General features: G+C 43.1%; 57 protein-coding genes, 3 tRNA genes, 1 other RNA gene, 2 pseudogenes and 1 other annotated feature (1 of these 64 running past the window's edge). Of the genes and pseudogenes, 7 read left to right on the forward strand and 56 right to left on the reverse strand.

Features of this window, described 5'->3' with window-relative positions; all coding sequences use genetic code 11:
* Positions 1 to 75: 75 nt before the first annotated feature.
* The 25 genes from galE to HF966_RS02440 form a co-directional block, all read right to left on the reverse strand.
* On the reverse strand, positions 76 to 1,068 hold the full coding sequence (gene galE / locus HF966_RS02320) for a UDP-glucose 4-epimerase GalE (RefSeq protein ID WP_168676052.1): 993 nt from the start codon (positions 1,066 to 1,068) through the stop codon (positions 76 to 78).
* Between the two features lie 46 nt (positions 1,069 to 1,114).
* Positions 1,115 to 1,846: an acyl-[acyl-carrier-protein] thioesterase gene (locus tag HF966_RS02325; protein ID WP_168676053.1), complete on the reverse strand. Its 732-nt coding sequence runs from the start codon at positions 1,844 to 1,846 to the stop codon at positions 1,115 to 1,117.
* Positions 1,847 to 1,882: 36 nt separating this feature from the next.
* On the reverse strand, positions 1,883 to 2,758 hold the full coding sequence (gene rsmI / locus HF966_RS02330) for a 16S rRNA (cytidine(1402)-2'-O)-methyltransferase (RefSeq protein ID WP_168676054.1): 876 nt from the start codon (positions 2,756 to 2,758) through the stop codon (positions 1,883 to 1,885).
* 1 nt (position 2,759) lies between these two features.
* Entirely contained in the window at positions 2,760 to 3,680 is a 921-nt protein-coding gene (locus tag HF966_RS02335) for a DNA polymerase III subunit delta (protein ID WP_168676055.1), read from the reverse strand.
* Positions 3,680 to 4,009: a cyclic-di-AMP receptor gene (locus tag HF966_RS02340; RefSeq protein WP_168676150.1), complete on the reverse strand. Its 330-nt coding sequence runs from the start codon at positions 4,007 to 4,009 to the stop codon at positions 3,680 to 3,682. Before HF966_RS02340 ends, HF966_RS02335 begins: the two co-directional genes overlap by 1 nt.
* Complete coding sequence (gene tmk / locus HF966_RS02345; protein ID WP_168676056.1) at positions 4,009 to 4,659, reverse strand: dTMP kinase; 651 nt, start codon at positions 4,657 to 4,659, stop codon at positions 4,009 to 4,011. The genes HF966_RS02340 and tmk overlap by 1 nt, the downstream gene beginning before the upstream one ends.
* 45 nt (positions 4,660 to 4,704) lie before the next feature.
* Positions 4,705 to 4,965 (reverse strand): YaaL family protein, encoded by a 261-nt coding sequence (locus HF966_RS02350; RefSeq protein ID WP_168676057.1) that lies wholly within the window; start codon positions 4,963 to 4,965, stop codon positions 4,705 to 4,707.
* A complete protein-coding gene (gene recR / locus HF966_RS02355) occupies positions 4,962 to 5,567 on the reverse strand; it encodes a recombination mediator RecR (protein ID WP_168676058.1) in 606 nt (201 codons plus the stop codon). The genes HF966_RS02350 and recR overlap by 4 nt, the downstream gene beginning before the upstream one ends.
* A 36-nt stretch (positions 5,568 to 5,603) precedes the next feature.
* Positions 5,604 to 7,367 carry a DNA polymerase III subunit gamma/tau gene (dnaX, locus tag HF966_RS02360; protein WP_168676059.1) on the reverse strand — a complete coding sequence of 588 codons (1,764 nt, stop codon included), beginning with the start codon at positions 7,365 to 7,367 and terminating at the stop codon, positions 5,604 to 5,606.
* Positions 7,368 to 7,440: 73 nt separating this feature from the next.
* Positions 7,441 to 7,528, reverse strand: an RNA gene (gene ffs, locus HF966_RS02365) — signal recognition particle sRNA small type.
* A gap of 23 nt (positions 7,529 to 7,551) precedes the next feature.
* Positions 7,552 to 8,070 carry an HD domain-containing protein gene (locus HF966_RS02370; RefSeq protein ID WP_168676060.1) on the reverse strand — a complete coding sequence of 173 codons (519 nt, stop codon included), beginning with the start codon at positions 8,068 to 8,070 and terminating at the stop codon, positions 7,552 to 7,554.
* A 70-nt stretch (positions 8,071 to 8,140) separates the two neighbouring features.
* Entirely contained in the window at positions 8,141 to 8,641 is a 501-nt protein-coding gene (locus HF966_RS02375; RefSeq protein WP_168676061.1) for a nucleoside deaminase, read from the reverse strand.
* Entirely contained in the window at positions 8,619 to 9,260 is a 642-nt protein-coding gene (locus HF966_RS02380; RefSeq protein WP_168676062.1) for a class I SAM-dependent methyltransferase, read from the reverse strand. The genes HF966_RS02375 and HF966_RS02380 overlap by 23 nt, the downstream gene beginning before the upstream one ends.
* Before the next feature lie 120 nt (positions 9,261 to 9,380).
* Positions 9,381 to 9,746 (reverse strand): 50S ribosomal protein L7/L12, encoded by a 366-nt coding sequence (rplL, locus tag HF966_RS02385; RefSeq protein ID WP_168676063.1) that lies wholly within the window; start codon positions 9,744 to 9,746, stop codon positions 9,381 to 9,383.
* Between the two features lie 56 nt (positions 9,747 to 9,802).
* Positions 9,803 to 10,378 (reverse strand): 50S ribosomal protein L10, encoded by a 576-nt coding sequence (gene rplJ / locus HF966_RS02390; RefSeq protein ID WP_168676064.1) that lies wholly within the window; start codon positions 10,376 to 10,378, stop codon positions 9,803 to 9,805.
* A 28-nt stretch (positions 10,379 to 10,406) separates the two neighbouring features.
* Positions 10,407 to 10,522, reverse strand: a sequence feature (ribosomal protein L10 leader region).
* A gap of 39 nt (positions 10,523 to 10,561) precedes the next feature.
* On the reverse strand, positions 10,562 to 11,254 hold the full coding sequence (gene rplA / locus HF966_RS02395; protein ID WP_168676065.1) for a 50S ribosomal protein L1: 693 nt from the start codon (positions 11,252 to 11,254) through the stop codon (positions 10,562 to 10,564).
* Entirely contained in the window at positions 11,254 to 11,718 is a 465-nt protein-coding gene (gene rplK / locus HF966_RS02400) for a 50S ribosomal protein L11 (protein ID WP_010001472.1), read from the reverse strand. Before rplK ends, rplA begins: the two co-directional genes overlap by 1 nt.
* 112 nt (positions 11,719 to 11,830) lie before the next feature.
* Positions 11,831 to 12,457, reverse strand: a complete 627-nt coding sequence (gene nusG / locus HF966_RS02405) for a transcription termination/antitermination protein NusG (protein ID WP_168676066.1) — start codon at positions 12,455 to 12,457, stop codon at positions 11,831 to 11,833.
* A gap of 119 nt (positions 12,458 to 12,576) precedes the next feature.
* Entirely contained in the window at positions 12,577 to 12,750 is a 174-nt protein-coding gene (gene secE, locus HF966_RS02410; RefSeq protein WP_168676067.1) for a preprotein translocase subunit SecE, read from the reverse strand.
* A 13-nt stretch (positions 12,751 to 12,763) separates the two neighbouring features.
* On the reverse strand, positions 12,764 to 12,913 hold the full coding sequence (gene rpmG, locus HF966_RS02415) for a 50S ribosomal protein L33 (protein WP_168676068.1): 150 nt from the start codon (positions 12,911 to 12,913) through the stop codon (positions 12,764 to 12,766).
* Positions 12,914 to 12,965: 52 nt separating this feature from the next.
* Positions 12,966 to 13,556, reverse strand: a complete 591-nt coding sequence (locus HF966_RS02420) for a TetR/AcrR family transcriptional regulator (protein ID WP_168676069.1) — start codon at positions 13,554 to 13,556, stop codon at positions 12,966 to 12,968.
* A 76-nt stretch (positions 13,557 to 13,632) separates the two neighbouring features.
* Positions 13,633 to 15,177: an ABC transporter permease gene (locus HF966_RS02425; RefSeq protein WP_168676070.1), complete on the reverse strand. Its 1,545-nt coding sequence runs from the start codon at positions 15,175 to 15,177 to the stop codon at positions 13,633 to 13,635.
* A gap of 126 nt (positions 15,178 to 15,303) precedes the next feature.
* Positions 15,304 to 15,852, reverse strand: a complete 549-nt coding sequence (gene hpf, locus HF966_RS02430; RefSeq protein WP_168676071.1) for a ribosome hibernation-promoting factor, HPF/YfiA family — start codon at positions 15,850 to 15,852, stop codon at positions 15,304 to 15,306.
* 82 nt (positions 15,853 to 15,934) lie between these two features.
* Positions 15,935 to 16,510 carry a ComF family protein gene (locus HF966_RS02435; protein WP_345719088.1) on the reverse strand — a complete coding sequence of 192 codons (576 nt, stop codon included), beginning with the start codon at positions 16,508 to 16,510 and terminating at the stop codon, positions 15,935 to 15,937.
* Positions 16,511 to 16,602: 92 nt separating this feature from the next.
* Positions 16,603 to 17,880, reverse strand: a complete 1,278-nt coding sequence (locus HF966_RS02440) for an ATP-dependent helicase ComFA (protein WP_168676073.1) — start codon at positions 17,878 to 17,880, stop codon at positions 16,603 to 16,605.
* A 17-nt stretch (positions 17,881 to 17,897) separates the two neighbouring features.
* Between HF966_RS02440 and HF966_RS02445 the strand changes: the two genes are divergently transcribed.
* Entirely contained in the window at positions 17,898 to 18,533 is a 636-nt protein-coding gene (locus tag HF966_RS02445) for a YigZ family protein (RefSeq protein ID WP_168676074.1), read from the forward strand.
* Positions 18,534 to 18,677: 144 nt separating this feature from the next.
* Here HF966_RS02445 and HF966_RS02450 read toward each other — a convergent pair whose 3' ends face one another.
* The 13 genes from HF966_RS02450 to HF966_RS02510 all read right to left on the reverse strand — a co-directional run bounded on the left by HF966_RS02450 (position 18,678) and on the right by HF966_RS02510 (position 36,660).
* Complete coding sequence (locus HF966_RS02450; protein WP_168676075.1) at positions 18,678 to 19,661, reverse strand: Ppx/GppA family phosphatase; 984 nt, start codon at positions 19,659 to 19,661, stop codon at positions 18,678 to 18,680.
* Positions 19,658 to 21,802: an RNA degradosome polyphosphate kinase gene (locus HF966_RS02455; RefSeq protein WP_168676076.1), complete on the reverse strand. Its 2,145-nt coding sequence runs from the start codon at positions 21,800 to 21,802 to the stop codon at positions 19,658 to 19,660. Before HF966_RS02455 ends, HF966_RS02450 begins: the two co-directional genes overlap by 4 nt.
* Positions 21,802 to 23,295 (reverse strand): Ppx/GppA phosphatase family protein, encoded by a 1,494-nt coding sequence (locus tag HF966_RS02460; protein WP_168676077.1) that lies wholly within the window; start codon positions 23,293 to 23,295, stop codon positions 21,802 to 21,804. Before HF966_RS02460 ends, HF966_RS02455 begins: the two co-directional genes overlap by 1 nt.
* 121 nt (positions 23,296 to 23,416) lie before the next feature.
* Positions 23,417 to 24,001 carry a DNA-3-methyladenine glycosylase I gene (locus HF966_RS02465; RefSeq protein ID WP_168676152.1) on the reverse strand — a complete coding sequence of 195 codons (585 nt, stop codon included), beginning with the start codon at positions 23,999 to 24,001 and terminating at the stop codon, positions 23,417 to 23,419.
* Between the two features lie 222 nt (positions 24,002 to 24,223).
* Entirely contained in the window at positions 24,224 to 25,549 is a 1,326-nt protein-coding gene (eno, locus tag HF966_RS02470; protein ID WP_168676078.1) for a phosphopyruvate hydratase, read from the reverse strand.
* 95 nt (positions 25,550 to 25,644) lie between these two features.
* Positions 25,645 to 26,199: a sigma factor gene (locus HF966_RS02475; RefSeq protein ID WP_168676079.1), complete on the reverse strand. Its 555-nt coding sequence runs from the start codon at positions 26,197 to 26,199 to the stop codon at positions 25,645 to 25,647.
* Between the two features lie 76 nt (positions 26,200 to 26,275).
* Entirely contained in the window at positions 26,276 to 27,037 is a 762-nt protein-coding gene (rlmB, locus tag HF966_RS02480; protein WP_168676080.1) for a 23S rRNA (guanosine(2251)-2'-O)-methyltransferase RlmB, read from the reverse strand.
* Positions 27,034 to 27,441 (reverse strand): Mini-ribonuclease 3, encoded by a 408-nt coding sequence (locus HF966_RS02485; RefSeq protein WP_168676081.1) that lies wholly within the window; start codon positions 27,439 to 27,441, stop codon positions 27,034 to 27,036. The genes rlmB and HF966_RS02485 overlap by 4 nt, the downstream gene beginning before the upstream one ends.
* 202 nt (positions 27,442 to 27,643) lie before the next feature.
* Positions 27,644 to 31,306, reverse strand: coding sequence for a DNA-directed RNA polymerase subunit beta' (rpoC, locus tag HF966_RS02490; protein WP_168676082.1), 3,663 nt, complete (start codon positions 31,304 to 31,306; stop codon positions 27,644 to 27,646).
* A gap of 134 nt (positions 31,307 to 31,440) precedes the next feature.
* A complete protein-coding gene (gene rpoB, locus HF966_RS02495; RefSeq protein ID WP_168676083.1) occupies positions 31,441 to 35,055 on the reverse strand; it encodes a DNA-directed RNA polymerase subunit beta in 3,615 nt (1,204 codons plus the stop codon).
* A gap of 258 nt (positions 35,056 to 35,313) precedes the next feature.
* Positions 35,314 to 36,126, reverse strand: coding sequence for a triose-phosphate isomerase (gene tpiA, locus HF966_RS02500; protein WP_168676153.1), 813 nt, complete (start codon positions 36,124 to 36,126; stop codon positions 35,314 to 35,316).
* Positions 36,126 to 36,470 carry a hypothetical protein gene (locus tag HF966_RS02505; protein ID WP_168676084.1) on the reverse strand — a complete coding sequence of 115 codons (345 nt, stop codon included), beginning with the start codon at positions 36,468 to 36,470 and terminating at the stop codon, positions 36,126 to 36,128. The genes tpiA and HF966_RS02505 overlap by 1 nt, the downstream gene beginning before the upstream one ends.
* Before the next feature lie 105 nt (positions 36,471 to 36,575).
* Positions 36,576 to 36,660 (reverse strand) — tRNA-Leu (locus HF966_RS02510).
* A 345-nt stretch (positions 36,661 to 37,005) separates the two neighbouring features.
* Here HF966_RS02510 and HF966_RS02515 point away from each other — a divergent pair.
* Positions 37,006 to 37,206 carry a cold-shock protein gene (locus HF966_RS02515; RefSeq protein ID WP_168676085.1) on the forward strand — a complete coding sequence of 67 codons (201 nt, stop codon included), beginning with the start codon at positions 37,006 to 37,008 and terminating at the stop codon, positions 37,204 to 37,206.
* A gap of 107 nt (positions 37,207 to 37,313) precedes the next feature.
* Positions 37,314 to 38,027: a 2,3-diphosphoglycerate-dependent phosphoglycerate mutase gene (gpmA, locus tag HF966_RS02520; protein WP_168676086.1), complete on the forward strand. Its 714-nt coding sequence runs from the start codon at positions 37,314 to 37,316 to the stop codon at positions 38,025 to 38,027.
* Positions 38,028 to 38,125: 98 nt separating this feature from the next.
* Here gpmA and HF966_RS02525 read toward each other — a convergent pair.
* Positions 38,126 to 38,197 (reverse strand) — tRNA-Gln (locus HF966_RS02525).
* Positions 38,198 to 38,235: 38 nt separating this feature from the next.
* Positions 38,236 to 38,318 (reverse strand) — tRNA-Tyr (locus HF966_RS02530).
* A gap of 185 nt (positions 38,319 to 38,503) precedes the next feature.
* Between HF966_RS02530 and HF966_RS02535 the strand changes: the two genes are divergently transcribed.
* Positions 38,504 to 39,172, forward strand: a complete 669-nt coding sequence (locus tag HF966_RS02535) for a phosphatase PAP2 family protein (protein WP_168676087.1) — start codon at positions 38,504 to 38,506, stop codon at positions 39,170 to 39,172.
* Between the two features lie 36 nt (positions 39,173 to 39,208).
* Here the strand turns inward: HF966_RS02535 and nrdF are convergent, their stop codons facing one another.
* The 4 genes from nrdF to nrdH form a co-directional block, all read right to left on the reverse strand.
* The gene (gene nrdF / locus HF966_RS02540; protein ID WP_168676088.1) at positions 39,209 to 40,183 is read right to left on the reverse strand and encodes a class 1b ribonucleoside-diphosphate reductase subunit beta; all 975 of its coding nucleotides are present in this window, start codon (positions 40,181 to 40,183) and stop codon (positions 39,209 to 39,211) included.
* 2 nt (positions 40,184 to 40,185) lie between these two features.
* A complete protein-coding gene (locus HF966_RS02545; protein WP_168676089.1) occupies positions 40,186 to 40,626 on the reverse strand; it encodes a class Ib ribonucleoside-diphosphate reductase assembly flavoprotein NrdI in 441 nt (146 codons plus the stop codon).
* 61 nt (positions 40,627 to 40,687) lie between these two features.
* Complete coding sequence (nrdE, locus tag HF966_RS02550) at positions 40,688 to 42,859, reverse strand: class 1b ribonucleoside-diphosphate reductase subunit alpha (protein ID WP_168676090.1); 2,172 nt, start codon at positions 42,857 to 42,859, stop codon at positions 40,688 to 40,690.
* Between the two features lie 97 nt (positions 42,860 to 42,956).
* A complete protein-coding gene (nrdH, locus tag HF966_RS02555) occupies positions 42,957 to 43,187 on the reverse strand; it encodes a glutaredoxin-like protein NrdH (RefSeq protein WP_029508861.1) in 231 nt (76 codons plus the stop codon).
* Between the two features lie 453 nt (positions 43,188 to 43,640).
* Here nrdH and HF966_RS02560 point away from each other — a divergent pair, with 453 nt between their 5' ends.
* The 3 genes from HF966_RS02560 (at position 43,641) to hflX (ending at position 47,336) form a co-directional block, all read left to right on the forward strand.
* A complete protein-coding gene (locus tag HF966_RS02560; RefSeq protein WP_168676091.1) occupies positions 43,641 to 45,035 on the forward strand; it encodes a hemolysin family protein in 1,395 nt (464 codons plus the stop codon).
* 140 nt (positions 45,036 to 45,175) lie between these two features.
* Entirely contained in the window at positions 45,176 to 45,841 is a 666-nt protein-coding gene (locus tag HF966_RS02565; RefSeq protein WP_168676092.1) for a histidine phosphatase family protein, read from the forward strand.
* Positions 45,842 to 46,037: 196 nt separating this feature from the next.
* Positions 46,038 to 47,336, forward strand: coding sequence for a GTPase HflX (gene hflX / locus HF966_RS02570; protein ID WP_168676093.1), 1,299 nt, complete (start codon positions 46,038 to 46,040; stop codon positions 47,334 to 47,336).
* Between the two features lie 208 nt (positions 47,337 to 47,544).
* Here the strand turns inward: hflX and HF966_RS02575 are convergent, their stop codons facing one another.
* From HF966_RS02575 to HF966_RS02630, 12 genes and pseudogenes are all read right to left on the reverse strand, one after another.
* A complete protein-coding gene (locus HF966_RS02575) occupies positions 47,545 to 48,150 on the reverse strand; it encodes a response regulator transcription factor (protein WP_168676094.1) in 606 nt (201 codons plus the stop codon).
* Positions 48,131 to 49,693: a sensor histidine kinase gene (locus HF966_RS02580; protein WP_168676095.1), complete on the reverse strand. Its 1,563-nt coding sequence runs from the start codon at positions 49,691 to 49,693 to the stop codon at positions 48,131 to 48,133. Before HF966_RS02580 ends, HF966_RS02575 begins: the two co-directional genes overlap by 20 nt.
* 39 nt (positions 49,694 to 49,732) lie before the next feature.
* Positions 49,733 to 51,640 (reverse strand): FtsX-like permease family protein, encoded by a 1,908-nt coding sequence (locus tag HF966_RS02585; protein ID WP_168676096.1) that lies wholly within the window; start codon positions 51,638 to 51,640, stop codon positions 49,733 to 49,735.
* 1 nt (position 51,641) lies between these two features.
* Positions 51,642 to 52,379 (reverse strand): ABC transporter ATP-binding protein, encoded by a 738-nt coding sequence (locus HF966_RS02590; protein WP_168676097.1) that lies wholly within the window; start codon positions 52,377 to 52,379, stop codon positions 51,642 to 51,644.
* Positions 52,376 to 52,453: pseudogene (locus HF966_RS08855) on the reverse strand (ATP-binding cassette domain-containing protein); the annotation flags it as partial. The pseudogene HF966_RS08855 and the gene HF966_RS02590, both read right to left, overlap by 4 nt.
* Before the next feature lie 271 nt (positions 52,454 to 52,724).
* Positions 52,725 to 52,880 (reverse strand): type A2 lanthipeptide, encoded by a 156-nt coding sequence (locus HF966_RS02600; protein ID WP_168676098.1) that lies wholly within the window; start codon positions 52,878 to 52,880, stop codon positions 52,725 to 52,727.
* Positions 52,881 to 53,267: 387 nt separating this feature from the next.
* Positions 53,268 to 54,188: pseudogene (locus HF966_RS02605) on the reverse strand (IS30 family transposase).
* 735 nt (positions 54,189 to 54,923) lie between these two features.
* Positions 54,924 to 55,319: a 30S ribosomal protein S9 gene (rpsI, locus tag HF966_RS02610; protein ID WP_168676099.1), complete on the reverse strand. Its 396-nt coding sequence runs from the start codon at positions 55,317 to 55,319 to the stop codon at positions 54,924 to 54,926.
* Between the two features lie 18 nt (positions 55,320 to 55,337).
* Positions 55,338 to 55,781 (reverse strand): 50S ribosomal protein L13, encoded by a 444-nt coding sequence (gene rplM, locus HF966_RS02615; RefSeq protein WP_168676101.1) that lies wholly within the window; start codon positions 55,779 to 55,781, stop codon positions 55,338 to 55,340.
* Positions 55,782 to 55,975: 194 nt separating this feature from the next.
* On the reverse strand, positions 55,976 to 56,761 hold the full coding sequence (truA, locus tag HF966_RS02620; RefSeq protein ID WP_168676103.1) for a tRNA pseudouridine(38-40) synthase TruA: 786 nt from the start codon (positions 56,759 to 56,761) through the stop codon (positions 55,976 to 55,978).
* Between the two features lie 35 nt (positions 56,762 to 56,796).
* Positions 56,797 to 57,597, reverse strand: a complete 801-nt coding sequence (locus HF966_RS02625) for an energy-coupling factor transporter transmembrane component T family protein (RefSeq protein ID WP_168676105.1) — start codon at positions 57,595 to 57,597, stop codon at positions 56,797 to 56,799.
* On the reverse strand, positions 57,590 to 57,671 hold the end of the coding sequence (locus tag HF966_RS02630) for an energy-coupling factor transporter ATPase (protein ID WP_168676106.1). 776 nt of this gene lie beyond the right edge of the window; 82 of the gene's 858 nt are visible here — the last part of the coding sequence; its start codon lies off the right edge, out of view; the stop codon is at positions 57,590 to 57,592. Before HF966_RS02630 ends, HF966_RS02625 begins: the two co-directional genes overlap by 8 nt.

Consider the following 57,671-nt stretch of genomic DNA (forward strand, 5'->3'; position numbering starts at 1 on the left):
TTTTCCTAAAAAAGAATGGTTTACAATCAAAAAAACAGTGCCAGTCATGACTGGCACTGTTTTAACTCGCTGACATTATTTATCGTTATAGCCGTTTGGATGGTTTTGATGCCAGTTCCAAGCTGTCTTGATAATGTCTTGCACATTGTCATACTTTGGCGCCCAGCCCAACACATCACGTGCCTTGTCTGAGTTGGCAATCAAAATATCAGGATCCCCTGCACGACGTGGGCCAATTTTAGCCGGAATATCAACGCCAGTGGCTTCACGAGCGGCTTCAACCATTTCCTTCACTGAGAAACCAGTTGCGGATCCCAAGTTAAATTGGTTCGAATCATTGCCATCTGCCAAATATTTTAAGGCACGCATGTGAGCGTCCGCCAAATCTAACACATGGACATAGTCACGGACATTGAAACCATCTGGCGTGTTGTAATCATCCCCAAACATTTCAATGTACTCACGTTGACCAAGACCCGCTTGTAAAATAATGGGTACTAAATGCGTTTCTGGTTGGTGATCTTCCCCAATGGTGCCATCTTCTGCGGCCCCCGCCACGTTGAAGTAACGCAAAGCAACCCACTTCACGCCATCAGCTTGGTCAGACCAAGCCATGATCTTTTCCATCATTAACTTAGATTCACCATAAGGGTTGATTGGGTTTTGTGGATCCGTTTCCTTAATTGGAATATGCACTGGGTTACCATATGTTGCCGCAGTCGATGAGAAGACGATTTGCTTCACATCATAATCCTTCATCACCTCAAGCAAAGTGACCATGCCACTCGTGTTATTGTCAAAATACTTGAGTGGGTTGGCAACAGATTCTGGCACGATTGAAAAGGCGGCAAAGTGCACCACTTGTTCAATATTTTCTTGTTCAAACACAGCTGACAAAGCTGCTTTATCACGAATATCTACTTGATAGAACTTCGCTGACGGATGTACCGCATCACGATGCCCAGTAAAAAGCGCATCAACAACAACGACTTCCCGGCCTGCTTCGACCAGTGTTTTCACCATATGTGAGCCGATATATCCAGCCCCACCTAATACTAATACTGACATAATTGCCTCTTCATTTTAATTTTATTACCTTCAGTTTACACCACTTTTAGGCATCACGCCACTTGAATTCCGCCTCGGCACTCACGACGTTCCCCATCATGATCCGATGTTTGCTCTCATGGTCTTGGTGGACAACTTGTGATTGAATGGTGTGTCCCAACCGTATCTCATTTTCAAACTTTAAGTTAATCGTCGTAATTTCATGTGTTGCCAAGAATTCCGGGGTCATCACATCTTGCATCCATTCAAAGTACTTCGAATTATTGACGTGCTGATTCGCATCAATATCTAAATACCGCACATGATAATCATTTTCTTCATAGACTTCCGCTGATGTGATTTGCTCTGGGTTTGGAATGCGTGGGATTTGCTTGACCCGTTCTGCTTGGTATCGATCAATAATATCTTCTGGCAAGCGTGCCATGTGCCGATGTGCAATGTCAATCATCGTCCATATTGAATCCACACGAATGATCTCGTCACCTGCTGCATCAAAAAAAGCAAAAGGTCGCCGCACAAAAAATGGATTGTACTTAGCCGCAAACGTTTGAATCTTAATGGGTTCATTAATTTTGGGCCGACGCTTAATGGTGACCTCATATTGTAAAATAATCCACCCTAGCCCACGAGCCAAGTGCACTTCCTGCCCGACGCCGAGCGCGTCACTTTGCATTTTTGAAGCTAGCACAGCCCAATTTAAAATCATTGGCAAGGCCAATTGTCCTGTCATGTCAGCTTCGTAATATTCAACGCGGCGCGTGATGTCAAATGGTTGCATAATTCCCCCTTATTGAACGCATAAGCGCGATTGTTTTCATTCAATGCCGTGATAATCAGCGTAAACAGCTTGGCGATCCAGTTGGCGCGACTTGGCGACTTGCTTAATGGCGGCATTTGGCTTCAACCCTTTGGCTACCAACTTGGCAACTGCTTCTTGCACCGTTAAATCAGCCTCATCGGTCGGCTCATCTTGCGTGATTTCACCTGTAAAGCCCGCAATCATCACGACAAATTCGCCACGAATGTCGTTGTTCTTAGCCCAATTCACTAATTCAGCCACTGTGCCACGTAAGAATTCTTCATATTTTTTCGTAAGCTCACGCGCTAAGACGACTTGGCGGTCATCGCCCATCACTTTTTGAATGTTTTCAAGTGTCTGCTTCAAGCGATGCGGTGCTTCATAAAAAATTGTCGTATCACGCAAAGTGGCCAATTGGGCCAGTTCTGTCAGTTGCTCGCTGTTTTTCCGTTGTAAAAAACCATAAAAATAAAAGGGTTGTGGCACCAAACCACTGGCAATGAGTGCCGTTACCCCAGCTGTTGCCCCCGGAATTGGGACAACAGCGATACCTTGTGCAATCGCTGCAGCGACTAATTCTTTGCCAGGATCTGAGATAGACGGCATCCCCGCATCACTCACTTGGGCAATGCTTTTACCGTTTTGCAAATCGGCCAACAAGCCTGGAATTTTAGCCTGCCAATTGTGCTCATGAAAGCTGATTTGCTTGGTCGTAATCTCAAAATGGTTGAGTAATTGCTGGGTGTGTCGCGTATCTTCAGCAGCAATTAAGGCCACGTCTGCCAATATCTCAACTGCGCGTGGGGTCATGTCTTTGAGATTGCCAATGGGCGTTGGCACCAAATAAAGCGTCCCGGTTGTCCGCTGTTCAAAACTTTTTTGTTGTTGCATGCTACTCTCCTAACGCCATGGCAATTTCTAATACAATTTTTTCAAAACGGGTTTGTAATGAGACATTGGTTTGGCTTAACCGATCATCAGCAAAAATGACGTCACTTGCCCGCACAAGCTGATCCGGTCGATAGTGTTGGGCTAATGTTTTATATAAGCCCACTAATGTCGGAAAGTGGAGGCGTTCATCAGGTATTTGGCCATAAACAACGGTGTCGCGTGACAATTCATGCAGCCAGGTTAAAAACAATCGCTGATGTGTCGCCTCTTTTAAAGCGTCCACGAGTTGGCTTTGCACATACACAAACGCTTCTATCCGGCGTTGCATCATCAATTCAAACCATTTGAACAAGACTGGTTGCATCGTTTTACGCCATTGGTCGTCTGCTTCAGTATTGGTGGTTAATGCCACTTCTGGTAACAATTGCACGATTTGCGCGCGTGACCGAATTGTGGGCAACACATCATTGAGATTTTCGGCCAACATAATCATCAATTGCGGGCCTGCCGGTTCTTCAATAAATTTTAAGAGAGCATTCCCAGATTCAGCCTGCAGTGTTTCGACCGCATCAAAAACAAAGACTTTACGCTGACTTTCTTGGGCCACGGTCACAAATTCTGGCTTTAAGGCCCGAATTTGATCCACCTTCCACGTCCGCTTTGTCCCCGTCCCACTCTTAGGTAAACTAGGTTGGGTGATTTTCACGTCGGGATGATCGTCTGCTAAAATGCGAATGGCATGGCGCGCATCTGCCCCAGTGACCAGCCACGCCAAATAACGCGAAAAAGCCAGCTTTTCAGGCTGGCTTGGGCCAACAAACAAATAGAGGTGGCTCAGTTGATTCGTCGCAATTAGTTGTTTAAAATGCGCAATCTGGTTTGGATAGACCTTTTCTGCAATTGTGATAAATTCTGGTGTCATTAAAATTGATGGAATGATTCGATATTTTGGGTATAAACAGTCGCCCCACCCACTTCGACTTCAATCGGATAAGCACCGATTTGTTCCCCACCCGCATCAAGACTCACAGGTGGCACCATGAATTGCTTACGCGTCTGAGAAACGCTTTGAATAATATCAAGTGTTGCTTGCACGCGCTCATCTTCAATGGCAATTAAGAAGGTGGTGTTCCCTGAACGCAAGAAACCACCGGAAGTTGTTAGACGGGTCGCACGAATATTGGCCTTAACAAGCGCGTTACTTAACTTCGTTGCATCTTTATCTTGCACAATCGCTGTCACTAATTTCATCATAATGACTCCTTTCGTGTTGCCATGATCTCAAAGAGTAATGTCCGTGTTGCTGCAATTACTTCTGTTAACGGTTGGGTCGCATCAATTATTTTAATTCTATCAGAAAAGTCAGATTGAAGTGATAAATACGTTTCCCGAACTTTTTTGTGGAAGGATAAGTCTTCTTTGTCCAGGCGATCAATTTTGCCCTGTCGATTGGCCATCACGCGCGCCAAGCCGACTTCAGCCGGTACATCAAAATAAATTGTCAAGTCAGGCATCAAACCATCAATGGCAAATTGGTTGATTTGCCAGATATTGTCAACACCTAACCCACGGCCACCACCCTGATAAGCCAGTGAACTATCAACATAACGATCAGAAATGACAATTTTTCCCGCAGCTAAAGCCGGCAGCACCACTGAAACGAGATGTTGGCGTCGCGCTGCGGTATAGAGCAACGCTTCCGTCCGATCATCCATCCCATTGTCTTCTTCTGGCTGTAAAATAGCTCGAATGGCTTCCGAAATCGGATTGCCCCCCGGCTCACGTGTTGTGACTAAGTCATCCCCAAGTTGGGGCTTTAATTCGGCAATCAGCGCTTGTAACACACTGGTCTTGCCAGCACCTTCAGGGCCTTCAAAAGTAATAAATAAGGGTTGCGTCATGTGTTCTACTATCCTTTATGATTGATCATGATCGCGCCAATCATCTTAAATGCGGTCCGTTTTCAAGACATGCGTTTGCATGTGCCCGACAGTTTTACGCCGGCGTGCTTCACGATATAAGTAATTGAATTTTGCTTTGGTGAGGGCTGTTTGTGCTTGAATGAGGCGCACATTCACTTGGCCGTCTAGCAAAGCTTCTTCAGAATTTCTGGCAGTGTCCCAATCAATTTTTGCCTTGTCAATTTGAAAAACCAGTGCTTGGTCATAAGTTTGTCGCAGATTAACTTTCTTTTTGCCAAATATCATAATTCTGTTCGTCCTTGTACTGCTTTAATCAATGTTAATTGGTCAGCGTAATCAATATCTGACCCTACCGCTAAGCCATGCGCTAAGCGGGTCACCTTGATACCAGCTGGTTTCAACAATCTTGCCAAATACATCGCCGTTGCTTCGCCTTCTGCGTTCACATTCGTCCCAACGATGACTTCATCAATCTCTTGATGTTCTGACAAGCGCCGAATGAGGCTGGGTAGATTAATGTCTTCTGGCCCTGTGCCTGAACTGGGTGAAATAACACCGTTCAAGACATGATACAAGCCGTGATAATCGCGTGTATTTTCCATCGCCATCACATCACGGGCGTTTTCAACCACAAAAACCGTCGTCTGATCACGCGAAGTATCCTGACAAATCACACATGGATTCATGGTGTTTTCAGTAATATTGCCACACACCTCACAAAATGTCAGATCGTGTTTCGCAGAGGCCAATGCTTTGGAAAAATCAATCACATCTTCTTCGGCCATGCCGAGCGTATAAAAGGCCAGCCGTGTGGCCGTCTTTTGACCAATTCCGGGGAGCTTGGTATAACTCGCGATTAATTTTGCAATTGGTTCTGGATATTCCATTATGGTACCAGGCTATCTCAGCCAACCCTTTCTCTATTAATCAACTACCTGTACAATCGCTTCGCCAAACATTTTCTTCGCTTCTGTCACAATCTCAGGTTCCAATGTTTGGGCTTGAACGGGCGCATCTGTTGTCACCGCTTGGGTTGTCGTTGGGCTCACACGAGGTATATCAACCAAATTCAACGGCGTCGTGGCCCCTGATTTTAACTGGGCCACATAGTCTGCGCGATCTTGCTGCCAGTTATCTTGTGTGATCAAAACCATTTCAGTCGGTAATTGCTGACCAGCAAGCGCAGCGCGTAACTGTGTCTGTAGCGTCGCATCATCTAATGCTTGCGCTAATAATGTTGGAAAATCAAGCGCTAAAACAAGCCCCTCGTCACTCGCAGCAACTGGTTCAGCAATGGTCAACATCGCTTGTTGCGCGACATCAAATTGACTAATCAGCTCACGCCATGTGGCTTTCACGCGGCTGAGCGCTTCACGTTTAGCCTTTTGCAAGACGGCAAAGACTGCTGACTGCCCTGTTCGTGCCCATAATTGCGTGGTTTCACTCGCTGGGGCTTTGGCAGCCATATCTTGTTCTGCGACCCCCGATTCTGCTATTGGTGGTAGCGGATCAATTGCTGGTACTTGAGGTGCCACCTCAGGGACAACTGATTGTGCTGGTGTTGGCGCTTGTTTACTTGGTGTTGTTTCCGGCAGTGATTGCTTGGCTTGCGTCATCACCGCTGGCGGCAAAGGTGCTGTTGCAGTTTGTGTCACCGTCATACTCAGTTTGACGGTCAACAATTCCAGATAAATATCACTTTGCATCGTCTGCATTAATTGCTTTTGGATATCATCCAAAACAACCATCATCGCTTGAATGCGGGCTGTTGGTAACTGTTGTGCTAAAACCTGCAAATCCGACAGCGCGATCGCCGTCTTAATTAGATCTGGTGCCACATCAGCTAGCATCACATCTCGGAGCAACCCTAAAACATCCACAACAAAACGCTGCGGATCTTTACCAGCAATTAAGATATCATGTAAAACTGATAAACCTTGTGGCGTGTTACCTTGGCTTACTGACGTCACATAAGTCATTAATTGTGTGGTTGTCGTTGACCCAGTCACTTGTCGTGCATTATCTACGGTCACGCGATCCGTGCCGTAAGCCAATACTTGATCCAAAATTGACAAGGCATCACGCATGCCCCCTTCCGCAACATTGGCAATGATGCGCAATGCATCCACATCATAAGCCACCTCACGCGCTTGTAAAATATCGGATAACCGTGTTTGAATGGCCTCGGTATCAATGCGTTTAAATTCAAAGCGCTGTGTGCGTGACAAAATTGTGACGGGTACTTTTTGCGGTTCTGTCGTCGCCAAAATAAATTTCACGTTGGCTGGTGGTTCTTCTAATGTTTTCAGGAGGGCATTAAAGGCACTGTTTGACAACATATGCACTTCATCAATGATATAAATTTTATATTTTGCCGCAATGGGCGCATAATCTACATTGGCTAAAATATCACGCATGTCTTCAACGCGACTATTTGAGGCCGCATCGAATTCAACGATGTCTGGGATTTGCGCATCGTCCGTTTGTGGATCAATGCCATTGACTTCACGGGCAAATATTTTAGCCGCTGACGTCTTTCCTGTCCCGCGTGGACCTGAAAAAAGGTAGGCATGCCCCGTCTGCTCAGTTGCAATGGCATTTTTAAGTGTCTGTGTGATCACTTCTTGCCCAATCATGTCATCAAATGTTCGTGGTCGATAAACCCGATATAATGCTTGATATGCCACTGTGACCACCTCCTTATGCCTTGCCGCTTTGCAAACGCATCGCGACTTACAAAAAAAGACCGCTACGCGGTCAATATGTACACAAGCACAACACCGAACAACCTTAGGGCTGCTACATTCCTGTCCTGACCCGGTTCGAGAGCCGACGCTTGCCTGCTTTATTATTATATCTAATTTTTAGGCTTTAAGCAAATACTTCAGCGACTTTTTGCGTTAGCTTGGCCTGCCATTTAAAGTATGTGAGATAGGCTTTGGGAATCATATACTCATTGACCGCAGCAAAATCATCGACCAAAGAAACAATCCAACTCTCACGGTATTTTGGTAAGGCAATCGTAGCACCAAACATGTGCTTGACGATAATATCTGCTTCTTTGTCACTGATATGCGTGATTTTTTGCGCATTTTGTAACGCAATGCGTGGGTGCACATAGGCATGTGACCCCTCTTCAAACTTCGTCACGCGCCAATCGTAATAGAAAAGGTCATGTAACAAGCCCGCCCGCGCTGTGGCTGTGGCATCCGCCCCAATTTTTTTGGCAATAATATAAGATTGATAAGATACGGAAATGGAATGCCGTAAACGATTTGAAAAATGGTGTTGCGTATATTGTGCTAATTGTTGGACTTCGTCGTGTTGTAATAAATCATCAACAATCGTTAAATACTCTTGGTCAAGACGCCAAGCATTTGGATTTTGCATGTAGTTTTGCCTCTTTAAATAAGTCTGATGCCATTATACTACGAATTTTTTAAAAAGTGCATGACATTGCTCAGACAGATTTGTTGCGTTTCCGTTGCGCCCGAATTTTCCCAAAGAAATCTTGGAGCAGTGCGCCACCTTCATCACCGCGTACGTGCGGGTAAACGATGACACGGTGATTTAAACGGTCATCTTCTAGTAATTGATAGAGCGAACGGGTCGCTCCACCTTTGGCGTCATCGGCACCGTAATAAACGACTGGAACACGCGCATTGATAATCGCACCCGCACACATAATACAGGGTTCTAGCGTCACAAAAAGCGCTGTTTCTTCCAGACGCCAAGACTGCAACGCATCATTCGCCGCTTCAATGGCCAATAACTCAGCATGTGCCGTTGCCAACTGATGGGCTTCACGATGGTTATGTGCCCGCGCCACAATCTGATTATCTTTCACAATCACGGCACCGATCGGCACTTCGCCTTCAACGGCAGCCAGTTTGGCCTCATTTAGTGCCACCTGCATAAAATAATCAATTTGTGCTTCACTAAATGTTGGTACTTGGCTCATAAGTGCTCTCCAAAATATAATAACCCTTGTTTTTTGCAATCACCTTGGCATTACCAAACACAGCCGCCATATTTTTTTGAGCAGAGGGCGCGCCTTGCTTTTTTTGCAACACAGCAATGAGTTTTCCACCTGGTAACAGGTATTGCACTGCTTCTTGTAGCATCGCCGTCACCACTTCTTTCCCAGCACGAATGGGTGGATTGGTTAAAATCAGAGCGTATTTGTCAGTCACTTGTTGATAAATATCAGATTGAAAGACTGACACCAACTGTGCTACGCCATTTGTCGCCGCATTTTGCTGCGCCAAAGCCAAAGCACGTTCGTTGACATCAACCATATCCACCTGGCGTTGAAATTTTTTGGCAATGGCGATGCCGACTGGGCCATAGCCAGTGCCAAGATCCAATACTTTACCTTGCGTTAAGGTTGTTTTTTCCAATGCATCAAGCATCGTGCGCGTGCCAAAATCAACAGTTGATTTTGAAAAGACCCCACTATCGGTTGTAAAGTGTAGGGTATTGCCCAGCAGCTCAAAATCAAAGTTTTGGAAATGATGCTCAGAGTTTGGGTTGGCAGTAAAATACATTTCACCGCCAATTTTTTCATTTGGTGTGGTCATAACGACTCCTTATGTTTATGTACAAAAAAAGAAGTACCGAAGCACCTCTTTTAATATTACGAATCATATCCCCCACCGGTTGGTATGAGGATAACTCATCCGTTATTTCATTAAATGAAATTACTTCAAAGTTACTGATGCGCCAGTTTCTTCCAAAGCTGCCTTCAATTCGTTAGCGGCTGCTTCGTCAAGACCTTCCTTAACGATTGAAGGTGCGTTGTCAACTAAGTCCTTAGCTTCCTTCAAACCAAGACCAGTTGCTTCACGAACTGCCTTGATAACCTTAACCTTAGCAGAACCTGCTGAAGTCAATTCTACGTCGAAGTCTGTCTTTGCTGCGGCTGCGCCGTCAGCTGCACCAGCTGCTGCTACAGGAGCTGCTGCTGAAACGTTAAATTCTTCTTCGATTGCTGAAACCAAGTCAGCCAAATCCAAGATTGTTGCATCCTTCAATGATGCGATAATCGCGTCTTTATCAAAAGCCATGATTAAATCCTCCAAATTTTTTGTTTGATGTTGTAATGGTTATAAATTGTTGCTGATTATTCAGCAGATGGTGCTTCTTCGGCTGCAGCTTCCGCAACTGGTGCTTCTTCAGCAGCAGGTGCAGCAACTTCGCCGCCTTCTTCTTCCAACTTCTCTTGCACAGCCTTAATAGCATATGCAAATGAACGGATTGAGAATTGGAATTCGGCCATCAATTGACCAAGCAAACCTTCGCGTGATGGCAAAGATGCATACTTGTTGATGTCGTCCAAGTTAGCGATGTTGCCGTCGACAACACCACCCTTGATTTCCAACTTTTCGTTGGCGTCAGCAAACTTCTTCAAAATACGTGATGGGGCAATAGCATCATCACTTGAGAAGGCAACGGCTGAAGGACCAACAAAGATGTCGTTCAATTCAGCAAAACCAGCTTTTTCAGCAGCACGTGTCAAAATCTTGTTTTTGATCACTTCAAGGGCTACACCTTCTTCACGCAATTGGTGACGTAATTCTGTCGATTGCGCAACTGTCAATCCACGAGAATCGACCACAACTACAGAAGCAGCGTTCTTGAATTGTTCAGCAACTTCTTCAACTTTTTGTGCCTTAAGCGCAATAGCTTTTTCACTCATGATATGTGATTCTCCTTCCTTAATATTATTTTGCAAAAGAAATCCCGTGCACCAAAAGACGCACGGGAAAAGTTTTTAAACTTCCTCGGCAGGCTATTAAGGTACACGTACCACCTGAGTCTTAGGCAAAATGATTTAATTCACTTAAATGATTATATCAAACATTGTTGATATCGTCAAATCTTACAATGTGTTCAAGTCCAATGTCACTGATGGGCTGAATGTTGAGGCGATTGATACGTGTTGTACGTATGTTCCCTTAACAGCAGCTGGACGAGCCTTCAAAACAGTTTCAGCAATTGTCTTGATGTTTTCAGCCAACTTACCATCTTCAAATGATACACGACCAACAGGCACAGCAACGTTACCGTCACGGTCTGTACGGTAGGTTACTTGACCACCCTTGGCATCTGAAACAGCCTTAGTTACGTCCATTGTTACCGTACCAGTCTTAGGGTTTGGCATCAAGCCCTTAGGTCCCAATACACGGGCAACACGACCAACTTGCGCCATCATGTCAGGTGTTGCAATGGCTGTATCAAAGTCCAACCAACCACCTTGGATTTGCGCAACCAAGTCAGCAGCACCAACAACATCGGCACCAGCAGCTTCCGCTTCCTTAGCCTTGTCGCCTTGTGCAAAGACGATAACCTTCTTGTCTTTACCTGTACCGTTTGGCAACACAACCGCCCCACGTAATTGTTGGTCGGCTTGACGTGTGTCAACGTTCAAGTTGAAGACAACTTCAACTGATGCGTCAAAGTTTGAGTAATCGATTTCCTTAACCAATGCAACGGCATCGTTCAAGGCGTAGTTCTTTTCAGCTTCAACCTTTGCTAAGGCTGCAGCATACTTCTTACCATGCTTTTGAGTCATTATTCTGCGTCCTCCTTGATTGCTGTACCTTCAACAGTCAAGTCAACACCATCAACAGTCACACCCATTGAACGTGCTGTACCTTCGATCATACGCATCGCAGCTGTCAAGTCGTTGGCGTTCAAGTCAGCCATCTTGTTTTCAGCAATTGCACGGATTTGATCCAAAGTAACGTTTCCGACCTTCTTAGTGTTAGGTTCACCTGAACCCTTACCAACGATCTTACGCAATTGATCCGCAGCAGGTGGTGTCTTTGTAACGAATTCGAATGAACGGTCATCAAAAACAGAGATTTCAACCGGAATGATTGAACCTGCTTGGTCTGCAGTACGCGCGTTAAATTCCTTTGTGAATTGCGCGATGTTAATGCCGGCTTGTCCCAAAGCTGGACCAACAGGTGGTGCTGGTGTTGCTTTAGCAGCGGCGATTTGTAGCTTAACTACTTGTGTAACTTTTTTAGCCACGATTTTTTCCTCCTCGTGTTGTGGTAGACGTAGCTTGAGTGCTACTCCCACGTATGCCGATGGCATACCAATACATTATATTAAAAAATAGTGCAAATTGCAATACTTTTCTTTAGGCTTCGTCCAACACTGTATCCACATCGGCAAAGTCAAGTTCCGTTGGTGTTTCACGACCAAAGACTTCGACCGTTGCTTCAAGGGTTTGCTTTTCAGCATCGACACTGACAACAACCCCTTCCATGCCGGAAAATGGTCCTGCAATGATCTTGACCGTTTGACCAACTGCCACGTCAAGATCAACCACTTCACGCGTCACCATACCCATCCGCTTCATGAGCAAATCCACTTCTTCAGGCAACAATGAATTTGGCTTTGATCCGGCACCGTGCGATCCCAAGAAACCAGTCACACCTGGCGTGTTACGGACAACGTACCAAGCTTCATCGGTCATGTTGTAATCTTGCGGTGTGGCCATTTCAACCAAGACATAGCCTGGAAAATCATTTTCAACAGAGGTTTTAGCTTCACCATCTTGAATGGTGGTCACTTCTTGTTCCGGCACTAAAATGCGGAAGATTTGCGCTGTCATCCCCATCGTTTGTGTTCGTGATTCCAAGTTGGCCTTCACCTTGTGTTCGTAACCTGAATAAGTGTGGACAACAAACCATGACTTTTCAATGTCGTCGGTGTTAGGTGTTGGTGCAACGTTTTCTTCTGGCAATTCATTATTTTCTGTCATCTTTTTTTCGGCACCCCTTACAGTAGCACCGCTCCTTCTTTTATTCGATATAAAAAAGAACCTCTTGAAAGAAGTCCTTGCGTTAGTTCTAGTATACTATATTTTCAATTTTTGAGCCATTACTTCATCACAAAGTTAAAGCCGCTTTGTAAGAGCCAATCAACGCCGCCCAAGAAAACAGCGAAAATAACTGACACCGTAATGACCGTCACGGTTTCACGTGAGGCCTGCGCTTCGGATAACCATGTGACGTTTTTCATTTCATTGGCAACATTTCTAAAATATTTAAACATCGTGGTCAGCTCCTTACTTTGTTTGTTGATGTAATGTATGCTTGCCACAGAAGGCGCAAAACTTGTTTACCGCTAAGCGTTCCGTGCGATCTTTTGACAAGGTAACTGTGTAGTTGCGTGAACCACATACTGTGCACGCGAGTGATACTTTTTGACTAGCCATAATTGGTCTCCGTTAAATTTCATTTCTAGCATAACATTTACACTGATAAAACTCAACGTTGGGCCACACCATATAAAATTAAATCTAGCAATTCCCGGACACGCGTGGTCAAATCCTGTGCCCCGGTCAGCGTATGAAATTCGCTAAATAATGGCGCTAGGCTGGTGATATAAAACGCACTTGCCATACGGGCATCCACGTGTTGGCGCAACTTGAGTGCTTCTTGATCAAAAAATCGCGCAATTGGTGCCACATAATAACGACCAAACACCATCCCCAAGGTCTGTTGACTCCCAGGCGATAAAACACTAAAACTGCCGTGAATTAAAGTAAACACGTCACGCGGGTGGCGTAAAACAATCACCTTAGTCATATCAACCAGCTGTTCAATCGGTTGCCGATAATTTTTGGCCAAAATCAAGAGCATGTCATTTGCCACCTGCTCCCCGACTAACTTGATGACTTCCACAAAGAGCGTCTCTTTATCGCCAAAATAATGATAAAGAGCTGGTTGCGTAATGTTTAAAACTTTCGCAATTTCGCGGGTTGTTGTCTGTTCAAACCCATGCGCTAAAAATTGTTCTGTGGCAGCGGCTAAAATACGATCACGCGTCGCTGCATTTGTCTGAGATTTGGTTTCCATACTGTTAGTTTACACCATTTTAACGAAAATGCAGTATGACTTTCGTCATACTGCATTATTTTCCAAATTACACCTGTTATTGATCAAGTGCCGCTTTGAAGTTTTGCCGTTGCTTCATGCGGTAATAAGACACTAATAAGATGGTCACTGCCAGCAACCACAAGACGAGTACCAGAATATCTTGCTGAATTGCACCACCAAAAATAGCGGCGGTAACAACACGATGTAAGGCCGCTAATGGCCAGAAAAACGCCCCAATTTTGACTAACGGTGACGCCATTGCTTCTGGTATGGCCACCACCGTCAACACGCCTTGTCCGACAATGAGCACCAACGCGAGCCACCAGCCAGCGCGTCCGAGCCATTGCTTCAAGTACCACACAATGCTCATCATCAGCCAGGCAGCTAGCACCGTAGCCGCGATAATCACCCAATAGTTGCCTAACGTCACGTGCCACAGCCAGCCACTGCCGACCATGAGTCCAACCGTCAGTAAACTAAATACGCCAGCAAGTTGGAAGTTTCCCCACCATTGCTCTAACGCTAACGCCTCTTGCTTAGTGGCTTTGACTGGCAACAAAATGCCAAATAATATCGCCAGCAAACTGACTGCGACCACTAACACATTCGGCAACAAAGTTTGACCGGTTTGCTTGACCGGTTGCAAATCCGTTGTTGCAAATGTCATCATTTGTGTCAATGGTGAATTATTATGATCATCCGTTTGCTCACCAACCATTGTTTTAAGTTGACTGGCAACATCTGATTGTCCTTGCTGTAAAGCATTTGCTCCAGCTTGGATTGTCCCTGATTGCTGACTTAACGCCTTGGCTTGTGACAAATTCGCGGCCATGGTGCCAATCCCACCGACAACTGTTGTCTGCATACTATATGATAAATTATTGATTGCCACAGCCATGGCTTGAATTTTGGCCGTATCGCCGGCATTCACCGCATCATTTAATTGCGCAGAATAATTAGCCAATTTTGTCACTGCATCATTGGCATTATCTTTGAGATCACTGGCTGACTGCGCGTCAATCCCGTTACCGACGGCTTGCAGGTTCACTTGTAGGTCATCAGCTTTTTGCGCAAGTTGCTGGCTTTGTTGGGCGAGCTTTTTTAATGCTGAGTTATTGGCCGGACCAACTAACAAAACCGTGTTCTGGCGCCCCAAGGCTGCCGTTAAAGCTTGGGTCATATACTGTGCAGCAAAGGGGTTACGACCGCTAGCGAGCCATTGCGTGACTTTGACTGGCTTGCCCGAATTTTGAAAATCAGCGAGTTGTTGGGTCAAATTTGTCGGCAAAATAATGACACTGCTAACCACGCCCTGACGCAACGCTTGTTTGGATTTGGTATCACTTTGATAGTCAACAGCCGTCAACGCTTTGTCTTGATGTAAGGCTTGCTTAAAGTCGTTACCAATATTTCTTTGCTGATTTTGATATTGCCCTCCGTGATCACGGTTGACAACGGCCACACGCAGCTTTGTTGCGTGTTCATTTTGATGCCCCAATACACCCAAAACACCGGCCACTAATACAACGGGTGTGATTGTGGCAATGAGCCACTTCACGAGTTGTCGTTTATTTTGAAATAGGGATTGCCAACTGAACATAAAAAAACCTCTTTTATCTGTTACTACTAGCATAACGATAAAAAGGTTTCTTGTGGCTTTCTTTATAAAGTTTTATGACTTTTTGAACAATCTTGGCTGTGCCTTGACAGACACACTAGCCTATGATTATTCCGCTGCTGTTTCCAGCAAGCCATACTTGCCATCCTTACGCTTATAAATCACAGCGTCGGTATTGGTCTCAGCATCCTTGAAGATAAAGAAATTATGGGCTAACAAATCCATTTGCAAAGCGGCTTCTTCCGGCGACATTGGCTTCAAGTCCACATGCTTGGTGCGAACAACTTGAATGGCTTCATCATCCACTTCAGTCGCTGGGATTTCATCGGCCAAGTCAATCCCCTTAAAGCCGGTAGCGCGTGACTTGCGGTTAATCTTGGTCTTATACTTACGTACCTGACGTTCTAACTTGTCAGACACAGCATCAAGGGCTGCATACATATCAGGATTTGTATCTTCTGCGCGAAGCACTACGTATGGCAGAACAATTGTAACTTCGGCCTTACCTGTATTATCTGAATGGTAAGTGCGCAAATTGACGTTAGCGGTTGCTTTTTCGCCGATGTAACGATTCAACTTTGTCAGACGCTTCTCCACATACTCACGAAGGGCATCTGTGACCGCGATATTCTCGCCTCGTACATTAAAATCTAGCATAATCAATTCCTCCATCTAAGTTACTATAATCATTATACCACAGTTGTAAGCGTTTTCTGTAAATAAATTCATTTTTCCATCATTAACGTGCCAGAGAAAGGCTTTTCACAACCTGAGCCCCTGATTGATACAGTAATGCTGCCGCATGGTAAAGCGTATTACCAGTCGTATAAACATCATCTACTAAGAGGACGCTTTGTCCCGTTAAGGCCGTCTCGGCTGCCATGGCAAACGGTTGTGCTCGCGTCATACGTGCCTGTCGGTTCAACTGTGATTGGTGGGCTTTTTTAGTTTGTGCGACCTCAAGCAACGCTTGATACGCCACCCCATCTATTAACCCAGTCGTTTGGTTAAAGCCACGGGTTGCTAGCGTTGTCGTACTGACTGGAATTGGCACCACCACATCCATGTCCAAAGTATGAATCATTTGGATTAACTCATCATTAAACACCTGGCGCAAAATATAATCCCCGTGAAATTTGTAGGCTTGCATGTATCGACGCATGGCATCGTTGTATTGATATAAGGCACGATGCTCTAAAAGTTGACGGCCTTGTGCTTGCCAACGGCGACAATCTTGACACAAGGTGGTCGTATTTTGTTGGCGGCCACAACCGACACAAGCCGTTTCAATCGGAGAGAATGCTTGACGACACATACTACATACGTTAGCTGATTGTCTCTTCATCAACCCAAAAATTTGTAGTAAATCAAGCTTTTTTGGCAGCGATCGCCCACATAATAAGCACGTCATCTTTGTCCTCCTAATTGCCGACCGCGCTGATTCATCTGTTTAATTTGCCGTTGCGCCGCCATGACTTTGAAATTCATCTGTTGTAGATACGCTTGGACGAGGCCCGTGGGCTGTAGTTGATCACGCCCAACACGCCCAGCAATTTGCACCAGCGCTGACGCACTAAAAATGGGTTCTTCAGCGCCAAGGATCATGACTTGAACCCCTGAAAATGTTACACCACGTTCCAAAATGGTCGTGGTCACCAGGAAGTGTAACGTCCCTGAGCGCATGCGTTGCACTTTTTCGACCCGCTGAGGATCTTCAGCCCAGACAAAATCACCAGCAGCCGTCGGGAAAATTTGCTGAATCGCAGCAAAAACCGGTGCTAAATCAGCAACATGTGGCACAAAAACAAGCAAGGGCACTGCACGAGCAAATAACTCGCGTAATTGTGCAACCATCTGATGCGGTAACCGGCGACGCCAGTTGCCCACCAAAGCGGTTTTAATCTCTGGCAGCAGGTGCTGATGGAACCGCAAGGGTAAATATGACACGTTTAACGTCCTTTGTTTCACCCGTTGCTGCAAACGTTTGGTTGGGGTAGCCGTTAAATAAATCACTGTGCTCTGCGGTTTCTTCGCTTTTTGCACAGCAAATGCCAACATCGCATCACCAGCAAAAGGAAAACTATCCACTTCGTCAATGATAACGACATCAAATGCGGCAACAAACCGCAACATTTGATGCGTGGTAGCTAACACCAACTGCGTATAAGTATAGGGTGCCTTTTGCTCACCATAGAGGACTACCTGTGGCGAATGCGCAAAGGCCGCTTGTAGTCTTGGCGCTAGTTCAAGAATCACATCGATCCGTGGCGAAATCACGGCAACCCGTTGTTTTTGTTTGAGGGCTTGTGCAATGAATGGGAAAAGCATTTCCGTTTTTCCCGCCCCGGTCACAGCCCAAACTAAATGTTCTCGCTGGTGCGCTAACGCACCCAGCAACGCAGCACTGACCTGTTGTTGTTGAGCTGTTAACTGACCTTGCCACGTCAAATCTGTTGGTGTATCAAATAAATTGGGTTCTGGTAATGACACCAGCACATCCAAGGTACTGACGCGCCCAAGCGCCAGACAAGCGCGACAATAATATGCATGGTTCGGCAGCGCTGCCCGCTGATCTTGGCCACAGCGTTGACAGATATTTTGGCGAAATGTTGGGCTAACCACAGCATTTTTCGGTATTGGGTCAATTTTAGGTTGGACAATTTGCCGACCATAATATCTTTTCATGCGATATAATACGATGTATGGCTAACTACATCACAATTGCCCCAGCACAATTTGTCTGGGAACAGGATATCAAAAAATCACGTTTTATTTTAAATATCGCCCGGATTACATCAGAGGATGATGCACGGGCGTTTATCGAAAACATTACCAAACAGCATTATAAGGCCACCCATAATGTCTTTGCCTACTTGTTAGGCGATAATGATCAAATCCAACGGTATTCCGATAACGGTGAGCCCAGTGGCACCGCAGGGGTGCCGATGCTAGAAGTGCTGCAAAAAAATAACCTCCATGATGTCGTTGCGGTCGTGACGCGTTATTTTGGGGGCATTAAGTTAGGCGCTGGTGGCCTAATTCGGGCTTATGCTGGCACGACTGCCGAAGGCGTCAAAGCCGCTGGTCTGGTAGCACGGTTAACGCGAACCAAAGTCACCCTCACCATTGACTACAAACAAGCCGATATTTTGCAGCACTGGTTAACCACACACGATTACCAAATTATAGCCACCACCTATGACACCGCCGTTCATCTGGTTGTGCCAGTTGCCGAAGTGGAAGTGCCAGAATTTCAAGCGATTTTAACTGATTTTCTCGCTGGTCACGTCGTATTTCAAATTGGTGAAAAAACTTTCTTTGAAATTTCGACAAAATAGGCTATAATTGAATAGTTATGATCCGCTAGTGTAATGGATCGCACGCAAGATTCCGGTTCTTGAAATCCGGGTTCGACTCCCGGGTGGATCATCATAAATAAAAAACGGCAAACCAATGATTGGTTTGCCGTTTTTTTATCGCGACTATAAATCTTCTGTGTCTACAGTCATCGCCGCTGGTTCTGGTGAGACCACCTGATGCCCAGTCTTATTCATAATTTGCTCAAATAGGAAGCCTTCGCGCAACCCACTTTGTGAAAAGATTACTTGCTGACTCTCTGTAAAGAGTAAGATTTCCACTAAGGGGAGCAAGCCGCCCACAATAATATCCGCGCGTTCTTTGGCAAGGCCAGCCATTTTCTTTCGACCATCCAAATTCTCAGCCAGGATACTTTCATAAATCTTAGCCACTTCAGAAATACTCATATGATACCCATGAATTGGCATATCTTGAACCTGACGCTTTTTACGACTAATTTTAGCCAAGGTTCGGTTGCTACCGCCCAGCGCAATTAACGGCATATTGACTGATTCACGAAGCCAGGCTATATCGCCAAATAACTGACGTAAAGATAAGACAGCCCGGAAAAACGCCGCTGCCGAGACCTTATCACGTTCAAGATAAGCCTCTGTTATATTGACCGCCCCCACCGGCAGGCTCACGGCATGCACAGCTTGTCGATTACGAACAAGCACCAATTCAGATGAGGCACCACCCGTATCTAGAATTAACGCATCATTGACGGAGAAAGTATTAATAATCCCAACATAGTCAAAATGGGCTTCTTCTTCGCCTGTTAATATCCGCAGTTCAAACCCCATCGTTTGTTTAAACAGGGTCAAAAATTCAGCCTGATTACTAGCTTGTCGGACGGCCGCCGTGGCCACGGCATAGGTTTCTAGTTTTGCTGGGTCATAGGTTTTTAAGGCTTGTTTAAACTTTTCTAGCGCCGTGATTGTACGCTTAATCGCCTCTTCTTGTAAGACTTTTTCAGCGCCCATGCCTGCTGATAACCGCACCATCTCTTGAAAGCGCGCTAACACCTCGTATGACCCATCGCTGTGATAACGACTCACAGTCATCCGCACGGAGTTAGAACCTAAGTCAATTACTGAAATTACTGTCATACATCCCCTCCATCATCTTCATTCACAAATGGGTTATTTAACGGTTCGAAGCGGCGCGTGGCCTCGGTTAAATCCAGTTGTTTTTGCCACTTTTTTTGTTTAGCTAATGAGTCTGCGATAAATATTTCTTGCGCATCGTAGGTGGCCACGCCGCGCCGATCTTTTTTAACAAACTGCCCATCTGGTTGCAAGACACGTGTTTTAACATTATCTTGCCACATCGTTTGAAAAATAGCGCGCACCTCATCACGCAAACGATCGGCCTTAAGTGGAAACAGCAGCTCCACTCGACGATCCAGATTGCGCGTCATCAAATCTGCTGAGGACAGATACACCTTCGGATTGCCATCATTTTCAAAACTATAAATCCGACTATGCTCCAAAAAGCGCCCAACGATGGAATGCACCGCAATCGTTTCACTGACTTCTGGTATCCCAACTTTGAGAATGGTAATCCCACGAATTATCAATTCGACTGGTACACCTGCATGGCTGGCTTCATAGAGATGTCGCACCATACGTTCATCAGATAGCGAGTTGAACTTCATCTTGATGCCAGCGGGTTTCCCAGCTTTCGCATTGGCAATTTCATGCGCAATTTGCTCATAAATAAACTCGCGAATCCCATCAGGCGACATATGTAACTGATGGAAAAAGCCCGGATCAGAATAGCCTGTTAAGATATTAAATATCGAGGCCACATCAGCGCCAAGTTCCGCGTCACTCGTTAACAGGCCCATATCCGTATAGAAATTTGCCGTCACATCATTATAATTGCCAGTCCCAAGATGGACATAGCGCCGAATCGTGTCATCTTCTCGGCGCACGACCAAGGCCACTTTGGCATGTGTCTTTAAACCACGCAACCCATACACCACGTGCACCCCTTGCCGCTCAAGTTCACGCGCCCAATGGACGTTATTTTCTTCATCAAATCGGGCTTTAATTTCAACTAAAACCGTGACTTGCTTGCCATGTTGTGCCGCTTCACCTAAGGCCTTAATAATTGGCGACTTGCCTGACACGCGATACAACGTCATCTTAATGGCCAGCACTTGTGCATCATGTGCTGCCGTTTGAATGAAACGCACCACTGGTTTAAATGAATCATACGGATGATGTAACAAATAGTCTTGTTGTTTAATCTGATCAAAAAGCGTGGCTGGGGCTAAGTCAGGGTTGTCAAACCCATGAAACACTGGGAACCGCAAGGCCGGTGTATCTAGCAATTTGAGCCAAGCACTTAAAAAGGTCAAATCTACTGGCCCATTTACCAAGTAGGTACGCGCCTCATCGACGTGGAGCAACTTAATGAGTTTCGTCATCAAAGCCTTGCTCGTGGTACTTGATAGGATAACTCGGATAATCCGACCACGTTCACGCTCTTGTAACTTAGATTGGACTTCTTGTAAAATATTTGGCGTGTCTTCATCATCCGCAACGTCTAACTCCATATCACGCAAGACATGAAAGACCATGGATTCTTTAATCGTATACCCTGGAAAAAGTGACGCTAGAAAGAGTCGAACCACCTCTTCAATCAAAATATATTGCTTTTCTTCAGGCAGTGCAATCACACGACCCGATGTTTCAGGTACTTGTAACACGGCAATATATTTTTCTGATTTTTCATCTTCTTTTTTAAGACGAACACCAATGTTTAACGTATCATTAGCTAGAAATGGAAATGGTCTGGTGGAGTCGATTGCCATCGGCGTTAAAACGGGCAGCAGTTCTTGTTCAAAAAAACTTTTTAAAAACACGACCTGCGCTGGCGTTAACGCATCAGCAGATAACAATTCAAAGCCTTCACGTTTAAGCGCTGGCAATAAACGACGTGTCAAAACTTGATATTGGTTTTTAATTTGTTGGCCCGCTGCCAAGGAGACATGCGCTAATTGTTCTTGAGGTGTTTGCCCCGCGGCATCAACTTTTTCATGACCTAGCATGACTTGTTGTTGTAAACTCGCCACGCGTACCATAAACCACTCATCCATATTCTTTTGCGTAATCGACAAAAAGTTAGCACGTTCTAACAATGGATTCTGTGAATCGCGTGCTTCATCAAGCACACGTTCGTTGAATGCTAACCAACTCATCTCGCGATTAACATAAAATTTTGGATGTTTAAAATCAACCATCAACTTCTTTTCCCTTTTCTTTTCAAAACAATTGGCATCCCGAAAACCGCTTCAAAGAAACTTGCTTTTTGCGTGAAAACAAAGATCTCCAACTGTAAATCTGCTGATGTCTGTGCCGTAATGGTGACTTGGCTTTCCCCAATTGAGACAGTCAGCTGCGTAATTTTTTGCCGACGCCCATCATCTAAGGCATCCGCTAACCGTAAAATGGCAGACAATTTGGCAATTCTAAGCCGCTGTGCCGGTGAAAAATCTTCTACGGTACGTAAGGCATCATCAGGCGTTTCGGCACTATGGTATCGCGCAATTGAGGCAATCATTCGTTGCTCAACAGTCGCAAGACCATAAAGATCAATACCGGTCAATATTTCTTCAGAATACTGATAATGCTTTTGTGAATTAATAAAACTCCCAACATCATGAACCAAGGCCGCAACGCCCAAGAGTAAACGATCGCGTGCCGTTAAATGGTGTATTTTTTTAAGCCGATCAAATAGCTGGTGCGCATAGGTTAGGACCAATTCACGATGTTGCTTTTCAACCATATAGCGATCAGCAATTCCGCGCGCGGCTGTGATAATATCGTCATCTGCATGCACATCCGTGACTGACAAACCATCCAGTACTGTCAGATCACTAATTTGCAAGCTTGAAACATTAGTGGCTTGCATCACATTCAATAAAAGCAGCATTTCCGTTAAGACAAATGGCACATCGTTTAGTTCAACGGCATATTTTTCCATAATCGCTTGATCATTTAAATTTGATAAATCATCTGTTACCACTTGAATTGCTGTTCGCGATACTGTCATGCGGTGTTGGTTTTCAGGTAGAAAAATTTGTTGTGCCGCGTCTGCCCCCAACAATATTAAGCTATCCACCGCCTTAAAAGGGGGTAACATGTGCCAAAAATCGGCTAATTTACTATTAATGAGTTCAATTGCAAACGCCGTTTCTTGAGCCACGCCAATCGACATGGCATTCAATGTTTGCGCCAACCTAACCGGCCCAACAGCTGAATGTTGTGAAAAAGCGAAGCGATCATGTTCAAAATAACCAAGGTCAATCCGTGTGGAACTCATCCCTAAAACAAAAATATTCTGTCCTGCTTGCATCAATTGTTGTTGATTGTCAGCTTGGCGTAACGCTAATTGCCGATAAAAGCTTTCTTGATTCCCGTTTAGCCATTGAATTTTAAGCCCTGTGGTAGATTCCACCTGGTCTGCAAAATAGACGGCATTTTTCATTTGCGATAAGGTCTCACTGCCAAAAAGTTGGACTGTTTTTACTGCGTAGTCACGTAAGAGTTGTTGAAATTTATGCACCTGTTCCAATGCGCGGCGCATAATTTCAGTCGAAAATATTGGTGAATTGATGTCGCTCTCACTGAATTCACGTGTGACATTTTCAAGTTTTTCCCCAGTTTTTGTATTCACAATCTGCAAAGCAGCCGTACTGGAATTCAATAAGATGATCCCCTCTAATGTTGCCATGTCCACCTCAAATATATTCGTATTAGTACATCTAGTTTATCACATCAATCTCTCTTTTTTAACTCATAAACACTAAATACTGTCACATTTGATCCCTATCACGATCAATAACAATGACACACTAATTATGGTATTTAAAGGGACACGTTTCCTCATGATCATTTATCACACCCATGCCCTGTAAGTAAGAATAAATGGTCACGGGTCCTGCAAATTTGAACCCGCGTTGCTTCATATCTTTGGCCACCTGCTGCGACAAGCTATCTTGTGCAGGAATCAATGCCATATCCGTGACATGGTGATCAACAACAGCATGATCGGTAAAATGCCACATATAGTCTGAAAAGCTCCCAAAATCTTTCTGAACCGTTAAAATAGCCTTGGCATTGTTGATCGTCGCCGCAATTTTCAATCGGTTACGAATAATATTAGGATTGTCTCTTAATGCCAGTTCATCTGCAGCCGTCATCTCACTAACAGCTGCAATATCAAAATTTTTGAATGCTTGTTTTAATCCTGGCCGTTTGTTCAACGATATTTCCCAACTCAAGCCAGCCTGGAATATTTCTAAAGTTAATAGTTCAAATAATAATTGATCGTCATGGCGTAACGGATGCCCCCATTCGACATCATGATAGGCTGTCATCGTATCAGACGGCCGATAGTTTGCCACCCATTGACATCTCATGATTTCCGCGTTAACCATTTCATTACCTTTCTCATCGGGTCCTGTTGTTTTCTCTCTGGTGATCGGGTATGCCAATATATCACATGTGCAACTGTTGCGACGACCACAGTAGATACTGCCGCAGCAAAGAATGTTTTATCGTTCATTTTGACCTCTCTTTTATCAGACGTTCTCATGCCGCCAATATTTTGATATAAAAAAAACCACACCAAAAAGGTATGATTTTAGTCTAGCATGTTATTACTTTGCTTGAATTGATTCACGCGCAGCAGCTGACAAGTTGTAGAATGAGTGGATTCCCTTGTATTGTGCTGTTGTGTCCAACAATTCTTCGATACGGATCAATTGGTTGTACTTAGCGATACGATCAGTACGTGACAATGAACCTGTCTTGATTTGGCCAGCGTTTGTCGCAACAACCAAGTCAGAGATTGTCGTGTCTTCTGTTTCACCTGAACGGTGTGACACAATCGCTGTGTAACCAGCTTCCTTAGCCATTTCAATAGCTTCGAAAGTTTCTGTCAAAGTACCAATTTGGTTAACCTTGATCAAGATTGAGTTCGCAGCACCCATGTTGATACCCTTTTGTAGGTATTGTGTGTTAGTAACGAAGAAGTCATCACCAACCAATTGGACCTTCTTACCCAATTCAGCAGTGATTGTTGCCCAATCTTCCCATTCGTTTTCATCGATAGGATCTTCAATTGAGATAATTGGGTAACGGTCGGCCAAGTCTTCAAGGTACTTGATAAATTCAGGTGTCGTGAATTCTTCACCTGTTGACCAACGCAACTTATAAGTCTTTGTTGCAGCGTCATACAATTCTGAAGAAGCAACATCGACAGCGATTGCGATGTCCTTACCAGGCTTGTAACCAGCAGCTTCGATCGCACGGATCAAGTACTTCAATGGTTCTTCGTTGTCAGCAAAATCAGGGGCGAAGCCACCTTCATCACCAACTGAAGTGGCCTTACCGTCAGCTTCCAACAACTTCTTCAAAGCATGGAAAGTTTCGGCACCGTAACGAATAGCTTCCTTAACTGTTGGTGCACCAACAGGCATAATCATGAATTCTTGGAAGTCAACCTTGTTGGCTGAGTGTGCACCACCGTTGATAACGTTCATCATTGGCGTTGGCAAAACGTATGAGTTTGCCCCACCCAAGTATGAGAACAAAGGTACACCTAATTCGTCAGCGGCAGCACGGGCAGCAGCGATTGACACAGCCAAGATGGCGTTTGCACCCAACTTACCCTTGTTTTCTGTACCATCGAGTTCGATCATAGCTTGATCGATTGCACGTTGGTCAGTGACATCAAACTTACCAACCAAAGCCTTAGCGATAGCATCGTTAACATTGGCAACGGCCTTTGTTGTTCCCTTGCCACCGAAGCGTGACTTGTCGCCATCACGCAATTCAACGGCTTCGTGTTCACCAGTTGAGGCACCTGAAGGTACCATACCGCGACCGAAACCACCTAATTCTGTGATAACTTCCGCTTCAAGTGTAGGGTTTCCACGTGAGTCAAGGACTTCACGTGCGATAATATCAGTGATTAAAGACATATGTCTGTTTCTCCTTTGGTTTATGGTTTTATACCATGTATATTATATCACAGAGCGGTGAGTGATACATAATTTGTATTGGAAAATCAGCATGATTATGATGATACTGCTTGTTGTATCGCCTTTTTTAAGCGATATTGCATCTGCTCAAATCGGCGACTCGACACCACTTGATCTGGTTGTGCCATGCCGAGTAATTGCAACACAGCCTGTCGAAATTCTGGCGTCTGTGCCACAGCGGTTTTAGCTAACATTTCTCGTAACATATAAATTTGCTCTGGATTATAAGTGTCCGTGCCACAATCAATCATTGTCCCCGCCAAATCATTACTGTCAGAAATCATTTGTTTTTCAAAATCTGCTTTGGCAGTATAGTATGATCGCACCAGATCCGTGGCGTGGTTCGTCAACGCCGTCATAAAGTAGGTCGAAAACTTAGCGCGGGGATGTTTCGTATCAAATTTTTTAACACATCGAAATAAAATTTCTAAGCCATCAGCATACCAATCGTCTGCCGTAATGCGACTACTGATTTTACGACGATGAACGTCAAACATGGCACCACGAAGATGCTTAATCAAGACACGATAAGCAAATTCATGCCCATTTTGTGCCGCGCGAACAGCGGCAATTAATCTATCTTTTCCCAACTACCTTTCCCCACATTTTCCGTGTGGCAGTAATTAGAAATCGCTTTGACGCATCCTGATAACTACTGGCACACCTTTACAGTGGGTTACGTGAGTTAAATCCTTGATAAATCAATAAACTTGCAGCAACACTGGCGTTCAAACTTTGCACGTGACCAATCATGGGGATGGTGACCATGCCATCGACTTTCTTTTTAAGCAAAGGTGAAATCCCTTTACCCTCATTGCCGATTACTAGCGCCGTCGCCCCTTGAGCGTCCCACCGGCGATAATCCTCGCCGGCCATATCTGTCCCAAAAATCCATACGCCACGGTCTTTGAGTTCACTAACCGTATTGACCAAATTTGTCACACGTGCGACCGGCACATGTTCAATGGCTCCGGTTGAAATCTTGGCCACAGTCGCTGTGAGCTGCACTGCGCGACGTTTAGGAATGATAATTCCATGTACGCCAGCTGCATCCGCTGTACGTAGAATTGAGCCTAAATTGTGCGGATCCTCAATGCCGTCCAAAATCAAGAAAAATGGCGCTTCTTGGCGTTGCTCAGCGCGGGCAAATAAGTCATCGATTGTCGCATAATTAAACGCTGCAACACTCAAGACAACCCCTTGATGATTGCCACCATCGGTTAGTTCATCAAGTTTTGACTTTGGGGCTTGTTGAATAACCAAGCCTTTCTTTTTGGCAAGCTGGGTCACTTCGTTTCGGATTTTATCCTGTAATCCAGTTTGTAACCACACTTTATTAATTTCTTGTGTCCCTTTTAACGCTGCCACACTGGCATAATGGCCATAGACAAATTCGGCTTGGTTTGGTGTTTCGTGTTCACGTTTCATTTTACTGTTCTCCCTGATTCGACTTGTTCAAAAATCCACGCCATGAGTGTTTGAATACGGTCATGTTGTTGTGACAGATATAAGAAACCAAACAGCGCTTCTACACCCGTTGAAACACGATAGCTCACAACATCAGTATTCTTGGCTTTCGTGTGCGACTTCGCATTGCGTCCACGCTTGAAATAGCTCAGTTCGGTATCGGTTAGAATTTCGTTTGTCATCATCAAGTCAAACAAAGCGGCATGCGCTTTGGCTGAAACATAGTGCTTGCTGCGCTTTTGTAATTCATTGACCTTCGTTAGGCCTAATGAAATTAAATGTTGGCGCACCTCAAGTTCATAGATTGCATCGCCGATATAAGCCAACGATAACCCGTTCATTTGTTCATATTGTAAATTAGTCATACTCCCATTATACGCGAGATCGTCACGCCGCGTACGAGTTTCCTAAGTTGCTACAGAACCTCTTTAGTGTAAACGGGTTGGTCGTGGGAGCCCATGATTTTGGCCTAATTGGTATTTTTTATGGCCTAATTGGCATTATTTGCGATGAAGGCACAAAAAAAGCTCACATCACTGTGAGCTTTTTGGGGGCATCTATTGATTATTAAGCATCAAATGACTTTGCCACGTCATCTAACTTTGGAATATCAGCTGAAATTTCGGTTTCAGTCTCAGGTTGTGCAATGACATCCCCAACGACCTTACTCTTAATCTTGCGATATTCAGCCATCCCTGTTCCGGCAGGAATAATCTTACCAATGATAACGTTTTCTTTCAAACCAACCAATGGATCGTTCTTACCGCGAATGGCAGCATCAGTCAAGACACGTGTTGTTTCTTGGAATGATGCAGCAGACAAGAATGAGTTTGTTTCCAAGGCAGCCTTTGTGATACCAAGCAAAACCGGACGAGCCGTTGCTGGCACCAAACCATCAAACAAGGCTGGTTCATTGGCGCGTTGGAAATCAGCAATATCCATCAACATCCCTGGCAAAAGATTCGTTTCACCTGGATCCATAACGCGCACCTTACGCAACATTTGACGGATCATCACTTCGATATGCTTATCTGACACTTCGATACCTTGCAAACGGTAAACCTTTTGGATTTCCGTCAACATGTATGATTCAGTCGTCAACGTATCTGTGACGGCAAGCAATTCCTTTGGATCAATTGGGCCTTCGTTAATGGCATCACCACGTTGGATCTCATCACCTTCAGCAAAACGCATCCGCGCAGCCAATGGCAATGTGTAGGTCCGTGTGTCTGTTTCGCCTTCGATTGTCACAGCCTTTGTGCGTTCAGCTGGGTTTTCTTCGATAGCCACAACTGTACCTGTCACTTCAGAAATTTCTGCACGTCCCTTAGGAATACGTGCTTCAACAATTTCTTGCACACGAGGCAAACCTTGTGTGATATCGTTTCCACCGGCAACACCACCCGTGTGGAAGTTACGCATCGTCAATTGCGTTCCTGGTTCACCGATTGATTGGGCAGCCACTGTTCCAACAGCTTCACCAACTTCAACTTCTTCACCAGTCGCCAAGTTACGACCATAATCCAGCACAGAAACACCGTGTTCAGTCGTTGATGTAAAGACAGAACGAATCGTCACTTCTTCAATACCAGCAGCGACAATTGTCTTTGCGACATCTTCATCAATCATTTCGTTACGCGCAACCAGCTTTTCACCAGTTTCTGGATCAAAGACTGACTTCATGGCATAACGACCCAAGATACGATCGTACAATGGTTCAACTACAGATGTACCATCCATGATTGCCTTAACAGCCACACCACGGTCAGCGTTGTTGTTCCATTCACGCACGATAACGTCTTGCGCCACGTCGACAAGTCGACGTGTCAAGTAACCAGAGTTGGCCGTCTTCAAGGCCGTATCTGACATTCCCTTACGGGCACCGTGGGTTGAAATAAACATTTCCATCACAGTCAGACCTTCACGGAAGTTCGCAGTAACTGGCAATTCGATAATCTTACCACCAGGGCCCGCCATCAAACCACGCATACCGGCCAACTGCACGAAGTTAGAAATGTTACCACGCGCACCTGAGTCCTGCATCATAAAGATTGGGTTGGTTGGTTCAAAGGATGCAATCAACTTATCTTGGATAACATCTTTAGCCTTTGTCCAGATTTCAGTGACACGTTGGTAACGTTCGTCATCCGTAATCAAACCACGACGGAATTGCTTTGTGACTGTGGCCACTTGCTTATGTGCATCTTCCAAAATCGCTGGCTTTTCCGTCAATTCCGTCACATCGTTCATTGACACTGTCAAACCAGATTCTGTTGACTTTTCATAACCAAGGTCTTTCATGCGGTCCAAAAGTAATGACGTTTCCGTCACCTTGTAACGCTTATAGACTTCAGCGATGATGTCTGACAAGAAGCCCTTCTTAAATGAGCCCACCACTGGTGTATCGGCGAGGTATTCATGAATGTTTTCACCCGCTTCGATAAAGAAACGATCATCAACACCTTGGAAGTTATCTTCAGAAGGTTCGTTAATGTATGGGAAATCACCTGGCAAAATTTCGTTGAAAATCAACTTACCAACAGAAGTCACCATAATCTTTGAACGTTGTTCATCTGTAAATGGCTTTGCTGCTGGGAATGATGCGGTTTGAATACCAATACGTGTGTGATAGTGGACAACTTTGCTTGCAAAGGCGATTTGCGCTTCTTCAACAGAAGAGAAAATCATGCCTTCACCTTCACGGCCAGCTTCTTCAGTCGTCAAGTAGTAGTTTCCAATCACCATGTCCTGAGATGGGGCAACGATTGGCTTCCCATCCTTAGGTGCCAAAATGTGGCCGGCAGCAAGCATCAACAAACGTGCTTCAGCTTGTGCTTCATCAGACAATGGCACGTGAATGGCCATCTGATCACCATCGAAATCGGCGTTATAGGCTTCAGTAACCAATGGATGCAAACGCATCGCCTTACCAGAAACCAACACTGGTTCAAAGGCTTGGATTCCCAAACGGTGCAACGTAGGGGCGCGGTTCAAGAGCACTGGGTGTTCCTTAATCACGTCTTCCAAGACGTCCATCACGTCTTCATCAGCCTTGTCAATCTTGCGCTTAGCAGACTTGACGTTACCGGCTAACTTACGTGTTGTCAATTCCTTCATGATGAATGGACGGAACAATTCGATTGCCATTGGACGTGGCAAGCCCATTTGGTTCATCTTCAAGAATGGGCCAACATCGATAACCGAACGACCTGAATAATCGACACGCTTACCCAACAAGTTTTGACGGAAGCGACCTTGCTTACCCTTCAACATGTGAGACAAAGACTTCAATGGTCGGTTACCAGGACCAGCCACTGGCCGGCCACGACGACCGTTATCAATCAAGGCGTCGACAGCTTCTTGCAACATACGCTTTTCGTTTTGCACGATGATGCCTGGGGCATTCAAATCAAGCAAACGCTTCAAACGGTTGTTACGGTTAATGACACGGCGGTACAAATCGTTCAAATCAGATGTGGCAAAACGGCCACCTTCCAATTGCACCATTGGTCGCAAGTCTGGTGGAATAACTGGAATAACATCCATGACCATCCATTCAGGCTTGTTTTCTGATTGCAAGAATGCTTCAACAATATCCAAACGACGTACGGCACGTACACGCTTTTGCCCTGTTGCTTCTTGTAATTCACGCTTTAATTGATCTGCTTCGGCAGCTAAATCAACGCTTGCCAGCAAATCTTTAATTGCTTCAGCACCCATGCCAGCCTTAAAGCTAGCACCAAATTCGCGCTTCAATTCGCGGTATTCACGCTCAGTCATCAATTGCTTCTTTTCAACTGGTGCATCACCAGGTTCAATCACAACATATGACGCAAAGTAAATAATTTCTTCAAGTGAGCGTGGTGACATGTCAAGGACAAGTCCCATACGTGATGGGATACCTTTGAAGTACCAAATGTGTGTAACAGGTGCAGCTAATTCGATGTGCCCCATACGTTCACGACGAACTTTTGATGATGTGACTTCAACACCACAGCGGTCACAAACAATTCCCTTATATCGGATTCGCTTATACTTACCGCAGGCGCATTCATAATCCTTTGTAGGTCCGAAGATGCGTTCATCGAACAAGCCATCTTTTTCTGGCTTAAGTGTTCGATAGTTAATCGTTTCTGGCTTCTTTACTTCACCATAAGACCATGAGCGGATCTTATCAGGCGAAGCCAAACCGATTTGCATGCTTTCGAACTTGTTAACATCGATTGCCATCTATTTGCTGTTACCTTTCGTTATTTATTAAGTTAACGGCACAATACCGCAGCACGTTTGCTATCAGCTATACCCTCGTGTGGGACACACCTGATAACAAACGTGCACACGGCATGGCACACGTTAATTATCGCTTAAACTTCATCTGTTGTGTCTGTCATCTCTTGGGCTTCCACCTTAGAGAACGCAGCCGCAACTTCTTCATCTTCTTTATTCAAGAGGTCAGGATTTGAACGCACCAACTTTTCAAGGGCATCCACTGGCAAGATTGAATCGTCTTCATCCATTTGGCGGAGTTCAACTTCATCCCCTGCACCATCCAAGACTTGCATGTCCAAACCAAGCGCTTGCAATTCCTTGACCAACACACGGAATGATTCCGGTACACCTGGACGTGGGATTGGTTCACCCTTGATGATTGACTCATAGACCTTCACACGACCAGCAACGTCATCTGACTTGTAAGTCAAGATTTCTTGCAACGTATAAGCAGCACCATAAGCTTCAAGGGCCCAAACTTCCATTTCACCGAAACGCTGACCACCGAATTGGGCTTTACCACCCAAAGGCTGTTGCGTCACTAATGAGTATGGTCCGATTGAACGGGCGTGAATCTTATCGTCAACCATGTGGGCAAGCTTCATATAATGCATGACACCAACACCGACACGCTTGTCGAAGGCTTCACCAGTACGACCATCATAGACAACTGACTTACCATCACGTGGCAACCCAGCTTCACGCAAAGCCGCTTCGATTTCATCATCGCTGGCACCATCAAAGACAGGTGAGGCCACATGAATACCAAGCTTCTTGGCAGCAAAGCCAAGGTGCAATTCAAGGACTTGACCAATGTTCATACGTGAAGGCACACCCATGGGTGACAACAAGATGTCAATTGGCGTACCATCTGGCATGTATGGCATGTCTTCTTCAGGGACAACAACGGAAACCGTTCCCTTGTTACCGTGACGACCGGCCATCTTATCACCGACTTGAATCTTACGCTTTTGTGCAATGTAGACACGTACCATCATGTTCACACCAGGGGCTAATTCATCCCCATTTTCTGGTGTGTAGATCCGCACGTTTTGTACGACACCGCCACCACCGTGTGGTACACGCAATGAGGTATCACGTACTTCACGCGCTTTTTCACCAAAGATGGCGTGGAGCAAGCGTTCTTCGGCTGACAATTCTGTCACACCCTTAGGTGTGACCTTACCAACCAAAATGTCGCCATCGTGAACTTCGGCACCGACACGAATGATACCGTCAGCATCCAAGTCCTTCAACTGATCTTCACCAGTGTTTGGAATTTCACGCGTCATTTCTTCCGGTCCGAGCTTTGTATCACGGGCTTCTGAATCATATTCTTCGATGTGAATTGACGTATAAACATCTTCACGGACCAAACGTTCGTTCAAAACGATGGCATCTTCGAAGTTATAACCTTGCCAAGTCATAAAGGCGATCAATGGGTTTTGTCCCAAAGCCAATTCACCCTTTTCCATTGAAGGGCCATCCGCCAAAACTTCATCAGCTTCGACATGTTCGCCTTCATGGACAATTGGCTTTTGGTTATAGTTCTTACCACCGTTAGAACGGCGGAACTTCATCAATTCGTAAGTGTCTAATTGACCATCTTCACGACGAATGCGAATTTCACGGCCATCAACATATTCAACCACACCAGCGGCACGAGAAATCATGGCCACCCCTGAATCGTGCGCGGCCTTATATTCAATCCCCGTTCCCACAAGTGGTGCATGTGGATCAAGCAAAGGTACGGCTTGACGTTGCATGTTGGCACCCATCAAGGCACGGTTGGAATCATCGTTTTCCAAGAACGGAATCGCTGCTGTTCCAACAGAAACCACTTGCTTTGGCGAAACGTCCATGTAGTCAATGCGATCAATTGGTGTTTCGATGTTTTCTTCACCAAAACGCGCCATCACTGTGTCGTAAACAAAGCTGCCGTCATCATTTAATGGTGAGTTGGCTTGTGCCACGATGTAGTTATCTTCTTCATCGGCTGTCAAGTAATCGATCTTGTCAGTTACCTTGTGCGTTGTCCAGTCGACACGACGGTATGGTGTTTCAATAAAGCCATACTTGTTAATGCGACCATACGTTGCCAAAGAGTTGATCAAACCGATGTTAGGACCTTCGGGCGTTTCGATTGGGTCGATACGGCCATAGTGTGTGTAGTGCACGTCTCGCACTTCAACACCGGCACGATCACGCGTCAAACCACCAGGTCCAAGGGCTGACAAACGACGCTTGTGGTTCATTTCACCCAATGGGTTCGTCTGATCCATGAACTGTGACAATTGTGATGAACCAAAGAATTCCTTCACGGCTGCCACGACTGGTCGAATGTTAATCAATTGTTGTGGTGTGACCGTGTTGGCGTCTTGGATTGACATCCGTTCACGCACGACACGTTCCATACGTGTCAAACCAATACGGAATTGGTTTTGCAACAATTCACCAACAGAACGAATACGACGGTTACCCAAGTGATCGATATCGTCGACATTCCCAACACCTTCTTGTAAGTTCAAGAAGTAGTTCATACCAGCCAAAATATCAGCAGGACGTACTGTGCGGTCGTCTTCTTCGATGTGGCCATTGCCAATCAAAAGCAATGTCTTTTCAGGGTTTTCTGGTGATTCGATCTTAATCTTTTGAAGCGTCACAGGTTCTTCAAGTACGGCATCACCAGATGGTGTATAAGTCGTCGTCTTAAAGTCTGCACGATCCAAGAATGGGCTAAGCTTTGACATGACTGTCTTATCAACTAATGTGCCCTTTTCAGCAATGATTTCACCTGAATCAGGATCAGCCAATGTTTCAGCCAATGTTTGGTTCAACAAACGTGTCTTTAATGACAATTTTTTGTTGATCTTGTAACGTCCAACCGATGCCAAATCATAACGCTTTGGATCAAAGAAACGGGCAACCAACAAAGCACGTGATGAATCGGCTGTCTTTGGTTCACCTGGACGTAGACGTTCGTAGATGTCCTTCAACGCTTCTTCAACACGAGAATCTGACATATCTTTGTGCACGTCTTTTTCCAAAGTCATGTTCAAAGCGTCATATTGGTCTGAGAAAATGTCGATAATGTCAGAATCTGAACCGAAACCAAGGGCACGGACCAATTCTGTCATCAACAACTTACGTGTGCGATCGATACGTACGTTAGCGATACCCTTGGCATCTGTTTCGTATTCCAACCAAGCGCCACGGTTTGGAATAACCGTTGTGCCGTAGCGTGGGCGACCATTCTTGTCATTTTCTTGGTTGTAATAGATACCAGGCGAACGCACAAGTTGTGACACAATAACACGTTCCGCACCGTTGATGATGAACGTACCTTGTTCTGTCATCAATGGGAAGTCACCAAAGAACACGTCTTGTGACTTGATTTCACCAGTTTCATGGTTGGTCAAACGCAACGTGACGTGCAATGGTGCTGAGTAGTTGGCGTCGTGTTCACGCGCCTCATCAATGTTGTACTTTGGTTCCATCAATTGATAATCGACGTATTCCAATGACAAAGTCCCTTGGAAATCATCGATTGGCATGATATCGCCAAACATTTCTTTAATACCATCATCTAAGAACCATTGATATGACGCTGTTTGAATTTCAATCAAATTTGGTACATCAAGCACTTCTTTGATGCTAGCATATGAACGACGGGTACGGTGCTTACCGTACTTTACTAAATGTCCTGCCACATTTATCACCTCGTTTGTTTTTCGCTGCGTTTTGTTTGTTACAATTTGGTTACAAAACAGGTATTATTCCCTGTTTTGATCCCGCATAGGCACAAAAAAAGCAATCGCCGCTGTTTCCGCAGACAACGTTTGCTTCAATATAAAGGTATTGCGGACAATATTTCGCAAAAAGCCATATTTATTCACAGTATTACTAAGAATAATTATACGCTTTTTTCATAGCTTTGCAAGCCTATTTTCCAGGCTGTCCGCGGTATTTTATACATGTTCGGTATCAAATGCTGGTACATCTGGATCCCGTGCAATATCAACTAATTGTAAGAACTTTTCAGGATCTAGCGCCGCCGTACCAACAAGCACGCCATCAATGTCGTCTTGACGCATGATTTCACGTGCGTTATCCGGTGTCACTGAGCCACCGTACAGCACCCGCACCTGTTCAGCAATCACTGGCGAATACAACTTCGCGAGTGTTTGTCGAATTAAATGAGCGGCTTTCTGTGCCTGATCGGCACTCGCTGCTTCGCCTGAGCCAATTGCCCAGGTCGGTTCATAAGCAATCGTCACATTCCGAATTTGATCAACCGACACACCAGCAAGGGCCGCGGCGACTTGCGCCACAGACGGCTCAGCATCCATGAACTGGGCATACGTGCTCATGTCTTCATCAACATCAATAATTGGCCGCAAGCCATTACGTAAGGCCGCCGTCACTTTGAGATTGACCGTCGAGTCCGTTTCATTAAAAAATTTCCGACGTTCAAAATGACCAATCAAAACATAGGTAGCACCAATATCTTTTAAAGCTTTGGGTGACGTTTCGCCAGTATAGGCGCCACTATCTTCCCAATGGACATTTTCTGCCACCACATGAATTGGTGTGCCCGCGGTTGCGCGAACCATGTCTGCCAAAAATAAGTCTTGGGCAGCTAAACCAGTTTCAACCGTGCGCTGATCTGGCACTTTACCATTGACCTGGGCCAAGAAATCTGCCACATCCGTCTGCAACTTATTAATTTTCCAATTCGCGACGACAAACGGCACGCGCTTGGCTTTATGCATTTTTGCCATCATGATTGATCATCTCCTCGCAACATAACAAACATAAACACCGCTTCAATTGAAAGCAACATCGCAGTGTACTGCGCTTCTTCATTAATTAAGTGCAATAGAATATAGCTGGCAACCAAAGCGCCCAGCCCCATGCTTGTTTTAATCAGCGAGCGTTGGTATTTGCTGCGGGTTAATTGTTCCAGCAACCGCTTGTTTTCGGTTTCCAAATCGGAAATGTCTAACTTCAACGCTTCAATTTGATCCAACATTTGATCATTTTCTTGTTGCATGAGGTCAAAATCCGACTGCGATAACGCTTCTTCAGTTTTTATTTCACGCTTCATTCGTTTGAAAAGTAACATCATTATTCTCCATTACTTCTATTTTACCATAAGAAAAATGCCCATTGGTCATCATTCAAAGAGCAAAAAAGCTATTTCATCAGGAACCTGATAAAATAGCTTGGATGCAGCCGGCGGGAGTCGAACCCGCACGCCCTAAACGGGCACAGGATCCTTAATCCTGCGCGTCTGCCAATTCCGCCACGGCTGCGATGTTGTTTGTATTGACAACTTTATTATTGTAACTTACTCATCATGAGATGTCAATATCTTACGCACATCCCCCACCCCCGATTCATACACCACCAACAAAAATCATTGGAGTATCAAGGGTTTTGGCTGATATCACTTCACGTCTACTAGGTTATTTTTTTCTTTTAATGTTGGCTTAATTTTCACGGTCGTTTCCCTTGCTTATTCCTAGCAATGTGTTACACTGGTCTTGTAATAAAAGTTATTGATTTTGATTTGTTTTTCTCGGAAGGCGCTCAAGTACCAATTATTTATGTTACAAACTACAAACACATTGGTGAGCACACCAAAGGAGAAACACATCATGGAAAAAGGCACAGTAAAGTGGTTTAACGGCGAAAAGGGTTACGGTTTCGTAACTCGCGAAAACGGTGAAGATGTCTTCGCACACTTCTCAGCTATCCAAGGCGAAGGCTTCAAGACACTTGAAGAAGGCCAAGCTGTTGAATTCGAAGTTGAAACTTCAGACCGCGGTTTGCAAGCTGCAAACATCGTTAAGTTGTAAGATTCTTAACCCACTGAGAAAACTCGCTTAGGCGAGTTTTTTTGTGCCCAAAATTCGTGGTATAATGGTTTTGTTAGATTAAACACAAATGAAGGAGTTTAGCACACATGGCTAAGTTAGTATTAATCCGTCACGGTCAAAGTGAATGGAACGCATTGAACTTGTTTAACGGTTGGATCGACACAAAGTTGTCAGACAAGGGTGTTGCCCAAGCAAAAGAAGCTGGTGAATTATTGGCTGCCGAAGGTATCCAATTCGACCAAGCTTACACTTCTGTTTTGACACGTGCCATCACAACCTTGCACTACGCATTGGAAGAAGCTGGTCAATTGTTCATTCCTGAAGCCAAGTCATGGCGTTTAAACGAACGTCACTACGGTGCTTTGCAAGGCCAAAACAAGGCTGAAGCTGCTGAAAAGTGGGGTGACGAACAAGTGCACATCTGGCGTCGTTCATATGACGTTTTGCCACCATTGTTGGATGGCTACGACAAAGAAGTGACTGTTCAAGGCAAGACTTACCCTGCCTTTGACCGCCGTTACGCTGATGTTCCTGAAGGTGAATTGCCATTGGGTGAAAACTTGAAGATCACTTTGGAACGTGTGTTGCCATTCTGGGAATCAGACATCGCGCCACAATTGCAAGCTGGTAAGAACGTTGTCATTGCTGCCCATGGTAACTCATTGCGCGCCTTGGTTAAGCACTTGGAAAACATTTCTGATGATGACATCTTGAATGTTGAAATCGCTAACGGTCAACCATTGGTTTACGACTTGGCAGATGACTTGTCAGTTGTTTCTAAGAAGACTTTGACAAAGTAATGTAAAAATCCTGACGATCATATGATCGTCAGGATTTTTTAGCGTCCTAATTTAAACAAAAAAGTCGGTGATACATTGTGTATCACCGACTGTCGCGATTGCCCCTGCTGGATTCGAACCAGCGCATGGCGGTACCAAAAACCGCTGCCTTACCGCTTGGCGAAGGGGCAATAGTTAATTTATTTCGCCGTTAACTATTAATCGGCTATGGGAGCGGTAGGATTCGAACCTACGAACCCGAAGGAACGGAGTTACAGTCCGTCGCGTTTAGCCAGACTTCGCTACACTCCCATGTCTCAAACAACTATATAATAATATCAAATTATTGTCATCTTGACAACCCCTTGACCACGATTTATTTCACATCCCCATTTAATGCAAGATCCGTGCGTGTTTTCAAGTAAATTATCTTGTTTATATCAGCGGCATTCATTATACTAGAATAAGGTAAAAAACTGCATTTGGAGTTGTCTCACATGATTGTATCCGCGACCAATAAACAGCGCCGTCACGCGATGATTTGTCTGATTATCGCTAGCTTACTAGGCCTCCTGACAAAATTTAATATCCCTGTGCCAGTCCTACTCGACCAAGCCTTACATGGGTGGTTTAATACCATTCAATCTGGATTTGGTGATACCGTCATGGCCATCGCCACCTTTTTGGGCAATCCGATAGTTGACGTCATTTATACCTTTGTTTTGGCTGGGGTCTTATTGATTGCGCAACTCCGTGTGCCTGCCATCTGGACCGTTGCGACTTTATTAGTCGGCGATTTGGCATTGACTCTGATGCGCCTCGTCATCAACCGGCCACGGCCAGTGGGGCATCTCTTGGCTGATAGCGCTTCCTCATTCCCGAGTTTTCACGTGTTTGGGCTGTTCGTTGTCATCTTTATCATCAGTTTGCTGGTCACACCAAACATTACCAGCCGACGCGCTCAGATCATTATCCAATGGTTGACACAATTATTTGGCGCCATGACCATTATGAGCCGCCTTTACTTCAACGCTAATTTCTTTAGCGACACCGTGGCTGCCATTTTATTCGCCTATGCTTGGGTGATTTTTGCCGCAACGCTTTATCCAAAGCTAGCAACCTTTCTACAACAACGCATCCCATTATTTGAACACGAAGAAATCTAAAAAAGCGTGATTGCTCATGGCAATCACGCTTTTTATTTATTGTCCAATTGTATAATCGTCTTCTTCCATGGCTTCAACTGCACCAAGTAAGTAACCATTACCAACACCTGAGAAAAAGTCATGGTTGGCCGTTGAAGTTGAAATACCGTTCATTACCACCGGATTCACATCTTCGGCCCCATCAGGGAACATTGGCTCTTGTCCAAGATTCATCAACGCCTTGTTCGCATTATAGCGCAAGAACGTTAACACTTGTTCTGACCATCCCAAGTCATCATACAATTCATGTGTGTATTTCTCTTCGTTTTCATAAAGATCATACATCAAATCATACATCCATGCTTGGAGCTCTTCTTGTTCTGCTGTGGGTAGTTGATTAAAGCCGACTTGGAATTTGTAGCCAATGTATGTCCCGTGGACGGATTCGTCACGGATAATCAACTTAATAATTTCTGCCACGTTTAACATCTTATTGTGACCCAAGAAATAAAGCGGCGTATAGAAACCTGAATAGAATAAGAATGTTTCCAAAAAGACAGAGGCAATCTTCTTTTGCAATGGCGTGCCGGTTTGGTAAATATCATTGATGCGGTTGGCCTTATATTGCAAAAATTCGTTGGTATCGGCCCAGTCAAAAATCGCCTCAATTTCTGCCTTTTCGTTCAACGTTTCAAAAATTGATGAATACGACTTGGCATGAACAGATTCCATGAACTGGATATTGTTCAAAACCGCCTCTTCTTTTTGGTTCACAACATCTAACTTGAGTTGCGCCATCCCATCTTGAGACTGCAACGTATCCAAGGTTGTCAGACCACCAAACACCAAATTCATCGTTTGGCGTTCTTGGGGTGACATGTTCCCACGCCAAGTCCGTAAATCATTGGAAATCGGAATACGCGTGTCTAACCAGAACTGTTGGGTTAATTTTTCCCAAGTGGCCTTGTCCAACTCGTCTTCGATGTGATTCCAGTTAATTGCTGTATATGACTGATCTTTTAAATGTGCCAAAATTATTCTCCAAATAGTGGTTTGATGATGTGATAGGCTTTTTCAGCGTCAAACTTACTCCCACGCAATTCATAAGCAAATAGCATAGGTACATTGAAACGTTGGGCGTAACGCGTCGCCGTTAAGTTAAACTGCACATTGAAGTTACGGTTCCCTGAACCAATCACCCCTTTGAGGTACTGACGATTGCGACCAAAAGCAATGTAGTCGCCTAATGCGTTCGTGAAAATCTCTGTGACTTCCGGTCCGGTGCCCGTGCCACCCGTTAAATACGTCGGCACAACGGCTACAAACGGTGCCGTTTCGTTTGCATAGTCGGTCTCTTCCCCAATGCAACGCGCCACCACGATGTCGCCATTTTCTGCGGCAATATCGGTTAACTTGGTCACAAAGGATGTGGTATTGCCCTCTGTTGACGCATATAAAATATTAATCTTCGCCATAACCCTCAATCTCTCGTTTCATGCTGTCTGCAACTGCCGCCCCCTATTATGCTTCACGTCATTAAATTGAGCAGCTTTCACACTCGTTCACACCAGACTCTTGGTTATCATCTGTAAACGTGCGGACGTAATACAATGACTTAATCCCTTTGTTAAAGGCATAATGGCGCAAGATGGTTAAATCACGCGTCGTCATCTTGTCAGTCCGACCTTTCTTCCATTCATACAACGCACTTGATAGTGTTGAACGCATGAATAATGTTAACGCCATCCCTTGGTCAATGTGTTCTTGGGCTGCAGCATAAACGTCAATGACCTTACGCATATCCGTGTCATAAGCAGACACGTAATATGGCATAGTGTCATTATTCAAGCCTGGGGCTGGATAATAAACCTTCCCAATCATCCCCTCTTGGCGTTCTTCAATCTTATTCACAATTGGCAGCAATGTTGCGGTGGTATCGTTCACATAAGAAATTGATCCTGTTGGGGCAATCGCATGACGATACGCATTGTACATGCCGTATTTTGCCACGTTGTCTTTCAACTCTGCCCAATCGCGTCGGGTTGGGACATGATGGTTGGCAAAAGCGGCCGCTACTTGGGCTGTCTTTGGTGTCCAATCTTGGGTGAGATACTTATCAAAGTAACGCCCATCAGCATAAGCTGACTTATCGAAGTCAAAGAAAGTTTCTTGGCGTTCCTTTGCAATCTTCATAGAAGCTTTAATTGAATAATAGTTCAACGTCATGAAGAATGTCGTCGTGAAGTCAAGCGATGTCGCATCCCCATAATACATCTGATTTTGCGCAAAATAGGCGGCCAAGCCCATGGCACCCAAGCCAATGGCGTGCTTTTCTTGGTTACCCTTGGCAATTGAAGGCACCACGTCAAGGTTTGATGTATCTGAGACAAATGTTAGGGCGCGTACCATCGTGTCAACAGACGTTTCAAAATCCGGTGTCGCCATCATGTTCACAATGTTGATTGACCCCAGGTTGCAGCTCACATCTGAACCTAGGCGCGTATAGTGTTGTCCGTTATCCAAGTCAGAGGGTGTCTGAACTTGAAGAATTTCAGAACACAAGTTAGATGAGACAATTTTACCCGCAATCGGATTCGCACGGTTTGTGACATCAATGTTAATGATGTAAGGATAGCCCGATTCTTGTTGTAACTTTGAGATTTCTTCTTCCAATACACGTGCATTCACACGGTACTTGGTGATTTGCTCATTTGCCACCATGTTGTCGTATTCAGCAGTGATGTCCACGTAGTTAAATGGCTCACCATAGACTTTTTCAACATCAGCTGGGCTAAACAAGTACATGTCTTCGTTTTGACGGACTAATTCATAGAACTTATCTGGTACAGTCAAGCCCAAAGAAAGTGTCTTGACACGAATCTTTTCGTCAGCATTTTCTTTCTTAGTGGACAAAAAGGCCATAATATCTGGATGGAACACCGAGAGATACACGACCCCAGCCCCTTGGCGTGCGCCAACTTGTGAGGAAAAGGTAAATGAATCTTCCAACAACTTCATAATTGGCACAACGCCACCCGCTGAGTTCGCAATCCCCATGACCGGTGCACCAGCTTCACGTAAGTTAGACACGTTAATGCCAACACCGCCACCCATCTTAGATAACTGCAACGCCGAATTGATGGTCCGACCAATCGAGTTCATATCATCTGACGTTTGAATAATGAAGCACGATACCAATTCACCACGACGTGCCCGCCCAGCATTCAAAAAGCTGGGTGTTGCAGGTTGGTAGCGCTGATGAATCATTTCATCAGCCAAACGCAAAGCCAACGCTTCGTTGCCGGCAGCATAATACAAAGCATTCATCGCCACGCGATCCACATAAGTCTCCACGTAGTATTGCCCGTCGTTGGTCTTTAATGCATATTGATTGTAGAACTTAAAGGCCGCCATAAAGGACTTGAAGTTAAAGTGCTCGCCTTCAAGGTAGGCATACAATTCTTCAATGAATGCCAACCGGTATTGCGCAATAAAGTCGCGTTCCAAAAAGTTGTTGTCAAACAACCAATCAAAACGTTCCGCCAATGAATCAAACTTTAAGACATTAGGCCAGACGTTTTCTTGTAAAAAGGCGTCCAGGGCTTCTTGGTCTTTATCCAGTTGAATCTGGTTATCTTTTGGGATATTAACTTGGTTATTCAAATCAAAATAAGTGACTTGATCAATGTTCAATTCTTTTAATGGCATAATTTCTATCCTCTAGCCTGCGGCTTTATAATAACAAAAAGCGGAATTCAACAACTTGCAGCCGTTGATTCCGCCTTTGTGGGTAACCGTGAGATGGTTAAGCTGAAATCTTTTTTAACACGTCTGGGCGGAAACCAGAAAACTTTGGCATCCCTTCAATCGCAACAACCGGTGTTTGGCGGAAACCGTCTGCTTTAAGCGTCTCGACATACGCCACTTCTTCTTCAATGTTGATTTCTTTAAAAGGAATCCCTTGTGCTGACAAAAACTTCTTTGTCATCTTGCATTGTACGCAATTATATTTCGTATAAACCGTTACTTTTTCCATGGGCCAACCTCTTTCAAAAACATGATTTTGTCTTGCACTGATAAACTGTTACTTGCTAGTTTACCGCGTTTGCCAAAATTTACAAGGACTATATGCGTCTTCACAAACAGTTGTTCGACATCAGACAAGCTTGACACCGATTTGGCGAGAAAAATGATTTTTAATTTCACAAACTTATTTTCCAACCCCGACAAAGGCCGTCAAATCAACACCTATGTCCATTTCATCACAAATGCAATCTTATTGAAAATTTTAGAATTTTACCCTTGACAGCCAAGAAACCACTCGTACCGGCATCTGATCGTTTGCTCGCTCATGACAAATACGAAATTGTGTTCGTTCTTGACCACGCGGCTGGCTGGCTTTACCAAACGCTGACGCGCCCTGTTTTTATTTCAGCGTATTTTCTGGTATAATATCCGGTAGTATACATAAGAAAAGAGGTTTACGACTTTGGATTCAGGTCCGTCTATGCTCCTTAACTTTTTCATTATTGTTTTGGTGCTGTTGCTTGCTATTTTGTTTACATTAACAGAATACTCTTTGGTTAAAGTGCGTCTCAGTGCGTTACGTGATATGCAGGAGAAGCGCGAAAAGCCTTCACGCAATATCGACCACGCCATTCATATGGTGACCCACTTAACTGAATATTTATCGACTGCACAAGTCGGTATCACATTAACGAGTTTGATTTTAGGTTGGATCGGTGAAGAAACCGTCGCTGACATCATTCTCAGTTCAGGGATTATTCCAGCTGAATATGCGCGCGCTGTCTCATCAGTTTCTGCCATGATTATTTTCACGGTGGTGCACGCCGTCTTCACTGACTTGGTGCCTAAAAACATCGCGATCGAAGAACCGATTAAGGTCTTGTTACTCATCGTTCGCCCTGTTCGTTTCTTCCACATTTTGTTGTTCCCTTTGATTTGGACATTAGACCACTTATCAAATGTGATCACACACATGCTTGGCTTCCGTACGGATGGCGAGGAAGATATTTACTCACAAACAGAAATTTTGTCTCTCTCAAGAAATGCCGCCGCTGCTGGTGAACTTGATGAAGAAGACTTAACATTTATGAAGCGCGCCTTTGAAATGAACGATAAGGTGGCCGTCGATATCATGATCGACCGGACTTCCATGACTGCCGTTGATGTGACAACGACGATTGCGGATGCGCTGAACCTATACCTACAAGAACGATACTCCCGCTTCCCAGTCATTGCCGACAACGACAAGGACAAGGTGTTGGGTTATGTCTTTAACTACGATTTGGTCCGCCAAGCACGCATTAACGATGCTGATCCGGTGGCCAAAATTATGCGTGACATTCCGGCAGTCCCTGAAAATATGGATTTGCACGATGTCATGGACGAAATGATTATGAAGCGCTCACCAATCGCCATTGTCGTTGATGAATACGGTGGCACAAGTGGCTTGATTACCGACAAAGATATCTATGAAGAACTTTTCGGTACTGTCCGCGATGAAATTGATGATGTGTCTGATGATTACATCGAAAAGCTTGGTGACCACCGCTATAAGGTCTCAGGTAAGATGACTCTGTATGATTTTGAACGTTACTTTAGTCAAAAGATTAAAGAATTGGAAGAAGACGACGCGGTAACTTTGACCGGTTATGTCTTAAACCACGACCCTGAATTTAGAGCCGGTGATACCATGACCGTGGCTAACTTTAAGTTCACTGCCTTGGATTACGACAATGCTTACATTTCAGAATTTATCGTTCAAGCCTTACCGACGCCACAACAAGACTTGAATCAAAACGGCATTTTCGATGAAGATGAAGCGGCTGAAAAGCCCGCGTCAACTGAAGAACCTGCTTAATCTTAAAGCCGCTATCGCGGCTTTTTTTGTGCCCTGCAATTCTAAAAATTCCATGTTAGAATGGAAGTAGTAAACATTTAGGAGGCGATTGTACGTCATTGCGGCACCCATTCTCACGCAATGCACTTACGAATATTACTATGGCCATTAACTTATATATTGTGCGTCACGGCGAAACTTATTTTAACTTTTTGCACCGGTTTCAAGGCTGGTCAGATGCCCCGTTAACACCAAAAGGGATCCAACACGGACACGATGCCGGGACTCGACTGGCTCGTATTCACTTTGACGGCGCTTATTCATCAGATTTAACGCGCGCCATTCATACCGCGCGCTATATTCTGCAAAATAACACCGCCGATTCACCAAAGGAACCCACCCAACTCTTTGATTTCCGCGAGCAGTTCTTTGGCTCATTTGAAGGCGTTAATGGCGAAACTGTCACCACCACGCTCACGGCTTACAAGACCGAACCTTTCGAGACTTACGCGAACTTAATTGCGACTTATGGTATGGCCGATGCGATGAATACCATTCAGATTGCTGACCCCTTCCATTTTGCCGAAGATGATGCCCAATGGTGGGCGCGCGTCTCACACGGCTTTGACGATATTCGTTTCCGGCATAAAGACGGCGATAACGTCCTCATTGTCTCGCATGGCACCACGATTCGCGGGATCGCAGAAAAGTTCGCCCGACACGACTTTGCCAGTGAATCTGTTAAAAATGGGGCCGTCATGCAGTTGGCATTAGAACCAGATACAGCGTCTATCCTGCGCTTTAACGACGTCACGACTGTCTTTTAATAGACAATTTGAGCAAAAACTGTTACACTAGCAGTAGTTTAAATAAAGGAAGTGCAATCAATTGTCAAACGAATTTTAAGATCCCGTAGATAAAAATAGTTTTCCTATTTTTATGTGCACATCTTGAGATTGGTCCGCAATTTTGCACACAACACGTAAAATGCCCCCAGTCTCGTCTACTCTGGAGGTATTTTTTATGACTGAACAACACGTTAACGCACCAGCACCACGCCAAGTCTTTCTGGTTGGCTTAACCACAAGCCAAGCGAATTTGACCTATGAACTCGAAGAGCTTGCTAACCTAGCCAAGGCCAACAACTTAACACCGGTCGAAACGTTCACCCAAAAACTCGAACGGCCTAACCCCGCCACTTACTTTGGTAAGGGAAAAGTGGAAGAATTGGCAGAAGCAGCCAAGACTTATGATGTGGATATGATTGTTGCCAACGATGAGTTATCCCCATCTCAGATTCGTAACTTGGAAAAACTCACCAACACGACCGTCTTGGATCGCACGGGGTTAATCTTAGACATTTTTGCCCAACGCGCCCAAACCAAGGAAGCCAAGTTACAAGTACAATTGGCCCGTTTACAGTACCAACTCCCTCGCTTGCGCACAAGTATGTCTGTCAGCCTTGATCAGCAAACGGGTGCTGGTGGTGGTGGCTTCACGTCGCGTGGTTCAGGTGAAACAAAGCTCGAGGAATCACGACGCCGGATTACGTCACAAATGGTGCGGATTCGCCAAGAACTCGCCGAGTTATCCAAAGGCACGTCAACGCGTTCAGCTAAGCGCACCACCAACGAGTTGGCCAATGTCGCTTTAGTCGGGTATACCAACGCCGGTAAGTCAACGTTAATGAACCGCCTGCTCGCCCGCTTTGGCGTCGGTGCGGACACGGACGACACCAAGCAAGTGTTTGAAAAAGACATGTTGTTTGCCACGTTAACGACCACCGTGCGTCAATTGACGTTACCAGATAAGAAACAATTCTTACTGAGTGATACGGTTGGGTTCGTCTCAAAGTTACCACATAACCTGGTGTCCGCCTTTAAATCAACCTTGCAAGAAGCCGCAAATGCTGATTTGCTGCTACAAATCGTTGACGTGTCAGATGAACACTACAAAGACATGATGGCCACCACGGAAAAGACCTTGGCCGAAGTCGGCGTCACTGACGTGCCGATGATCACTGTCTACAACAAAGCTGATCGCACCGAACTCGTCTACCCTGAGGTGTCTGGTGAAAACACGATCACGATTTCCGCCCTAGACCCTGCCTCACAAGATGCGTTAATTGACTTAATCAAGAAGCAAATCTTCAACGACGTGCAAGAAGTCACGCTCCACATCCCCTTTGACCAAGGCGCTGTGCAAGCCAAACTCGCCGCTAAGCATACCTTTAGCAAAGAAGACTATGATGAGACGGGGACGCTGATTACCGTTGAATTGTCCGAGTTAGAACGCAAGTTGTACGCGGATTATATTGTCTAGTAAAAAGCCCCTCACACGGATTAGCGTGTGGGGGGCTTTTTGTTGTATATTTTAAAGAATAATCATTGTAGAAAAATCTAGGTTGAAAATACCTTAATATCGGTATTTATCACAGCTACCTTTTTTATAAAGAGCCACTTTTTTTATTTTACAGAAAACTTCTAACAAATGCGGAGATAGAACTTAAGTAGTTTTATTTGCCTACAGCTCAGAAATCCATAAAATACCCTAATTGCTCAGCTTTGTAGATAGCCTCTTGCTTGTTATTTACCAAAAGCTTTGAATAGATGTGGTTCAAATGATTAAATACTGTTCTCCTACTAATTTGTAACGTTTCCTCTATTTCTTTTATAGAGAGACCTTTCTTACTCAAATTTAAGATATCTATTTCCCGGTCGGTTAAAGATTCAACATAATCTTGAGATTCGATGTGTTCAAAATACTTTTCCCCAGAATCCACTTTTTTTAAGATAGAAATGAGTTGTTTAGGGTCTATATTTTTATCTACAAAACCGTATGCCCCTATTGTTTTTGCTCTCTCTTCATAGATTGACTTAATATATCCTGTCAGCATAACAACTTTCAAGTTAGGAGTAGACTGTATGAGTTCCTCTGCTATCTCCAATCCATTCTCTTTAGAAATATTTGTTAAATTAATATCAAGTAATATAATATCGTACTTAGACAAATCAATCATCACATCGTTAAAATTAGAAGTAATCGTATCTATGACATCTACTTCATCATACTGTTGGAATAACAGTTGGATACTCTTCGCAAATAGTTCATGGTCATCAATTAATAAAATCTTCATAGCATAATTTCCAATCTATGGGAAGTAATATTCTGACATTGAATTGTTTATTATCTATTTGTAGCTCCATATCCCCATCAAAAGCTGCTAGTGTTTCTTGAAATGATTCCAAACCTCTACCATAATTTATAGATTGAACTTTTTCCATTATCTGATTACTCTCCTCAATGATAATAATATCAGATTGAACCTTTAAAGATAAATGAATATCTTTACTAACTCCATATTTTATAGCATTATTAATTAACTCTTTTATAAACCTGTAAACAATATCTCCATATAGAGGTGGGATTATTGTACTATTCGAACAGTTGAAATACAATAATTTATTACTTTTCCTTCTTTTGACAATATCGTCAAAAAGAGACTGTATATTTTCTTTCATTGTTCGATCGGCAGGAACTATTGGGTGGTAAGTATCAATTTCATCTCTAATACCAGAAACTAAATCATTCAACTCATCAACAATGAAACCATGTGTTATATCACTATTTTCTAGAGAGAGTAAGTTTTTTATCGCTATGATATTTTGCAAGACATCATCATGCAAATAATTTGAGAACTCCACTCTTATGTTTTCCTCTGATTTCATAAAATAGTTCAGCCTTCTATTTTCATAGTCAAAATTTTGTTTAGAGTTTTCTAAATCATAAAAGATACAAGAAATTACCACTAGACAAAATAACGTGCTTGCGTCAACGATTATAAAAAATAAAAAAAAATCTTTAACCAGTGCCTTTATGAGTACAACCCAACAAACGATAAGAAGTAGAAATAATAGTTCCATACGAGTTTTGTAGTTACCTAACCATCTTTGAGTCACTAAACTAAATTTATCATGTATGACCCTAAAATAGTATATTGTACTCATTATAAGGGGAAACAGATACCACCCCAAATTATTAAAGGCTTGATTAACATCTAGCATTTCTCCATAAAATTCACTACTAAGTATTACCAGTAAAAGCAAAGAAAACAGTATCAATGAACGTCTTACTACTGATATTTGTTGCCTAAAATAACTATAATATAGCACTATAATCAATAACGGATAAAGGTGTAAAGTAGTAAAAACAATCAGGAATAAGAAATTAAATAAAACTCTATTAACTAAAAGGCTAATTATAGAAACAAAAATAATTATTAACAAGCACTTATCTAGCTTATCCTTAAATTGTTTCTGCCCATATAATATTAAATCAGTAATCTCAACGGTATAACAATAGAGCAATATAATTTGGAGACCACTACTAAAAAAGAGAGGAGTTCCCCTTGATAGCACAGATACTAAGTATTGCCAAATTGTTAAGGAGATGATAGAAATAATTCTTTTAAAAATATCATCTTGTTTTTGGCGTAATATCGTTGCCAGCCAAATAAAAGCAATATCAATAAGGGTCATTACAAGAGCTACTTTTTCAGAGAAAAGAAGAGACAAGTTCTCTCGATTATAGACCAAAATTAACAAGGCTATTAATTGTTGTAACAGGATTATTGCAGTCCCCAAAAATTTACTCTTTGTTATTTTTTCCATTCTTATCATATTATTTACTTAATCATTAAAGTTAAAAGGTTTTTAGAATTAATTGTTGATTATTGACTTCACTGACCGCAATGTCAATAAATAAAATGTGCCATATATTATTAAGAAGAAAAACAGACAAAGCAATAAAGATAACATTATGATATTGCCTGCTACCAATGTATCCATAAATAAATATTTATAGAAAATAAGCAACATACTACCATTTACAATCCCAATTAATACAGGAATAAGGAAAAGTATACCTGTTTCATATCCGAGAATCCGGTTAATCAATTTTTTACTATAACCTAGCTTACTTAGATAGCTATATTCTTCTTTATTTTCCATGATTTCTATGAGGCTTGTAAAGTATAGAATACTACCTGTACAAATAATAAAGAGTATGGATAGGAAAGTTATAAAGATATAAGTCGCAATATTAGCAGTCTTTACTGTATATTCCCTACTATAACTACTGATAACATCAGGAACCATACTAAACTGATTGTAAAATGTTTCGCTTGACCTAATAGAATTTCCATTAAAAGTCCTAATTGTTATTTCTTTTTCTGGAAAACGAGCACTAAGTTCAGCATATAATTTATCAGAAACAACCAGAGTCGTGACACTTGTAGAAAAACTAAAAACATTATTCGTTGATACTTGTTTTACAGTAACATCATATGCATTTTCCAAATTAAAGGTTTTCCCGAGACTAATTTCTGTTGGATAATAATTTATTAACAATGGTAATGACTCACTACCTTCAATAGAATTTGTTCTCCCTTGAGCCTTCATTAACTCTTTATAATCACTGTAATTAATTACATCAAAATAAGGAATTGTTTGCCCAGATTCTGTGATAGTCACTTCTGGGTTAGTGTTCAATCTCAATAGATCAACATCAACCAAGCTCACTTGGTCGTTCTCTAAAATATTTGTAACATTGACTTGACCATTTTCTGATTTAACATTATATTCTATGGCAGATGGAGTCAATCTCTCTATTCCATTAAGAGAATAAGCATAGAGCATTACCATAATTCCAGTAACTGAAACAGTTAATGTTAAAAGACCTCCCAAAACTGTTAATAATTTATTTTTTGTCGCAATACGATAGTTAAATTTGGGATAGATGATATTAGAGAGAGGACGGTATAACCTTTTTTTATTTTCTTTTAACAAAAAAATTACAAAAGTCAATCCATATCTGATTGTAAAAATTGTTCCTAAAATAACTAAGATAATTATTGATAGAGAAATCGGTACCATCCCTATGCTTAATAGCATATTTCGTGTAGATGAAAACACTGTCGCCAAACATAAAATATATGACAATAGCAATGCAGTAATAGCAATAATAGCTCTGACTTTTCTTATCCTGATTTTTTTCTCAGCCTTTCTTGAGAAATTAACAAATTCAATCAAAGACTGTTTACTAATGATAAGTCCATTTGTGATGAAATTAATCAGAAAAACTACAACTAATATTCCTAAAGACTTTATAAACTCATTAACTGTAATAAACCAATGAACTTCCATTGTTAAATCCAATAGATGAGTAATTACCAGTACAGCTAAAAAATATAAAGTCGGTCCCAACAATAAACTTACCAAGTAACTCAAAACTAGAATAACAAGATTTTCTAAAGTCAGTAATTTTGTTAATTCTCTTTTTGAAAAACCTAGTATTGCTAAGACTCCAAGCTCTTGACTACGTTTTTTAACAAAGAAATTATTGAAATAAATTAAGAATACCACCAAAAATACAATCAAAAAAACCAATGACCCATTAGCGATAACTAGAGCTTGACCACTATCCCCAATTTTTTCCGCAATGATTTTATCTGAGATAAAATTTAGAAAAGCTATAAAAACACTTAATAAACCGATCGTAGCTAGAAAATAGATACGATATAACGAAAAATTTTTTTTAATGTTAGATTTTGTAATTGACCAAATCATATTACTCTCCTCTATCGGATAAAGCTTGACTAATTACATCGTAAAACGACTCTCCACAATCTTTTTTATCAATCTCCATGTGAAGTTTCCCATCTTTGAGGAGTATAACTCTGTCAGCATAAGAAGCTGATAAAACGTCATGAGTAACCATTAAAATAGTTACCTTTTCTGTTTTATTGATTTCACTCAAAATCCCCATTGTTCCTTCAGAAGATTTCAAGTCAAGTGCTCCAGTGGGTTCGTCAGCAAAAATAATCTCTGGTTCTTTAATGATTGCTCTGATAATACTGACCCTCTGTCTTTGACCTCCAGAAAGTTGATACGGATATTTCTTCAACTGTTCATATAAATTAAATCTTTTTGCATAGCTATTTATCAAATCATCAATCTTTGAAGAATCAACATTTTTTAGAGACAAAGCAACAGAAATATTCTCCCTAATGGTTAGACTGTCTAACAGCATATAATCTTGAAAAACAAAACCAATATCATTTTTTCTAAAATTAGTTGCCTCCTTATCAGAGAATGTGCTAATCTCTTTATCCGCACAATAAATATTCCCACTATCAATTTTATCAATAATTGAAGTAACATTTAAAAGCGTCGTTTTCCCACTACCGCTACGCCCCATGACAGCTACAAATTCTCCTTTTTCCACAATCATATTGATATGGTCTAGAGCATAATTCAGTTGATTGGGATATTTTTTGCAAACATCTTTTAATACTAATTGTTTCATTTTAGCTCTTCCTCCTGATATTTATTCATATACGAGTCATATAAGTCACAATAATACTTATTATTTTTGTACAAAGAAACATTATAGTTTCAAATAACTGATTTTCAAACTCACTATAAAATAACTTATGTGTCTTTTCCCTTAACAAATAAATATTTTCACTAATAGAAGTATCTAATATGTCGTAATCAAAAATTGAGTTAAAGTATTCGTAAAACTGATGTTGCTGATATTCTAACTTTAATTCATTTCTTTTTATCATATTTATCCCTACCATCGCTAAAAAATCCTGCCTAGACTAAGTCTAAACAGGAAATTTTAGTCTGCTCATCCAGATTGTTTTAATTAACAACAAACGAATACTGAGTTCGGACAGTCATCAGTAATAGTTGCAAACCAACCTGAATCTTTTTTACCACCAGCTACTTCCATAAGTTCTTTTTCAGAAACTTCTTCAATAGCATTATTCAAAACATCTTTTGAGTTTTTCATGATAATCATTCTCCTTTCTGTTAGTATGTAGTAAATATTTTTACACTCTTATCATAAACAATCCGTCTTTATTTTTAATGAGTAAAAAGTGCAAAAATTGTTTTTTTAATATTTTCTATTAATACATTTAAAATGTAAAATAAAATGTCGCTTTATAAAAAGTAGTCCTCTCATATAATAAATAAATTTCATTATTTACAACTATCTTACAATTCAATCTCTCCTCATTATAAAATTAATCCTTTATCGGAAATAGCTTACTTTATTTGCTTAATTATATAATAAGTATTTAGCGCAAAAGCCAACATTAAATATAGTTGAAAAACAATCAAAAAAGTCTTGGCAAAAATTGCTAAGACTCAAATAACTATTTATAGATTTGGCAGATTGCAAGAATCATCCGAACACCACCTGTTGCTGAAAAACTTTTCGTGGTGATTGCCAGTTGAGCGTTTTCATTGGTCTAGCATTAATCCAATGGTTGATGTGATCTAATTCTTTGGCGCTCACTGTTTCTATTTTTCGTTCTTTTGGTATAAAACGCCGAACATATCGATTCAGTACTTCATTACTGCCACGTTCTTCTGGTGAGTATGGGTGCGCAAAATACAGCGGTATGCCTAGCACTTCCTCAACTTCATCATATTTTGCAAACTCTCTAACGTGATCAACTGTAATTGATTTAGCATTTTTGATGCCCTTGAAAAACCTAATAATAGCCGGTGTCACTGCTTGACTATTGCGACCACTGACATGCCTCACGATATGTGGTCGGCTCAACCGTTCTGTGATGGTCACTAAAACAGCGCCACGTGTTTTACCAGATTGCATGGTGTCTACTTCAAAATGACCAAATTCTTGTCTTAATTGGACAGTTTTTGGTCGTTTTTCAATTGAACGGCCATGGGCAAAAACACGTCTACGGCCATCAGATTGACGTTTACGTCGAATACCTTTATCAGGTAAATCTGATACCTTAACTTTAAGCAAACCATGGTTAATCCAGTTATAGACTGTCTTGAAAGCAATACCCAATACATGAGCAGCCGTTTCTGGTGACCGCTTCAAAATACCAATGTGATGGTTCAAAAAAACTGATATTTCAGGTGTTAAGGACAGATGGCGACCGTGTTTGTGCTGATTACACTGGGCTAAATGATGAGCTTGTTACGCATCGTATGGTTTAATCCGATTTAACTCGTAGGTAATGGTTGCAGGAAAACGCTTTAAGAAACGGGCGATTTCACGGATTGAGTGATTAAGTTTGGTCATGGTTTCAATGACAGAACGTTCGTGAGATGATAAACTAGAAGACATAAGCTGCAGATCCTTTATGGTTGATTTTAGACAATTACCATTAAAGTCTCTGCAGCTTTTTTATGCCAGGTGTTCGGTTTAATTTTACAATCTACCAAATATATGTTCTCAAAAATAATATAAAATAGTTGCTCATAAAATGTTCTTTTTCCAAAAAATAGAAATTGAAAATTTTATCATATTCATAGGAATAAAATAATTATGAACAATGATTTCCACTAATCCTTGATTTCATATACATATATTACTTATGACATTTTAAAACTAATATACTGTAGTCTTTAAAAAAATTACAATATAAGTATTAAAAAATAATACTTTGTCATTTAAAACATCCAGTGATAAATTATTTAAATTAACACACGAAGTGATTGTCCGTTATTTAGTTTTAAAAATTTTAAAGAAGAACCGTACAGATAAAATTATATCTATTTTTTAAAACTATTTTCAGGTTCACAATAATATAGTATTTAAAGTATTAATGGCTAATTGTTCCATCGAAAATATTTCTTAGTAATATCTTCGATTAGCTACTTCCTCTATCTTTTTGCAATAATTATTCTAATAATAGCAATGATTCTTTATTTGAAAAGTTAGATACATTGACTTAACACCACAAAAAAAGCACCAGCAAAATGCTGATGCTTTTTAAATTGCTAGATTTGCTCTAACATTAATGAGCGATCCCACCAATTGCCACCACAGAATAGCAACAACCCTTGTGGAAAAAGAAGATTAACGCTTTGAGAATTGTGAAGCCTTACGAGCCTTCTTCAAACCTGGCTTCTTACGTTCCTTCATACGTGAGTCACGAGTCAACAAACCTGCTGCCTTCAAAACTGCACGGAAATCAGGATCGACTGTCAACAAAGCACGGGCGATACCGTGACGTGTTGCACCAGCTTGACCAGAATATCCACCACCAACAACGTTAACCAAAACATCGTAGTTTCCCAATGTTTCAGTTGCGTTAAATGGTTGCAAAACAACTTCACGCAAGTTAGCGAAAGGAATATATTCTTCGATTGACTTGCCGTTCATTGTGATTTGGCCATTACCTGGAACCAAACGCACACGAGCAACTGAGTTCTTACGACGGCCTGTGCCGGCATATTGTACTGCTGTAGCCATAATTTAGATTCTCCTTTCTTAAACCAACTTGTCGATGTTCAATACTTCAGGTTGTTGTGCTGCGTGAGCATGTTCTGCACCAGCATAAACGTGCAAGTTCAAGCCTTGCTTACGACCCAAAGTGTTCTTTGGCAACATACCGTGGATTGACAATTCAAGCAACTTTTCAGGGTTGAATTCACGATAGTTTCCAGCTGTGCGAGCCTTCAAACCACCTGGGTGGTTTGAGTGGTGGTAATAAACCTTATCAGTGGCCTTCTTACCAGTCAACTTAACTTCGGCTGCATTGATGATGATTACATGGTCACCCATGTCAACGTTTGGTGTAAACGTTGGCTTGTTCTTACCACGCAAAATTGAAGCAACTACTGTTGACAAACGTCCCAAAACGACCTCTTTGGCATCAATAATATACCACTTCTTTTCGATTTCACCTGGTTTTGCTAAAAATGTTGTACGCATGTGTGCGCTCCTTTGATTAGTTGTTTACAAACGCGGCCGTTCCTTGCCACGCAATTACAATAAGTTTCCGGGGCTTATCGTGAGGTAAACAATACCGTGTATTATCTTACCTAAAATTATCCGTATTGTCAATGGTTTTTGGCTAAATTCTATGCCCAATAACCACGGTGCCACCAGACATCCCCGTCAAAGCCTTATTTTATTTCTTCAGTGCTATCATAATAAATTTCTTCAAGATATAACCCACTGGCTGGCGCGGTAAAGCGCGCTTGTTCACGATCCTTAACAGCAATCAGTCGGACAATGTCATGCACGTCGCGTCGACCATTACCAATTTCTAGTAACACCCCGACCATAATCCGAATTTGATTATACAAAAAGGCATTGCCTTCAAATATGAAAACCAACTCTTGTGCTTCTGGCTTCACTATCACATCGGCCCGTGTGATGGTCCGCACAGTCGTTGCCGTTTGGTTCCCTGAAGCAGCAAAGCTAGCAAAATCATGCTCCCCGAGTAAATCCGGCAAAGCCGTTTGAATACGGGCGACATCTAAGCGCCATTGGAAATGGCCCGTGTAGTGGCGTTTAAAAGGATCCGTAAAATCTTGGGTTGATACACGGTAGCTGTAGCGCTTGGCATGTGTGTTAAAGCGCGCATGAAAATCATCCGCTACTTTTGTTACTTGCTTGATCATGATATCTCTAGGCAACAACGTATTTAAGCCCTTTCGCACACCTTCCGGCTGGATATCAAAAGGTAAATCAAAATGAACAACTTGACCAAAAGCATGGACACCCGTGTCCGTCCGCGAAGCACCGACAACCTTAATGGCTGGCGTTGGCTGCTTAGCCATTTGGTTGACCGCACGGTTCAACTCCCCTTGCACGGTCCGTTGGCGCTCAACGCCATTTTTTGTTTGCACTTGGAATCCAAAAAATTCCGAGCCGTCATAAGCAACGACTGCTTTATATCGTGGCATAATCTCCCACTCTCATTTTATTTGATTGCCTGTGATTAAAACAGGCGCTTGGTCACAACAAAAACGACCACAAAAACGAATAAGCCGGCGAAAGCTAACCCATCATTTTTTTCATAATGTAGCACGCGATATTTCGTCCGTTGCACGGCATCACGAAAACCCCGCACTTCCATGGCATTAGCCAGGTCTAAGGCGCGTTGTAATGCGCCAACGAACAAGGGAATCAGTAAGGGAATAATCGCTTTGGCCCGCTTAACGGGGCCACCGGTTGAAAAGCCCATTCCCCGTGATTTCTGCGCGTTCATGATCTTTTGCGTCTCATCCATGAGCAAGGGCACAAAGCGCAGCGCAATGGAGAGCATCAGTGCTAATTCGGCCACCGGCACCTTAATCTTTTTCAACGGTCCCAGTAACATTTCCAAGGCATTGGCGATACTTGTTGGCGGCGTCGTCAGGGTCAGGATAGTTGACATCAAAATGATTAAAACAAACCGAATCATAACGTAGATCGCATTAATGAGACCAGGGGTTGTAATGACCACTGGCCCTAACCGGTAAAGTACTGGTGTGCCTGGTGTGAAAGCCAGTTGTAAAACAACTGTGAACAAAATCAACCAAAAAATCGGCTTCAATCCGTCCCAATACAACTTAAAAGGTTGCCCGGTCAGACGAATTAAGCCCAACACAAAAATCGCCGTCCAAGCATAACTCGCCCAACTATTCGCCCACAACATGACCAAAATGTATAAGAACGTCCCAATCATTTTCGTTCGTGGGTCCAATCGGTGAATGAATGAATCCCCAGGCACAAAGCGCCCAATCATAATATTATTCATGCCCCACCTCCGTATTAATGGCGGTGGCGAGCTGGGTGAGCGTCAACGGCCGCTCTGGTAATTTCATCCCCGCA

This window comes from Leuconostoc holzapfelii, assembly GCF_012396485.1.
GTDB classification, from domain to species: Bacteria; Bacillota; Bacilli; order Lactobacillales; family Lactobacillaceae; genus Leuconostoc; species Leuconostoc holzapfelii.

Excerpts from the sequence above, each read along its gene's own strand:
- HF966_RS02435 (WP_345719088.1), bottom strand. The coding sequence starts at position 16,510 with ATGTGTCGTCAAGCATTCTCTCCGATTGAAACGGCTTGTGTCGGTTGT.
- HF966_RS02445 (WP_168676074.1), top strand. The coding sequence starts at position 17,898 with ATGGCTAACTACATCACAATTGCCCCAGCACAATTTGTCTGGGAACAG.
- HF966_RS02585 (WP_168676096.1), bottom strand. The coding sequence starts at position 51,640 with ATGATTTGGTCAATTACAAAATCTAACATTAAAAAAAATTTTTCGTTA.
- gpmA (WP_168676086.1), top strand. The coding sequence starts at position 37,314 with ATGGCTAAGTTAGTATTAATCCGTCACGGTCAAAGTGAATGGAACGCA.
- galE (WP_168676052.1), bottom strand. The coding sequence starts at position 1,068 with ATGTCAGTATTAGTATTAGGTGGGGCTGGATATATCGGCTCACATATG.
- HF966_RS02425 (WP_168676070.1), bottom strand. The coding sequence starts at position 15,177 with ATGTTCAGTTGGCAATCCCTATTTCAAAATAAACGACAACTCGTGAAG.
- nrdE (WP_168676090.1), bottom strand. The coding sequence starts at position 42,859 with ATGCCATTAAAAGAATTGAACATTGATCAAGTCACTTATTTTGATTTG.
- HF966_RS02440 (WP_168676073.1), bottom strand. The coding sequence starts at position 17,880 with ATGAAAAGATATTATGGTCGGCAAATTGTCCAACCTAAAATTGACCCA.
- HF966_RS02455 (WP_168676076.1), bottom strand. The coding sequence starts at position 21,802 with ATGGTTGATTTTAAACATCCAAAATTTTATGTTAATCGCGAGATGAGT.
- truA (WP_168676103.1), bottom strand. The coding sequence starts at position 56,761 with ATGCCACGATATAAAGCAGTCGTTGCTTATGACGGCTCGGAATTTTTT.
- HF966_RS02420 (WP_168676069.1), bottom strand. The coding sequence starts at position 13,556 with ATGGAAACCAAATCTCAGACAAATGCAGCGACGCGTGATCGTATTTTA.
- rpoC (WP_168676082.1), bottom strand. The coding sequence starts at position 31,306 with ATGGCAATCGATGTTAACAAGTTCGAAAGCATGCAAATCGGTTTGGCT.
- HF966_RS02460 (WP_168676077.1), bottom strand. The coding sequence starts at position 23,295 with ATGGCAACATTAGAGGGGATCATCTTATTGAATTCCAGTACGGCTGCT.
- HF966_RS02535 (WP_168676087.1), top strand. The coding sequence starts at position 38,504 with ATGATTGTATCCGCGACCAATAAACAGCGCCGTCACGCGATGATTTGT.
- HF966_RS02625 (WP_168676105.1), bottom strand. The coding sequence starts at position 57,597 with ATGAATAATATTATGATTGGGCGCTTTGTGCCTGGGGATTCATTCATT.
- tpiA (WP_168676153.1), bottom strand. The coding sequence starts at position 36,126 with ATGGCAAAAATGCATAAAGCCAAGCGCGTGCCGTTTGTCGTCGCGAAT.
- HF966_RS02485 (WP_168676081.1), bottom strand. The coding sequence starts at position 27,441 with ATGACTAATTTACAATATGAACAAATGAACGGGTTATCGTTGGCTTAT.
- rsmI (WP_168676054.1), bottom strand. The coding sequence starts at position 2,758 with ATGCAACAACAAAAAAGTTTTGAACAGCGGACAACCGGGACGCTTTAT.
- HF966_RS02600 (WP_168676098.1), bottom strand. The coding sequence starts at position 52,880 with ATGATTATCATGAAAAACTCAAAAGATGTTTTGAATAATGCTATTGAA.
- HF966_RS02375 (WP_168676061.1), bottom strand. The coding sequence starts at position 8,641 with ATGAGCCAAGTACCAACATTTAGTGAAGCACAAATTGATTATTTTATG.
- HF966_RS02515 (WP_168676085.1), top strand. The coding sequence starts at position 37,006 with ATGGAAAAAGGCACAGTAAAGTGGTTTAACGGCGAAAAGGGTTACGGT.
- HF966_RS02565 (WP_168676092.1), top strand. The coding sequence starts at position 45,176 with ATGGCCATTAACTTATATATTGTGCGTCACGGCGAAACTTATTTTAAC.
- secE (WP_168676067.1), bottom strand. The coding sequence starts at position 12,750 with ATGTTTAAATATTTTAGAAATGTTGCCAATGAAATGAAAAACGTCACA.
- HF966_RS02580 (WP_168676095.1), bottom strand. The coding sequence starts at position 49,693 with ATGATAAGAATGGAAAAAATAACAAAGAGTAAATTTTTGGGGACTGCA.
- HF966_RS02380 (WP_168676062.1), bottom strand. The coding sequence starts at position 9,260 with ATGACCACACCAAATGAAAAAATTGGCGGTGAAATGTATTTTACTGCC.
- recR (WP_168676058.1), bottom strand. The coding sequence starts at position 5,567 with ATGGAATATCCAGAACCAATTGCAAAATTAATCGCGAGTTATACCAAG.
- HF966_RS02340 (WP_168676150.1), bottom strand. The coding sequence starts at position 4,009 with ATGAAATTAGTGACAGCGATTGTGCAAGATAAAGATGCAACGAAGTTA.
- rplM (WP_168676101.1), bottom strand. The coding sequence starts at position 55,781 with ATGCGTACAACATTTTTAGCAAAACCAGGTGAAATCGAAAAGAAGTGG.
- rlmB (WP_168676080.1), bottom strand. The coding sequence starts at position 27,037 with ATGAAACGTGAACACGAAACACCAAACCAAGCCGAATTTGTCTATGGC.
- rpsI (WP_168676099.1), bottom strand. The coding sequence starts at position 55,319 with ATGGCTACAGCAGTACAATATGCCGGCACAGGCCGTCGTAAGAACTCA.
- HF966_RS02465 (WP_168676152.1), bottom strand. The coding sequence starts at position 24,001 with ATGGTTAACGCGGAAATCATGAGATGTCAATGGGTGGCAAACTATCGG.
- HF966_RS02575 (WP_168676094.1), bottom strand. The coding sequence starts at position 48,150 with ATGAAGATTTTATTAATTGATGACCATGAACTATTTGCGAAGAGTATC.
- HF966_RS02450 (WP_168676075.1), bottom strand. The coding sequence starts at position 19,661 with ATGACAGTAATTTCAGTAATTGACTTAGGTTCTAACTCCGTGCGGATG.
- tmk (WP_168676056.1), bottom strand. The coding sequence starts at position 4,659 with ATGACGCAACCCTTATTTATTACTTTTGAAGGCCCTGAAGGTGCTGGC.
- HF966_RS02350 (WP_168676057.1), bottom strand. The coding sequence starts at position 4,965 with ATGATATTTGGCAAAAAGAAAGTTAATCTGCGACAAACTTATGACCAA.
- HF966_RS02590 (WP_168676097.1), bottom strand. The coding sequence starts at position 52,379 with ATGAAACAATTAGTATTAAAAGATGTTTGCAAAAAATATCCCAATCAA.
- HF966_RS02325 (WP_168676053.1), bottom strand. The coding sequence starts at position 1,846 with ATGCAACCATTTGACATCACGCGCCGCGTTGAATATTACGAAGCTGAC.
- HF966_RS02370 (WP_168676060.1), bottom strand. The coding sequence starts at position 8,070 with ATGCAAAATCCAAATGCTTGGCGTCTTGACCAAGAGTATTTAACGATT.
- rplL (WP_168676063.1), bottom strand. The coding sequence starts at position 9,746 with ATGGCTTTTGATAAAGACGCGATTATCGCATCATTGAAGGATGCAACA.
- nusG (WP_168676066.1), bottom strand. The coding sequence starts at position 12,457 with ATGACAGAAAATAATGAATTGCCAGAAGAAAACGTTGCACCAACACCT.
- hpf (WP_168676071.1), bottom strand. The coding sequence starts at position 15,852 with ATGCTAGATTTTAATGTACGAGGCGAGAATATCGCGGTCACAGATGCC.
- rplJ (WP_168676064.1), bottom strand. The coding sequence starts at position 10,378 with ATGAGTGAAAAAGCTATTGCGCTTAAGGCACAAAAAGTTGAAGAAGTT.
- eno (WP_168676078.1), bottom strand. The coding sequence starts at position 25,549 with ATGTCTTTAATCACTGATATTATCGCACGTGAAGTCCTTGACTCACGT.
- nrdH (WP_029508861.1), bottom strand. The coding sequence starts at position 43,187 with ATGGAAAAAGTAACGGTTTATACGAAATATAATTGCGTACAATGCAAG.
- HF966_RS02545 (WP_168676089.1), bottom strand. The coding sequence starts at position 40,626 with ATGGCGAAGATTAATATTTTATATGCGTCAACAGAGGGCAATACCACA.
- rplA (WP_168676065.1), bottom strand. The coding sequence starts at position 11,254 with ATGACTCAAAAGCATGGTAAGAAGTATGCTGCAGCCTTAGCAAAGGTT.
- HF966_RS02505 (WP_168676084.1), bottom strand. The coding sequence starts at position 36,470 with ATGTTACTTTTCAAACGAATGAAGCGTGAAATAAAAACTGAAGAAGCG.
- rpmG (WP_168676068.1), bottom strand. The coding sequence starts at position 12,913 with ATGGCTAGTCAAAAAGTATCACTCGCGTGCACAGTATGTGGTTCACGC.
- hflX (WP_168676093.1), top strand. The coding sequence starts at position 46,038 with ATGACTGAACAACACGTTAACGCACCAGCACCACGCCAAGTCTTTCTG.
- HF966_RS02335 (WP_168676055.1), bottom strand. The coding sequence starts at position 3,680 with ATGACACCAGAATTTATCACAATTGCAGAAAAGGTCTATCCAAACCAG.